Genomic DNA, 54509 nt, shown 5'->3' on the forward strand with positions numbered 1-54509 from the left:
GAAGCCGTTTCATCGATTGTGGCGATGATTCTGATTCTTGCCATGTTGGCAGTTGCGGTACCGCTAGCTATCTCAAATTTTGTACCGCACTACATCAAAAACGTCGAAATTCAGAGGTACGAGGAGTCTGAGGCGAGTTTTCTCAGGATCGCTGAGGCTTACCCGGATCCCGTGAAACTTAGGTTGTATATGGGCCGGCAAACGCCATTCGGTTTTGTTGCTGCGACGTCTTTTGGTGCGAAAAGCAGCGGTAGGATCAGCATTGAGGCCGTATGCGACAGTGGAAGCGTTGGGTTGAGTTGCGACATCCCGTCCCTCTACCTTTACCTTCCCGGCAGGTCTGTTCCGAATCGGACGCTAATTTTCTCCGAGGGAGGTATCGTTGTAGAGCAGCACTCGAGGGAGGTCATCGTTTCCAGTCCGAACATAACGCTGGTGTACAACAGCTCTCTGACGGTCGTCGTGGATTGCCTGGAGAGCGAAAAAAAGATCTCCGGTAGCGGAATCATTGTTGTTGATGTCGGTGTGCAGAGGGAAATAAAGAGCTACAAGAACTGCACGGGAAAAATCTACGTCAACGACACGATCTTTCAGGATTACTGGAATGATGCGATGAGGTCCACCTCCCTCCCTGTCAGCGGCTCTACGCTGAGTTTTGACAGTCTGAACCTAACATTGATCGTTAGGCGGGTGGGGATAAAGGTATAAGCAGCGTGTGGTAAGATTGTTCGTGGCCATCTATGCGTTTGCAGAATTTGAGGAACGGGGAAGTAGAGCGAGCAGAATTTACGCCAGCGCTAGATATCCGTCAAAACAAATTGGAAACGTTTTTTTCGATTCAGATGATGTCCCGAACCTCAGATATGCGGATGAAATGCCGGTGCGGCTGAAATGTCTGCATTCTGTCGTGGCTTTCCGCCCGTCGCATATTTTACTCTCTCGAGACATTCTGGGTGGCAAGCCTCTGTACTATGGCAGCGATCTCAGCATATCTTCCTTCAAATCGTACATCGACGGTGAGGCCCATGAGGTTCTGCCGGGAGAAGTCATCAAACTGGACTACACAGGCAAAATATTAGAAAGGAAAAAATACGCCTTTGAGGAAGTTTTTAAAATCGGAAATGCGGATGTTGAAGAGCTGATAGAAATAATAGAGAGAACACTATATAAGTTGAAGCTGAAAGTAGGTTGTATAGCATTTTCAGGCGGTTTAGACTCATCTCTTCTTGCAGCAATTTACGACCTGCCGCTGATCTCCGTCACGGCAAGCGGTAAAGAGGAGGAGTGGTTGAGAAGGGCAGCGAAGATGATCGGTAGAGAGATCGAGGTTTTGAGGGTAGATAAAAAGGAAGTATTGGAGGCTGTTGATGCCGTTAAAAAAATTATAGAGACGGATGACTTTTTACAAATTTCGATTGCCGTCCCAATCCATCTCGCAATGCAGTTTGCCAAGTCTCTGGGTTATTCAGAAATAGTTTTCGGACAGGGAGCTGACGAGCTTTTTGGAGGCTACAGGAGATATGTGGACATGGATCCATGCGAGCTTAAAGACGCTCTGATGAATGATTTGAGGAATATAGGAGATGCAAACCTGATCAGAGATAATAAACTGGCATACAAAAACGAAATAAAGCTTACCACGCCATATCTCGACTGGGACATCATAGATGCGGCGGTAAAACTCCCCCCTGAATACAAGGTCAGGAGGGAAGGAGGGAGAGTTATCAGGAAGTACGTGCTGAGAAAAATTGCCGAAAAATATCTTCCGGGTGAGATAGCGTGGAGGGAGAAGAAGGCGATTCAGTACTCAACGGGAATTGCGAAGATCTTGAAGAGGTACATGTGAACTGTGTGGAAAACGGCAGATTTTGCGGGAAGTGCTGCTTTGACACCGAGATGCCGCTAACCGAGGAGGACTTGAGAAGGATAGAGGGGCTTGGGTATGTGAAGGATGAATTCTCGATCAGAGATGGGGAGACCAGGAGGTTGAGGAACGTAAATGGCAGATGCTACTTTCTGGATGATGAAAACAGATGCGTGATCTACGAACACCGCCCTGAGGGCTGCAGACTTTATCCGGCAGTTTTTGACGGTGAAAAAGTTGTTGTGGATAAAATTTGCCCGAAATGGAGAGAGGTGAAGGTGTGTGAGGGGGCGAAGAAGAGGCTTTTGAGGTTGATTGAGAGAGTGTACGGTTTTGACGTTTTTTGATTCTGCGTTTAGTCTGATTTCCTTGACGATAGGAATTTCCGGATCCAATACAAAAAATGTTAAATATGAGCTAACACACATAAGTTTGTGAGATTGCTTGTCGGTCTTACCGCAAAGCGCGAATGCTACATCGACTTCAACCACACATATCACCTTGCCTCCCTGATCTACCGCTCCATCGAGCGTGCTGATCCCTCCCTGTCTCTGGAGCTGCACAAACCGTCCGTCTTCAAGTTCTTCACCTTCAGCAAGCTGATGGTCGAGAACAGAAAGTTCAGGATTGAGGATGGTAAAATTAGGCTGCTTTCACCAAACGTCCACTTCCTCTTCTCGACGATGAGGGATTACATCGGGGTTGCTCTTGTTGAGGGATTGCTTGAGCATCCCGAGGTTAAGATAGGCAATGCTGAGTTCGTGGTTTCCGAAATAAGGGTTTTGAAGGAGAGGGAAATTAAGGATCGGGCGAAGTTCATCACCTTGTCGCCAATAAACGTTACAACAGTCTCAGATAACGGTAAAAGGAGGATTATCGACCTTTATCCGGACAATCCAAAATTCTATGAGAATCTGAGAAAGAACCTTGTTAAGAAGTACACCGCCTTTTACGGCAGAGAACCCGAAAGTTCTGAGGTGAGGTTAAAGGTTCTGAGTGCGAAGCCGAAGAGGATACAGCTCAAGAACACCTTCCACCGCTGTGTGGAGATGGTTTTCATTGCTGAGGGGAGCAAGGAGTTGCTGGAAGTAGGCTATAAAGCGGGGTTTGGGGAGCGCAACAGTATGGGGTTTGGGATGGTGAAGGTGGTATGAAAATCGAAACTTTTCTTAAGATAGCAGGTTTTAGCCCATATGAATATCAGAAGATAGCTATGGAAAGTTTGTTTGAAGGTAAGTCACTTATCATTAGGGCTCCTACAGGTTCTGGAAAGACAGAAATAGCTTTAATTCCATTCATTTACAGTCTCAATGAAATTTTACCATCCCAGTTAATTTATTCATTACCTACAAGAACTTTAGTTGAAAGTATTGGTGAAAGAGCTATTAAATACGCGTCATTCAAAAAGCTCAGAGTGGCAGTTCATCACGGTAAAAGAGCCACAAGTAGCCTTTTTGAGGAGGAGATAATCGTTACGACAATTGACCAAACCGCTGGGGCATATTTGAGCGTTCCATTGAGCATGCCCAAGAGATGGGGTAACATATTTATCGGCGGCGTTGCTTCGGCTTTGACCGTTTTCGATGAGGTACATACCCTCCATCCAGAAAAAGGTCTTCAGACGGCAGTAGCGATAGCCATGCAATCTGCAAAACTTGGTTTACCTACGATCATAATGTCTGCTACACTTCCAGATGTTTTCATTAAACGTATCAAGGAAAGAATGGAGAAAAGCGGAGGTAAAGTTGAAATTTTAGACGTTAAAGATGAATCGGAAATAAAAGCGAGAAAAAATCGGAAAGTTGAGCTAATAAACAGGACTAATGAGAAGCTATCGGTGGATACTGTTCTTAAAGAGTTTGAAAGTCATAATAAACTTATTGTGGTAGTTAACACCGTCGAGCGAGCGCAGAAGTTGTATCTTGATTTAAAGGATAAAGTAGATTGTTCTGTAATTCTTTTGCACTCCAGATATCTTGAAGAAGACAGGGCGAGAAAAGAGAAAATAATCGAAGAGATTTTTGGGAAGAATGGTAAGGGAAAATGTATACTTATATCAACTCAAGTGGTGGAGGTAGGGATGGACATATCGTCGCCAGTGATTTTATCGGAAGTCGCTCCGATCGACGCTTTAATACAGAGGGCAGGAAGATGTGCGAGATGGGGTGGAAATGGAGAATTCCACGTTTTTGGTCTTACCAAAGATGCTAGAAATCCGCATGCACCGTATTCGAAAGAACTCGTTGAGGCTACGATTTCCGAAATTAAAAGTAGAGGTGGTTTTAATTTAGATTGGCAAACCGAAGTCGAGCTCGTCAATAGAGTTCTCTCAAGTTATTTTGAATTCTTTATGGATCCAAGACACTTCTGGAAGAGACTTGGTGAACTCTCCCGTGCCGTCTACGAAGGATGTAAGGCGAGAGTTGAACAAAACGTGAGAGAGGCATTCTCGTGCGATGTTACGTTGCACGAGAATCCAGATTCTCTTAAGCCGGAGGATGTTTTATTATTACCGAAAATAAGAGTTGATGCACGGGTTTTAAGTGGCAAAGTTAAAAAACTCACAGAATTGGGTATCAAAATATATAAATTAACGGAAAATCCGATAATTGAAGATTACGATAGCAGATACGAATTGAAACCCGTTAGAGATAGTGAGGACATCGTTCCATTTGAATTATACGTTTTAAGCGGTGCTTGTTATTCCCCTGAAATTGGGCTTGTATTCGATTTATCTGTTCCTAACGCTATCCGATCCTTTGAACTCATTGAAAATCATGAGCAAATTAAACTTCAAACGGAATATAAACTCGAAAGAGAGAGTTGGGTTGAGCACGCCAAAAAAACATTGCGCATTCTTGATTTATACTTAATTCCGCGCTATCGTTACGTTATCGAAAAATTTGCCGAATATTTCGGTTATGATTTCAAAGAATTTGTAGATCATATTAGATGCATTGTTGCATTGCACGATCTCGGTAAGTTAAACGTTTATTGGCAGGAGAAAGTGGGATGGAAGGGAGATACACCTTTAGCTCATTCGGACAGTGATATCAAGAGTTTACCACCACACGCTACGGTTTCAGCAAGAGCGTTACAGCCTTATTTGGAAAGTATATTTGACGATGAATGTGTGTTTAAAGCGTTCTATTTGGCCATTGCCCATCACCACGCACCGTGGGCGAAAGAATACAGAGATTACAGGTTAATTCCAAATTTTTACAAATTCGTTAATGAAGTCTGGAATGTTCCAAAAGAGTTGATCAAAACTAATGACTCTGCTGGAAGGCTCGATTTTACTTATTTGGATTTAGTCGACGAGAATGAAGCTTACAGACTCTATGGATTGCTCTCCAAATTGTTAAGAATATCGGATAGGCTTGCCACGGGTGGTGTAAGTTATGAATCGATATTTTCTGCCTAAAACCGGTTGGGAGTTTTTTGATGTATCAAGGGCATACGGAGTGGGGATTATTGTGCATGTACTGAGCGGGGACGCAGTTGTAAGCGACATGGGTGGATTTTATTTGATAGAATCGAGAAGAGAATTGAATTTTGAGAGACTCGACCAGATTCATCGATTTTTAGGTGATGATCAGGCTTGGAACTGGACGTTTCTAACAATTGGAAGCGGGCAAAGAGAAAAGACAAAAAAGAAAGTTGTAGAGTTATTAGAAAATATCGAAAAAATCCGAAATACATTAAATAGTCTAAAAGAATTAAAATCACCAGTCTCCATAGGAAGTGGGAAGGAGACTCTCTACCAGCCAATGGAACTGGCTGCAACGAAGGGAATTAGGGATGAAATTCTGCTAAAAAAGCAGTATTCTGAGGGGTCGTCTGTAAAAGTATCGATAGATGATTTTAGCATGTCGGTATTGGGACATATCAACGCAACCATACGAAAATTCTCAAATATGGGCATGGTTTTTGCAGTTCCAACCCCCACCAGAACGAGGGTACTACACTTGGTTGATGAAATTAAAAAGAGAATCGATGACTCTGTAAAAGGATTACATAGGGCTGGGTGGTTCCCATCGCTCGCTCAAATAGCCATAAATTTAGTTTTAGAAGAACTCAGAGTTAAAGAGGGCGGTAAATTCTCTCCAAAGTTCGGTTTTTTGATATACGGTGTGATGACAAAGACAGGGACTCAATGGAAACCATTAACAGGAGGCATTTTCCCTCTTGATTTTCTACATCAGATAGCAGAATCCAATGAAGCAAAGAATGTGTTAAACAAATGGAAAGACATTTTTGAATGGACGGCTTTCAGGAAGGGGTATGAAGACTTACCGACGGCTTTAGCCGAATTCATAGCAAATCCCAACCTACCTAATTATGAGAGGTATATTAGGCTCCACCTAAGAAATGAGCTTAATAAAGATCGAATAAAGTTTGGAAGTTACGAAAAGAAGGTTTTGGAGGAGGTGGTGAATTTTGTCGGAGTTTAAGCTTGGAGATATTTTTGGATGCGAGGCTGTAAAGAATTTTGGAGCAGCATTGAGGAGGGCACTAAGGATTGGCGACGACTATGCATCACTCGTAGAGTTAGAATACGTTGAGACAAAAGAACAGTTCGAAGAAGTTATTAAGAAGTTTTTAAGGAGATATGAGACTATAGCAAGAAAAGGTTACAAAGGTAAGGAGCTTAGCCGTCTTAGCGAGAAGGATTTGGAGGAACTTATGATTTTAGTGGATAAGTACGATGTAAAGCCAATTAGAGCAGCACTTATCAGTTATGCTCTCGTTAGAGGTGAGAGGGAAGAAGTAAGTTCTGAATTTGAGGAGGTGGTTGCTGATGAGTGAGAATGTTTATGAAATCGCTATTTTGGGTAGAGCTATATGGCAACTGCATAGCCTAAATAATGAAGGGACAGTTGGAAACGTCACAGAGCCAAGAAGTGTTAGAATAATTGACCCAAATACGAAAAAGGCTGTAACAACCGATGGGGTTTCTGGAGAAATGTTAAAACACATCCATACTGAGATTATGTGGGCATTAGATGATAAAAACAACCTATGTGATGCATGCAAAGTTTTGAACCCAGAGAAATTCAACTTTGCAATAAAAACAAAAAAAGTTACTGCTAAGGATGTTGAAGACGCATTAAAACAGGCTTTAGAGAAATGCGATATATGCGACGTTCAGGGCTTCCTTCTCGAAAGACCCACAGCCTCAAGGAAGTCTACAATAGAGTTTGGTTGGGCTCTTGGAATTCCTGAGGTTTATAGGGATATCCACACCCACGCGAGACATGCTCTTGGTGAGAAGGGGAGAGGTAGTAGGGGTCAGGAAAATGAAGAAGAGACTGAGGGTGCTTCAACACAAATGGTATATCACCGTCCAACCCGTTCCGGTGTGTATGCAGTTATTTCGGTATTCCAGCCTTGGAGAATTGGATTAAATGAAGCAAGACAGAGTAAATATACCTATGATACGGACGATAGCGCAAGGGAAAGAAGATACAAACTTGCATTGAAGGCGTATCAGCTTCTGTTTGCCCGTCCAGAAGGAGCAATGACTACCACACGATTACCACATGTTGAAGGTTTCAACGGAGTAATAGTTTACTCAACAGAACCTATGCCTGTGCCAGTAATCTCTCCGCTTAAAGACGACTATGTTACTGAAATAAAAACAATTGCAGAGAGCTTAGACAGTTCTTTAAAAGTCATAAAATTCGACAGTATCGCAGACTTCGCGACGAAGATAGGACGGCTAACCAACAATAAACCATACAAAATGGAGTTTTAGGTGAACTGAGATGCAGTGGATAAAATTAACGTTACACTTTCCATCATTTTTTTCATATCGCATACCAGATTATTCCTCACAGTATGCTCTGAGTGTTCCATTACCTTCACCGTCGGCGATAAAGCTTGCAGTGATAGCAACAGCTATAAGAGCTACTGGCAATGTTGCTGAAGGTGAACGTGTTTTTTATGCGGTGCGGGATGCTGACGTGCGAATCATACTGCCCGAGCAAATTGCAATTAACTCGTTTTTGATTAAACGATTGAAGAAAAGAGGGATTAAAACAAAAGCTGATAAAGAGGAATATGAGAAAGGTTTGTTACCAGCATTTGAATCTACTTTTGGAGTTAGAGAATACGTCTTTTTCCCAGATGATGTAAATTTGTTCATCGGTTGTGAGGGTATTGATATAATAATCAAATATTTTGGTATGCTGAGATATCTTGGATCAGGAGACTCAATACTTTACGTTAAAAGTGTGGAGCTAACTAAAGAACCACCAGAAAGTGCAATTAAACCCATAACTGATGAAGAATTTGCAGAAACAATTTCCGATGAGTCTTGTGTGGTTTATCCGGTAAAGGATATAAGTAAAAAGGCAAAATTTGAACAAATAAACCCATACTCAGGCAAATCAAGTAGAAATGTCTTTGAAAGAAAATACTATCTTATCAAAGCTAAAATCAAAAAAGGTAAAAACTGGAAAATCCTCGAAATTTGGTATTAGGTGGTGGAAAAGTAAAAAATAATAATATTGGTTATCAATTGTATCGTGAAGGCGGTCTAATATAGGTAGTTAGTTTAATCATACACGGTGAAGCGGTATGGAAGATCCAGTAAAGAAATGGCTTAAATTTGCAGAAAGAGATTTGAGGAGTGCTAAAAGGAATTACGAGATCAGTAAATATCATGTTTCAGCTTTTTTAGCTCAACAGGAAGCAGAAAAAGCATTAAAGGCTATGCACATCAGGAAAAGTGTGGAGTTTCCAAAGATCATAAAACTGTGTGCAGAAATTACTCCCGCTTATACTGCAACCAGATACCCAGATGTTGCAGAGGAATTTAACGAGGTTAGAAGACTTAATTAAGTATGTAGGGAAGGTGGTAGAATGGGTGAAAAAGAGATTGATTTAAATAAGGCTGAGGAGTTCATTAAAGGAATTAGCAGAAAGTATCGATTAAAAAAGGCCATAGTTTTCGGATCATCTGTTAAGGGAAATTTCGGAGAGGATAGCGATATTGATTTGATCGTTATCAGCGATGAGTTTGAAGGTGTAAGCCCGTTGAAACGACCGGTTAGGCTGTATTTGGAGTGGGATCTCGGTTATCCAGTGGATTTTATCTGCTACACTACTGAAGAGTTCGAGAGGCTCAGCAAGAGGCCGAGCTTGGTGAGGGGGCGTTGGAGGAGGGGAGGGTTGTTGAACTGGGTTGAAACTGAAATGGGGGTAGTTGGATGCTGAATGCGGAAAAAATCAGGTTCTTTTCGGAATCACATAAAGAATACTTGGTAAAATTAATAGAGAAAATTAAGGATTATTATGGCGATAGACTCATATCTCTCGTTATCTTCGGTTCTTATGCAAGGAAGGAAAATAAGTTAAACTCCGATTTGGATATACTGGTAATTCTAAAAACTGATAAATCAAGATCTGAAAGAATTAAGGAATTTGTGGAAAACATCGAAATGCCATTAGAACATTTAGCTCAGAAGCTCGTTGATGAAGGTATATTTGTTGATTTATCCCCCGTTATTCTGTCCGAAGAGGAGGCGAAGTTCTTTAACCCTCTGTATTTAGATATGGTCGAACATTCAATTATTGTTGTGGATAAAGATAACTTCATCAAAAAAATATTGGATAGGGTTCGTGAGCAGATGAATGATTGGAAAAGCCACAAAGAATTTGTGGGCAATAGGTGGGTATGGATTATAAAAAAGGGTGAGTTTACTGGAGGGGTGAAACTTGGATAGACTGGCTCAAGATTACTTGAAAAGAGCAAGCACAAGGCTGGAGGTTTTGGAAGTATTTTACAAAAAGGAAGATTATGCTGATGTAGTTAGGGAAGCCCAAGAAGTCGTGGAGCTGGTATTAAAAGCTGTCTTAAGGAATGCTGGCATAGATGTTCCGAAAATACATGATGTGAGTAGAATTCTTGAGAAATACAAAGATCTTCTGCCAGAAGAGATCAGGAAAAATTTAAAGAAGATAATGATGATTTCCAAGAGATTGAGAAAGGAGAGGGAATTAAGTTTTTACGGTGCTGAAGACTTCATACCTCTCGAAGAGTACACTGCTGAGGAGGCTTTGCAGGCTATAGAAGACGCTAAATTTGTTGTTGAGGTTGTGGTGAAAGCGTATGAATGATGTTTTTGGAGTAGTTGGGGCTATAAATGAAAAATTTGAGGTGAGATAGTGGTACTTGAATTTAGCATTTATGAAAATCCTTGGATGGATAACGGACTTGAGAACTTTTTTAGAATACTAAGAAACTTAGACTCCTGTAATGTTGAGCTAACGGATAACTCAATAAAGCTTGAAATAAAGAATAAAGAAGAATTCATCAAGGAATTAACAAAGAGAATTCTCGAAAAAAGGCAAAATTTGATAGTCATTGAAAAAAACGAAAAAACTGGTGAAATTAAAGAGATAAAGAAAGACCACTTGATATTGCAGGAAGAGAAAAAGATCGGTGGAAAGGTAGCCTTTAAGGAAGACTTGTACAAGCCAGAAAAAACAGCTGAAATTGTTTCGAAAATATTTGCTGGAGAATACGTGGTGGTTATATGATGCAGGCAAAAATTAAAACCCTTACACCAATATGGACAGGGGATGTTAAGAGGGAAAGTGCAAAATTGAGAGAGACCTCAGTTATAGGTTCATTGAGATGGTGGTTTGAGGCTTTGGTGAGGGGGTTGGGTGGTTATGCTTGTGGTGGCATAAACAATAAATGTGAGTACAAGGACAATGCAAGCTCTCTTTGTCCAGTTTGCCAAGTATTTGGAACTACTGGATGGAGTAGAAGGTTTAGGTTAGAAGTCAATGGGAGGTTGAATCGATCACCATTTGTTATAGTAAAAGCAGATGAAAGAGAGAGTCATAGAGGCTGGTTTTTAGGAAGTAGAGAAAGTGGCGGCTTAGTAGGTACTTCTGAAGTAAAAATTTATGGAGATTCTCAAATAAAGAATGTTTTAGCATTATTGTTGAACCTATCGTGTTCGTGGGGCATTGGTGCGAAAACACAGGATGGTTTTGGTATTTGTGATTGTGAATTTGAGACAGGATACAGTGTTAACAAAGCTATTGAAAAAGTAAAAAAAAAATGATAGATGAGTTTGAATTAAATCAAAACCAGCTCAATAATAAACTATTTGCAAATTTGGAGGACTTTTTCTTTGTAAAAGTTAACATAGATGGTGATATTAAGAGCGATATTGAAGGATACCTCAACAACAGACTCTTTAAAGATCCTAAAAATCAAATAAGCATTGAAGAATTTTTGCAACATGTTTCTGAAAAGTATAAAGATAAATTTTATCCCACAGCTCCACTAATTAGATACTGGCTTAGAAGTTTGTTTAGGAATGGTAATGATGCTCTAAGACATTTTCTTTTTGGTTTTGTTTCAGTAAAAGGAACTCCCACTCCTATTTGTAGAACACACCTTACCCATGTGAATAGAAAAGGTAGAGGCCACTTCTGTTCAAAGTGCAAGAGAATTCTGAGAGGCGAAGAGATTTACGAGAAAATGGGGTCAAAAATTTTTGTTTCACACATCTATAATATTGGTAACAACAAATGGGAATTCAAAATCTGGGGTTATGTGCCAAAAATTTTACCCAACAACGAGAGCAGAGAAAAAGTGTTGCAAAAGTTGTTTAGCGAAATCAAAGAGAATAAAAACTTTGTAAACGTATTAAATTTAGATAGAGATTCAACAGCCGTTGAGTGGTATGAGATTTCTAAGGAGAGATCCAGTATCTCCTCTGTTGAGGCGCTAATTGGTAGTATTTTAGAGGTGAGTAAGAATGAATAAATGTGACTTTTATGCTTGGGTATACAGATGGCAACATGAGAAAAAGGGTGATAAAAGGGAGAACGAGATCAAAAAGAGAGTTACAAAAGAAAAATCACAATTTTGGTACTATAAGTTCAAAGAGTTATCCTTGCATAGAATATTATTCCAAAGCATAGAAAAGAAGCAATTTGCCGAAGATGTTAGAACAACATATAAATGGTATATACTTCCGTCTTTAAATACACTCTCAGAAATTAGAGATAAATTAAATTTTCAAGAATCTTTTTTAGAAGCTTTCAAAATCACAAAAAAATTTGACAATCCAGAAAACTTACCATCCTACGCCACATACATCCAAATCCGCTTCATCCTCAAAAAACCCTACCTGAGCAAAGACGATGACGAATTCTACATCATAGACAATCCAATCGTAAAAGACAGGGTCTTCAAACTCCCGATGGTCAGAGCAACAACATGGAAAGGAGCTTTGAGATTTGCAGCGATAAAGGTTTTTGAAGATTGGATTTACGAAAAACTAACCGAATCAAAACTCGAAAAGAGAATTGTATTCAGGGAGAGAGCAAAAATTGTAAAGCTATTCGGTAACGAAAAAGATTCCCAGGAAGAGTATTTGGGGAAGCTGTGTTTATTGGCGATAGAAGGAAAGCTTCCAGCAGGAGAAAAACTAAAAGAAGAAGTCGTCAAGATTAACAAAGAATTCGAAAAATGGCTTATTGACGAAAAAATCGTCTCAAAAGATATTCCATCAAGGTCTGGAAGGCTCTTCTTTTATCCCACCTTTTTCGATGAGATTTCGCTTGATGTCATAACTCCCCTGAGCAGGGAGACAAGAACACCTGTGAGGGGTAGGGGGCCAATTTACTTTGAGATCGCTCCAGATGGGGCAGAGGGGATATTCAGATTACTCTACTACCCCTTCGACTTAGTAGCTAAGGGGATGTTAGATGAAATTGAAAATGAAATGAAGGAAGACCTGAACTTCTTAGCAAAAGCACTACAAAAAATGTTCTACGAAATCGGCTTTTCAGCTAAGAAAACAAGTGGATTCGGAGTGATTTCAGAGTTTAATGGAAATGTGTTGATTCCGTTCAAGAATATTAACTCGAATTTCAAATCATTTGACGAGCTTGATTTCTCAAAACTATGCACCAAAGTTAACAAAAATGTTAATTATGGTGCATCAAAATGAGAATCAAGATGCTTGATGAACTGGCGAGAAAGAAGATATTCACGGTTGAGGAAGCTGCAAAGATTAGTGGTATCGATAAAAATGTCTTAAAAGTCCTTCTTTCAAGGTTAGAAAAGAGGGGGTGGGTTGAAAGAATAGAGAAGGGCAAATATATGGTGATACCGCTTGGTGCGAGGAAAGGAGAATACACATTAAATGAGTTTGTTATCGGTTCCTTGCTTGTAAATCCCTCTGCAATTGCGTATTGGTCGGCTCTCAACTATCATGGCTTAACAGAGCAAATACCCACAACTGTTTTTGTTCAAACAACATCAAGGAAAAAGAAGCGGGAATTGGAGATTTTCGGGGTGAGATACAGGATTGTTAGAGTAAAGGAGGAGAAGTTTTTCGGTGTTGAGAAAGCATGGCTTGATGAGTTTCAGGTTAATGTGACAGACAGAGAGAAAACTGTTGTTGATTGTCTGGATAAGCCAGAATACTGCGGTGGGGTGATTGAGGTTGCAAAGGCTTTGAAGAATGGTGAATTTGATTTTGAAAAACTGTCGGAGTATGCTATAAAAATCGGAAACTCGGGAGTTGTAAGAAGACTTGGTTATCTCTGCGATGCTCTGGGATTGCAGATTGATCTGCCTGAAATCAGGGCGAGGAATTACTTATTTCTTGACCCCACCATGCCCAAGAAGGGCAAAGCTAATGGCAAATGGAGATTGATAATCAACCTTGACATCGGTGAGCTTGAATGATTCCCGAAGTAGAAATAAGGGAGTTCGCAAGGAAAAACGGTGTGCCGGAAACGACAGTTGAGAGAGATTACGCTCAAAACTGGCTTTTATCTTCTCTGCCACACATCATGGCGTTAAAAGGTGGAACAGGCATTAGAAAGGTGTATATTGGAAATTACAGGTTCTCAGATGATTTAGATTTCACATTGCTTGAAGATGTGGAAGCTGATGAATTAAAAGATTTTATTGTTAAAGCTGTGAGAGAGGCGAAGAAGAGGAGCGGAATTGATTTTGATGAGAACATCAGATTTAGGGGAGTTGATAACGGATATGATGTTACAGTTTATTTTAGAATTCTGAGAAGAGCAGGCAACCCCCTACGGATAAAAATAGACATAACAAAAAGGGAGAATGAAGCTACACTTCTCCCGCTGGAGAGAAGAAAAATCATCCATCCTTATTCTGATAAATGCGAGACGGAGGTTTTGACTTACTCACTTCAGGAGATTTTTGCGGAGAAGATCAGGTCTTTATTCCAGAGAACGAGACCAAGGGATTTGTATGATGTATGGCTTCTTTCAAAACTTGGATTGGATGTTTCTGGCATTATTGATGAAAAGTTCAGGTTTAAAGGAGTTAAAGCGGATTTTGATGGTTTATTGAGGAGAAAAGAGGATTTCAGAAATGCGTGGGAAAGCTCGCTCAGGCATCAGCTAAGGGATTTACCTGATTTCAATGTGGTTTTTGATGATGTGATGGAGTTCTTAGGTGGTGTGCTATGAGTGGGAAATTGAATGAGTTGATGGAGAATAGGGATGCGATCTTGCTTGCTGAGATTGGGGCTTTGATTCATGATTTGGGGAAGTTGAGTGAGGAGTTTGTAAGATCAAAGTGTATTGAAGAATCTGATAAAAATTGGATTCACCACACTGCAGTTATTGAACTCGATATGCATAGAGGGGTTAAATACGCAAATGACATTAGAAGGATACTAAAAAATATTAAAATAAATATCAATCGGAAGACAATTGCATTATACGATTTTATTTTAGGTCATCATCCTAAGAATTGGGGTAGAAAAGAAAAATGGGATAAACTAGAAAGCTTTGAATTCGAGTATCCTGCCTACGATAAAGGTTTGATTTTGTTGAAATTCATTATAGCCTCAGATACTTTTGATAGTGAAGAGGACAAATCCTACTGTAAAGATCCGCAAAGTGTCTGCGGTATATACAAATCGACATCTTTTGGCTTTGAAGAGGATGTAATCATACCTCAATCTTTGAAAGATGAAAGAGTAAAGATTTATAAAGTTCTAAGAGACTGGCTGGATTCTTGTAATATTAGAGAAATTATCGATAAGAGGCTCAAAATTCTCAATAAAATCAAAGAGTCATTTTCTAAAACACTTGGAGAGACAAGGAGGTCAGCAAACGATGTTACTTTATGGGATCATTCGTACATGACAGCAAGCATGATGAAAGCTCTTTTAGCACAATACATTTTGTGTAAATATTTCGAAAATGAAGATAACTGCAAAGAATTTCTAAAAGAAGTAAAGCAAGCAGATACTGCTCCTAAGCAGATAGTATTGAATACTAAACCATTCAAAATATTCTCAGTGGGCTGGAATTTATTCGAATTTCTAAAGCAATCTCACAAAATTCCAGATGTAATTGGTAGAATTAGGATTTTAGAGGAAATAAGGAATTCTATTAGAAAAATTGTGGAGGAAGAATATGCCTTAGGTAATTCGATCTATGAGGATGATTTTGGAATATACTTTTTAATTCCATCGGTATTAAGCGATGATGATCTGAAAGAAGTTAAAGAAAGGATTTTCGATGTATTTAACGAAAAAGTGGGTGGTATATTATTACCAGTATTCCATCTTGAGGAACCAAATCCCAGCGAAGAATTTAGAATCGGAAAATTGCTTACTAAAGCGATGGAAAATATTGGAAAATACGTGAAATCTCACAAAATTGAGTTGATTAAAGCTCCCACTTGGATTTGTTCATGGAATGAATCCGTGCGATTATCCAAAGAAAAACTTGTTTGCAACGTCTGTGGTAAGGGATTTTACTGCAAAGGTGATGATGAAAAGATTTGCGAGACCTGCAAGGATATAAGAAGTAAGGGTAGGGTAAAAGAAATTTCGCAAACAGTCTTTATTGATGAGATTGCTTGGAATCCCGATGAAAAACAGTACGAAAATGCTTGCTTGCTAATTGCTAAGTTTGATTTGGATGAGTGGTTAAATGGTAGATTTGTTCAGAGTTTGTTTATTAGAGAACCAGATAAATACTATGATGATCTAAACTGGAATAGTGGTGAAAATCTTCCCGGTCTAGCGGGTGTACTTGGTAAAGCACTTAAAGATAAAATAAAATCAAATGTATGGGATGAAGAAGCAGAGAAAAACGTATATAATGCTGTTAAATCATTTTTACATGATAAAGTACCCATAATAAGGGGAAATTCTACAAAAACTGTAGCTCTTGGTGTAATCAAGCTGATAGAAGAAGAGATTAAAGATGGGAAAACGTTAACGGATATTCTAAATAGAGAGAAGCATGAGCATTTTATCTCAAATACTGCTTTTGATTTTGAATATTTAGATAATTTAGTACTCTCAAAGCCCCCATCACCATCCCGTTTGATGCGTGTTTGGCGTGATACTACAAACTTTTTCAGTACAGTTGCCAAGAAAATTGAAGCTCCAGATGTGGTGGCATGTAATATTAGGATAAAGGATTTCACATTAAAGGGCAAAAAACTGGTTGAAGGTTTGGCTTACATAGTTAAAATACCAAAGCTTGGGGTGTCTGGTGAAGTCGTTTGTGAGGAAAGTTGCGAGATACCCGAATATCTAAGGATAATAACGCCACATCTTTCAGAGATCCTTATAAACAACGAGAGTAAAGTTCTTGATACTGGAATTGAAATTTATCATCCTGAAAGTAAAGGTCTGATAGCGATAGCGACAATTGATTGTATTGTCCCCGCAGGGTCTTATAAGGCATACAGAACAATTTCAATTTCTCCAACTCTGTTCATGGCAATAATTCCTGCAAGCAAGTCTTGGGAAATTGTAAAGATGATTAAAGATGAATATGTGAAGAATTTTGGAAAAGTCTTTGGAAAATTACCACTACACGTCGGTTTAATATACTTCAAAAGAAAAATGCCGATATTTGTGGCTCTCGATTCTGCAATGAGGTTTGTTAATGAGTTTGAAAGTTTAAAGGGTGAAGATGAATTGTATGTGATTGAAAATCCGAGGACTGAAGATAACTATGCGATTTTAGGGCTTGGCCATGCAAAAGACTGGCAATCCTTTAAGTATACGGTTAGAATACCATACAAGCTTGGAGATGGAAATCCGGATTACTACCATCCATACCTTATGGTAAGTTCATCAAAGGATTCGATTGAAATCAAAATTGATGAATCTCCAATCATTCAAAAGCACATTTCAAAGATTAAGGAAGGGGACATAATTAAAATGAAGAAATATTATATTGATTTCGAATTCCTCGACTCGAACATCCGCAGATTTGACATTGGTAAGAAAAGAAAACACTGGCTTTTCACCAACTCGACGAACAGGCCGAAACCATACTTGCTCTGGGATATCGACAACTTCGAGAGGTTGGGGGGACTTGTCAAAAAGCTCGGACTTACAACAACGCAGGTCATGAACCTTTACGAGTTGTTAATAGACAAACTCGAAGAATGGGGGATACACAAACCACCGGTAGAGCTTTCAAACGGCACTGATGAAGACAAAGCTACAGCTGAGACCTTCAAGATATTCGTAGAAAATGCGATAAAAGACGTTCCGCTGGGATTGAAGGTAGTAGATGGAGAATCCGGTAAAGGTAAAATATCAAAAGAAGATTATGAATTTTTGAAGGAATCCATCCTAAACGGCATGTTTTTTGATTTTGTAGATTTGTGGCATACAATTTTGAAGGAGAAGTTTGGGGAAAGAGGTGAGGAAAATGTCTGATTGTGGAAATAAAGTATATGAGCAGAAGAAATATTTCGCAATAGCCTTGGATCCCATCCACATCGGAACTGGTGGATACAGAATTGGCAGAGTTGATAACACCATCGTCAGAGAGCCGGCAACTGGCATACCTAAGATACCCGGCACGACAATAGAAGGAGTTTGCAGGAGTTACGCGTTTTTAAGAATAATGGAGAATGGAAAGTTGAGAGAAGAGCTAAAAAAGAGTGGGTTTAACCAGCAATGTGCTAAAGGCAAGGTGAAGAAGGAAGGAGATAGAAAAATAGAGCCGTGTGGAAAGTGTCCCGTATGCATCACTTTTGGATACACCACAGACACAAGATCACTTCAAGCGATGGCATTGTTTTCGGATGCAAGAGTTCTGTTTTTCCCAGTGGCCACTATGATTGGTCCCGTTTGGGTTACCTGTCCGATGATTTTAAAAGATGCAGGTATAAAGGATATACCAAAACTAGGTGATAACAGCTTTATTGTCCCAGAGGGTTGCGAAATTAAGCCTCCAGATGGAAAGCTTAATTTTGGCTGGTTACTATTAAATCAAGATAATAAGGACAGTAATAAGGAAACGAATGTAGATAATTGGGTGTATTCCGAGGATGATGATCAGAAAAAGAAATTGAAAGATGCGATACGAGAAGAAATTCTAAAAAGGATTACCATAGTTTCCGACAACCTCTTTGCTACAATCGTAAACTCAAACCTTGAGGTGAGAACATCAGTAGCAATAGACCCAGAAAGAGGAGCTGCTGAAGAGGGAGCCTTATTTACCTACGAAGCGATTCCGAGGGGGACAGTATTCTGGTTTGATGTAACCTATCAGAATCCAAGATTTTATCAGATTGACAGTATAAATGGATGCAACAATACCGATTTAAAGAGGTGCATAATTGAAACTGTGAAGAGCGGGTTATCTCTTTTCGAGTGCTTGGGACTTGGTGGAATGAGTTCAAGGGGTTTTGGAAGGTTAAGAGTTCTGAATTTGGGTGATGATGATGGAAACAAAAAATAAACTCACTATCGACAAAATCTCAGCAAAAATAGGATTCGATTTGGCGAAGAAGTTCACAAATAAAGATGATGCCGATAAGCTTGAAACAATAGTTACTAAAGCTATTGGAGTCCTTATCGAAGATGGATTGCTTGCCTATGTAATTTGGCTAAAAAGCAGAGGAGAAAAAGAGAGGAAATATGCTACAGAGATATTGAATAAAAGCAAAGATCTGATTCGAGAATTAGACTTAGCAACCACAGACGACCCAATAGACATGGCGCTGGAAATATCTTCAAGTATAGAAAAAACCCTCCTCGCAAGACAACTACTCGAAAGAATGCTTGTTTACGCAAGGTACAGGGCGAAAGCTCTGCAGAAAGGGGAGTAAAATGACGTGGAAATGCTATCTCACAATCTTCAAAGCAGAATCTCCCGTGCACATCGGATACAGACAGATTGGCATCTTGAAGACAACTCGCTACTACATCACAGGCAGGGCAATGTGGGGGGCGATAACAGCCAATTTAACAAGAGCGTTATTCAGCAGTCCAGATGCGCAAGACTATCAGGCGGTTGGAAATTTCGTCAGAAAAAACATAAGAACAACATACTTCTATCCTGCCATAAAGAAAGATACTGTAAAAGACCCAGAAAAGTGGAGCGAATGTAAGGTTGAAGATTATCTCGTTTTTATGCCCGAATATACTGATGAAGGATTAAAATTCGGTAAGAAAACTAAGGAAGAGTTTGAACAGACATTCATTGATTCCTTTGTCTCCACCGCCCTCGAACCGCAAACAAAAACAGCGGAAGAGGGAAGTTTACACGAGTTTGAGTATATTAGAAATAAGATCAATATAGGTGGAAAAGCTACTCAGGTTTACTGGATCGGATACTTATTCGTAAAGCATAACACATATGAGACGAAAGATAATCAGGGAAAAAGGGTTTATAGAGTGGAATTAAAAGAAAGTGGAAAGGATATTGAAATCAAATTTAAAAATGAAATAACTTACAAGGCTTGTTTAAAAGGTGCTTTAAATCCGTTATTTGTAGGCGGAGAAAGAAACTACGGTTTTGGTAGGCTAACACCTGAATCAGATTTTGTAGAGAGCCAGAGGTTATTCGGAAAATTCACAGTTAAATTAAATGCTAATGAACCAATAATGGAAATTGATACAGCTTTCGCACATTTAGATCTGGAAGGTGCAGAATTAAAAGGAGAGCTCTTAGGAGAAATAGAACCTGTTGTCGGTTTGGAGTGGTCTGATGAAGGTGCAGGACAGAGGATAAGTAGTTTTGAAATATGTGCACTTCCAGGAAGTAAAATAGGAAAATCTTATATCAAGGTTGGAAATTATGGAATCCTTAAAAGATAGAATATTTGCAAAACTTGAACTCAAAAACGGAGAAAAATATTTCCAAACCCTTGAAGGCCACACTACAGATGCGCTTAAGATACTTAAAGCATACATCCAGCAAAACTACGACGTAATCGCCCAGTTTTGCGATAGGCGGGAGTTGAACAAAGAAAAGTTTCTAAGAAATCTCTTTTTAACCGTGTATCTTCACGATATTGGTAAGTTGACAAAAGAATTTCAGGAGAACATAAGGCAGAACAGAAGGTCTCAGAAGTATCCACATGCCTATTATGGCTTCTTTTTACTTTACGAGTCTTTTACGGACACGATTATAGAGATTCCAATAGAGCTTGCTGCAATTCTTGGACATCATACTCAGCTATATGATCAGCTTTATTCTGACCATAATCAGTTTGAGAGACCTACTTTCCTTGTAAACGAGATAAAAGAGTTCGTGAACAATGCCACGAAAATCTATACAGAACTCGGATTTAATGAATTTTTTGTGTTTAATGGATTTGATATCGTAGTTCATGAGTCGAGACCAAGACCAAAAGTAGTTAACAAAGTGAGAAATGAGTTTGTTAAGAGAATAAATGAGTTTGTGGACGAGAATAGAAACTGGGAACGAACAAAGTCAATATTCTCGTACTTCTTTGCAGTACTACAAATATGCGATGACTACGCAAGCGCTCATTTTTCGAAATTTGTGGAAAGTTATAACGGCGAACAGAGATTATTCGATAGCGTCCTTGAAAATCCCGATGAATACGTTCCGTTTCTAAAAGTTGATGACCCTATCAAAAAAGTTCTTGGAGATAAAGACCCCTACAAATTCCAAAAAGATCTACTTGATGCACCAAAATTTGTAACTCTCTTTGCCCCATGTGGCAGGGGTAAAACTGAGGCAGCTTTATTGTGGGCACTAAATGCGCTGGAGAAATACAGACGAAACAAAATCGTTTTTGCAATGCCCACACAGACGACAAGCAACGCTATGTATGATAGACTCAAAGCAATTTTTGGTGAAGAGAACGTTGGGCTTTATCATGGAAGATGTTTCATTAAACTCAGAGACGACTTAAAGAAAGAGACCGATGAGGATTTTGAGGAAGAAAAAGATGTAGAGGAAATAAGAAGTGAAACTTTTAAAGGCAATACCTTTTTCAAGCCGATAACAATTACGACAGTTGATCACCTAATTTACTCATTCGTTAAGGGGTTTAGTCAGGCTGACTTTGCTTTGGGAAATCTACAGAATGCTGTTATTATTTTTGATGAGGTGCACTACTACGAGAAACTAACCTTAGAACATCTGCTAACTCTGTTTAATTTGCTGACAAAAATGGACATTCCCCATTTACTTATGTCAGGTACTTTACCAGATTTTATGCTTAAAGAGCTGGATAACTGCTACAGGCATATTGTTGACAAAGAAGGTCTTGAATTCATACCGTTTAAGCTTGAGCTTCATGGAAGACCTATGTTCGATGATGATGTTGTAAATGAGATTGTGGAAAACTACAGAAAAGGATTAACACAATTTACAATTTTAAATACTGTTGAAAGGGCAAAACAATTTTATTTAAGGCTAAAAGAGGAACTAAAAAACTCAGACGAGCCAAACATAATGCTCTACCATTCTCAATTTACTTATAACGATAGAGTAAAAAAAGAAAACGAAATTTACAGTAGAATAAAAAATAAACCCTTCATTCTGGTCGCAACGCAAGTAATTGAAATCTCGCTGGACATTTCATGTGATGTTATGTATTCCGAACTTGCCCCACCAGACGCTCTTGGACAGAGAGCTGGAAGACTTAACAGAAAAGGTAGAGAGTGGAGCAATGAGTTCGAGCATGTTTTGAAGATATACACGCCAGAGAAACACCTTCCTTACGAGGAAGATTTGTTTAATAAGGTGCAATTGAATGTACGGGATTATCAAAAGCCGATGAGTTATAAAGAGGTTAAGGAGTTTTGTGACAGAGTTTATGCAGATTATACACTTGAAATTCCGAGCGATCTGTTATCTCTCTTCAGAAAATGTGCAGTCTTTGGGTATAACTGGAAAGACATAACATTTGACGGTGAAGAAGGGCGAATATTCAGGGTTAGAGATGAAAAAATCCAGTATGTCGATGTTATACCAGAGTGTATTTACGAAAAAGAGGGGGAGAAAGCACTTAGAGTAGAAAATATGGCAAAAATACCTTTATACTATCTGTTGGAAGACATTAGAAGAGGATTAGGATATTTTTATCCTAAAGAAATTAAAAAAGGTAGAAAAATAAAAGTGTACTGGATCTGTCGCTACCCGTACAGCTACGAAATTGGATTTGAAAACAGAGGGGATGAAGAATTTACGATTCTGTAGTTGACAAGAATTTTGCCGAGCTAATAGAAAGTCCGGAGAGTAACGGATTGAACTGGAAATTGACGAAGTTGTAAAGAGAAACGAGGAAGATTATTTGGAGGATAATTTACTCAGACAATTTTTAGGGTAAGTCCTCAAATTCGGTTTTAAGCATAATTTCATAGCTTTGGTGTAAAAATACTCGTAAATGTCTTTTCCCCATTTTACAGCCTGCTTATCTCTTGAGACTATCACCTTTTTCAGATCAATCCCACCGCTAATGAAGGGAAGGGCCAAAGTTATGCGTTGATCCGTTGTCACGCAGATAATATGTATACCGTCAGCGACTATCTTTCCACAGCCAGCCTCTTTGCCAAACACGACCTCTAAATCAGTATCTATCATGGAAAAAGGGAGTGCAATACATGAAACCACCTTTGCCCATTTGGCGTTTGAGATCTCATTTTCGAGATAGTGAAAAAAGTCCTGATTTAAGGACACCACATTGTAATGACCAAGATCACTTATCCTAATCATCAGGTGGAGTGGTATAGAGCTGAAATCGTGTTCAATCCAGAACTCCAGATTCCTCTCGAATGTTGTGGTGGTTCTGTCAATTGCATCCAGCAATGAGTAAGCAACTTTTCCTATCATGCTCAGCTTATATTTTCTTCCTTCCCTGCAGATAAGTCCAGAACGCTGGAGCTTTTTTAGATGGATGGATAGAGAAGTGTGGTTTATACCGGTTTTTCTTTTTAACTCCGAAAAAGTCGCCGGACTCGATGTTAGAGTATAAAGTATATTCATACGTCTCCGGCAGGATAGTATCTCTCTGATCATGCATAACACAGTTCTATGGTGTTAAAAAATTTTACTAAGTTGTTAATTATAGTGAACATTTTTAATATGAGTAAGTAAAATTAAGTTTGAGCAAAAAATATATTGTAGAAAGACATCACATTGCATGGTGGTTCCATGAAGCTCTCAAAGGTAGTGGTGTGCGGATTGGTGGTATTGCTTGGGGTGAGTGTTTGCTCTGCCAGAGATGTGTTGGAAGTGAATGCAGACAACTACAGGTGGAGTTACATGTATTCGGGAGAGACCGACTATTTCTACTGCTCCTGGAGCTACCTATCAGGTGAGCCACATGATGCATGGAAGGTTCAGATACCACTGTATTACGTTCAGGTACTCGATCACTGGGATGGAGGGAGTATGTGGACGGAACCAGGATACTACACGTGGTTCATAGTGGATGATGTGGAGAGTGGTGACTCTAGCCCATATGATTCATACAACGACCTGCCAGCGCCGTGGATAAAAGTCAAATACGATGTTGATTCAGAGAGAACTGTTACCTACGAGTGCAGAGCAAGTTTGTGGGATCGTGTCATTGATGTTTGGGGAATACCGCTCTACTGGAAAGTTGTAGAGGAGAAGGACTCCTTCACGATAACAATCGCTCCGAAAGGTTTTGGTGTGAAGCATTTAGATGTGGAAAAGCAAACGAAAAGTGTTAGAAATTACGAACCCCTCACACCCCTTGTTAAAACGATAGGGAGGATGATGGCAATCAACGCCCTAATAAACAACGCAGAAAAGCTGAAAGACGTGGATGCACTGACCATAGAATACTCCAACGGAGCTTGGATTGTCAAGGGATACAGGATGGAGGGAAAAGCCTTTACAGAGGAAGTATTCCGGTTCAAATATGAAACCACTTAAAACCGCACTGAGCCTTGTCGGAGCAATCTTTGCAGCGGCAATCGCATCCGCTCTGCTCTTCCACTTTTTATCCGTGCTCGGGATGTACAGCAGAGGTGCAAGAGTTCTCACCCTGTCCTTCATCGTCCTCGCCGTCATTCCCGTCTTCAGGAGGCTGGAGATTCCAGTACCACTCCTGATCCTCGCTGCAGCTTTGATCCCTCCTCTCTATCTCGTAGATGAAAGACTGCACGTCGTTGCATCCGTGCTTGTTGGGTTGATCGCATCGAGAAGTAGCAAATTTTAAATTAACCCCTTGCAAACAAGCATCACATGAACTTCTCAACAATTGCGGCGGAATACGAGAAGCTCGCAACACTGCAGAAATCCGCATCAGAGATACTGCTACGGCTTTTGAAAATCGGCGAAAATGATGATGTTCTGGACCTCGGATGCGGAACGGGGCATCTGACGAGGAAGATCAGAGGTCTGACGAAAGGGAGGGTTGTTGGCATAGACCCTTCGGAGGGAATGATAGCGAGGGCGATTGAGGATAGCAGGGGTATGAACATAACTTACAAGATCATGAGCGCGGAGGAGATGAACTACCATGAGAGCTTTGATGTCATCTTCTGCAATTCCGCCTTCCAGTGGTTTAGAAATCCCGAGAGGGCTTTGAGGAACTGCTACAAGGCTCTGAGGAGGGGTGGGAGAATAGGCATACAGGCACCTGCCAAGAATGTTTACTGCCCGAACTTCATAAAGGCTATTGAAGCCGTGAGAAAAGATGAGAGAACGGGAGATGTATTCGCCCATTTCAAAGAGCCGTGGTTCTTCCTCGAAACTGCTGAAGAATACACTTCCCTCTTTGAGAGATGCGGGTTTGCTGTGGTATTTTCGAAAATCGAAAGGGTTGTAACCGAGCATACACCAGAAGAGGTCTTCGGGATATTCTCGTCGGGAGCGATAGCCGGCTATCTCAACCCTGAATACTACGATGTCGAACTAAATGATGAGTATATTAAGGCATTCAGGGAGATTGTAAGGCAGGAATTCAACCGGCAGGCTGAGAATGGCATCGTAAAGCTGGAGTTCAACAGGATTTTTCTGGTGGCTGTTAAAGACCACAAAAATTTTCTGTGAATCGGACAACTGAATGCATGTTCTTCACGGACTGGGAAGGGCCATGGATACTGACGGACTTTGCGTTGGAGCTGACAATGGCAGTTTTCAACAATGAGCGCTTTTTCAGAAATCTGAGCCTTTATGATGACTATCTTGCCTACGAGGTAAAGAAAGAGGGTTATGAGGCAGGTTATACGGTAAAGCTTCTCGTGCCCTTTATCGCTGCGGCTGATATCACAGAGGCCAGACTTGCAAATATTGCTGAGTTGACAGCAAAATTTGTTCCCGACGCAAGTGAGGCCATGAGAAGGTTGCAGAAAATGTGGAAGCCCGTGGTGATCTCAACAAGTTACAGACAGTACCTTGAAGAGACTGCCTCAATGATTGGCGTCGAAGGATACCTGCACGGTACGGATGTCAGCTTTGACAGAATAAAAATATCATCTGAGTTGAGATCGTATTTGATTTCGACTGTAGATAAAATTGCAGGTTTGAAGGGAGAGGAGCTTTTCAGATTCCTCGACGACCTCTTCTCAACTCCCGAAATTGAAGAAATCGTGAGCAGTGTGAGGGCTGTGGGTGCAGGAGAGAAAGCTGAAATTTTAAGATGTTACTGCGAGGAGTACAGTATTGAGTTTCCAGTTGCCATTGGAGACAGCATCTCGGACTACAAGATGTTCGAAGTAGCTAGAAAACTGGGTGGTGTGGCGGTGGCCTTTAACGGCAATGAATATGCCCTTAAACATGCAGACATTGCGATAGTAAGTTCAACTGCCATGAGTGAGGCTGCTGTAGTTGAACTTTTGCTTCGGAGGGGAATGGTCGATTCTGCTATACATTCTGCATGTGCCGGTCTCCGTGAAACCGAAATATATATTATGAGTGATTCCGACTACAGGGAAGTTCTTGAAAAATCGAAAAGGATGAGAGTGAGACTGAGGGGTTTTGCCGGAGAGTTGGGGTGATGTGTTGAAGGCTGTTGGAATTCTCGGATCGCCGAGAAAGTATGGAAATACGTCAAAGATGCTTGATGCAACACTGGAGGAAATGGAAGAGCGGGGCTTTGAGGTGGAAAAAGTGTATCTGATGGGAAAAAAGATAAACTACTGTATTGGATGCGGAACCTGCCTTGCAAAGGGGGAGTGCATTCAAAAAGACGATATGGAGGAGATCAAGAGGAAGATCGTGGAGAGCGATGCAGTAGTTCTTGCATCTCCGGTATACTATCTTAACATTACCGGTCAGATGAAAACGTTTATTGACAGAATGCTACCGTACGGACATAGACCGACACTAACAGGGAAGTATGGTGGAGCAGTAACGGTGTATGCCGGTGTTGGAAGACCGGAAGAGGTTGCAGCGTATCTGAACAGAGTTCTGAAAGCCTGGGGTGTAATTCCTGTTGGATATGCCGTTGGATATGGTGTAACTCCGGGAGACGTTGGTGAGAATGATGTCGAAAGAGCCAGGCAGCTTGGGAGAAGAATAGCTGAAGCCTTTGAAGAAGGGTACAGGGCAGAGGTTACGAGCGAGGACATCGAGCTGCAAAAACAGCTTCTTGAACTGATCAAAAAATATGGAAAATTGATGAAAGCAGATTATGAGTTCTGGAAGGAGAAGGGAATTCTCTAAAATCGTCCCCTGATTTTTATTCTTTTTCTCTCCTCATCAATTTCCACTGCGTTTGCGAAAAAGCTGTTAACTACGTAAGCATTACTTCTCAAGTGCAGTGTAATTTTACTGGTTGTGTATTCCGTCACTCCGTCTGCCATTGAAGCGAATGGGAGTATCTGATCTGCCAGATGGCAGTCGAAAGAGGCTGGATTTGAAAATTCATAGTAGAATTTCTCAGCAGCTTCTTTACCCACGACCTCCGCCCTTTTCCCTCTCTCTCCAAGAGCGCTGCCTCCCTTGTACCCGCTCCAGAGCGTTATTCCGCTGCCGGTCGAGTGGCCTCTAAGCACCTCAATTTTTATCTCGGCATCTATCCCTTTAGCTGCAAGATAGTCCGTTGCAGCTTTTGCCTGCCTCTCAGCCACATGTTCAGGCAGATTCTGACAGTGACTTACGCCATAAGCCTTCTCATGGGCTTTTTTGAATTTTTTACCTTTTAACCTGCCCGGTTCAACAAGGAGCCTTACCACCCCTCCGCCTTTAGGATAGTAACCCCTTCTGAGAACTTTGACATGGCAATCAAGTCCCATATCTCTCAGTGCTCGCAGTGTAACGTGCCGAAAGTAGTCTACAGGAGGAGACCATGCGACATCGGTACCGCCAGTAACCGTAACAGTACTTCTCTGCTCTGCAAAAACCAGAGGAAGCAATATTGACTGGAAAATGAGAGTTATGCTACCGGCAGTTCCTATGTTCACCCTTACATCTCCGCCTCTAATTTTTCCCGGTTTGAAGATGACCTCGGTTGATCCCGGCCTGAGCCCTTCAACCTCAGCACCGGAGATCATTTTTGCCGCCTCAATTCCTCTGAGATGCTGGGCTGCCAGGCCCGGTTTTGGACGGTTTGCTCTTATTCTCACTATTCTCACTGCCTCTCCAGTTACACAGGAGAGCGCTATTGCCGTTCTTAAAATCTGACCCCCACCTTCCCCGTAACTGCCGTCTATCTCGATCACATAGGAGGGTATGAAAGAAGGAAAAAAAGATTATCCTTCTTCCTTCCTCTCTTCTTTATAAAGCACGAATTGAGTGATTATTCCGGTGAGTACGAGTGTGAACCAGAGGAGGTCCATGAATATGTTCGACACCATCAGATCCAAAACCAACCTGGGATCATTAAGGACGTCATATATGTGCATTCCAGTTATCGCCATTTGTGTGGCAAGTACAACGAAAGCTGATCCGAAAACTGACGTTATCAGAACTGTAAGAGGTCTTTCAACGAACAGATTTGTGAATGCAAACAGCCCTCCAAGAACGTATGCGTAAATTGGGTAATTTGGAAGGAGGTACAGACCAAGAAAATATCCAAATGCCGCTCCGGTAACGATCACGCCAAGCTCGTAGACAAGTCCAAAAAGTATGGCTCCTGCGATTGCTGAGAGGAGGATTGCTATCAGGGCATTTCCATAAAACTCTATCACGACGTAGATTCCGACCAGCTCACCGACGAGAAATCCAATTGCTGCGGAATAATATCTGAAGATTCTGTACCCCACAAAGCAGAGTATCAAACCGACTATGATCATTGAGGTGAGAACCGTCCACTGGCTGGTTAGGATTTCAGCCAGTTCTACTGGCTGCATGATATCAGTAATACTTCTGATTTATAAAGTTTGGCTTTACACTTTACCCCTCGATTCGCCGTGGATTATGGCTGAAGCGGCGAGATGGGCGATTCTAACAGCTTCCGGCATGTTTCCTTTCAGACAGCTTACCTTCAGCAATTTTCGAGACTCCTCTACACTCAATCCCGCAAGCTGGACGTAAATATGGTTTATGCGGTGGATTTTGCCGGCTCTTTCGATAATATACCTTCTCATTTTTGCATCGTTCAGATTTTCTATTGCTGAGATGAATTCACTCATTTCAGGCATCCGCCTCATAACCACCACAACCGGAATCCCGGTCTGCTCAAAAACCTGCACTATATCCACCATGTTGAAACCGCCAAAGGTTATACCCGGCAGGAAAATGCATTTCAACTGTTCTCTGAATTTTGATTTTTTTATCATTCCGATCAGCTTCTCAGTTGCATCGAGACCGTCAATTTCTATTTCGGCGTACATGAAACCCTCGACGTAGCTGTCGCATGTAACACAACCAACAAGACAGCACCTTTCATCATCGAAGCTGTCATCGACGCCGAGAAACCTCCATTTCTTCATAAAATTTATTGGTTGAAAGGTTTTTAATAAAGGTATGGATGATCTGGTTAAATTCATACATGAAGCAGGTTCTTTGAAGTTAACGCCCAGGTCAGGCTGGTTAAAGCTCGGGATAAAGCTCCCTGAGAGTGTTGCGGAGCATAGTTTCAGAACGGCTTTGATTGCGTTCATCCTTGTTTTAAAAAGCGAAGGAGATGTAAACAAGGCCTTTAAAGCTGCTACGGCTGCGATTTTCCATGACCTGCATGAAACGAGAACGATGGATCTGCACAAAATTGCCAGGGAGTATGTGAGAGCAGATGAGGGTAGGGCGATTGAGGATCAGATCTCAAGACTGGGAGTTAAACTTGAATTTTCGGATGTCGAGGACTATTTGAGGGATGCGGACAAGCTTGAGCTTGCATTTCAGGCTGTTGAGTACGCTAGCCTTTCTCCTAACGCAATAGAATTTGCAGAAAATATTGAATTGAAGACTGACGTTGCCAGGGGGCTCTACAATGCGCTGATGGATAGGAGAGATCCGAAATGGTGGAAATGAAGTTTTTAACAGACAGAATGCTTGGGAAGCTCACGACATGGTTAAGAATTTCCGGTTACGATACGCTCTGCATTGCAGATGTTGATGTGATAGGAGATGAAGATGATTTTATGGTTGAAAACTTCAGAGACAGAATTTTACTAACAAAAGATAAAAGACTGTACGAAAAATGCGTGAAAAATGGTAGAAACGCATTTCTGATAACCTCAAATGACGTTCTGGGACAGATGAAAGAAATAAAGAGTTTGGGGGTGAAATTTCAGCTTGTAATGAACAGATGCAGTGTATGCAACTCCGAACTTCGAAAACCGAGTGTTGAGGAAGCTTTAGAGGTTATCCGGACTGAAAATCTGTCGGAAGACATGCTCGACTTTGAGCTGTGGTACTGCGGGAAATGCAATAAACTGTACTGGATGGGAGGGCACTGGAAAAATATGAGCAGGTTTATAAGAAAAGTTGAGGAGGACTAAAATACGCTGATATCATCAACACCTTTGGGAATATTTCTATCCAGGCACACTGTAACGGGGAAATCATACCGTACAGCATCCTTCAGGGATTTACCGGACTGGGTTTCCGGGAAAGCCAGAATTTTGAGAAATTCTTAAAATAAAAGCTGATATTGTGAACTGCAGAAATTAGTTACCTGCCCTTCCTCTCCTTCGACTTCGGCCTCAGTCCCTTGTAGCCGCACTTCCTGCATACCTTCGCCTTAATGGGATTCCTCGCATTACACCTCATGCATATTTTTACGTTGAACAGCCTTGCCTCAGCCTCTGGGAATCTTGCCATAGCCCATGCAGGGTTCAGCGTTATTTAAATTTTTTTGGAAATGTCACCACATTTTGCTGCTGGGACTACAACTGTAAGGCCAGATTTTGAAAATTTTATTAAATTTAATAAAACATAACTACAAAAGACTTATCAATTAGGAATCTCACAATATATATGTATCTTCTCAAAGTCAGGGTTGATCAGCACAGATGCTCTCTTGCGGTTGCGAGTAAAAGATGTCCCATACGGGCAGAAATAATATCCTACATATTGCTGAATGACGAGGATGCTCTCTTTTTGGTCAGAACTGCTGATTCTGAAAACGTTACCGAGTATATTAAGGAGGTTGAAAGGCATAAAAACACCAAATTTATACAGGTGCTCGAAAAAACCCCGATAGAGGCGAGCTTTGTTGCCGTTGTAAGCGACACCACCGGTATAAAGGCGTTTGAAAGTTCGTATTGCTTCATAAAACCTCCCATACTGGTGGAGGACGGAAGCAAGATCTACGAGATAATTGTACCCAGCACCAGTTATCTGCCGAAGGCGTATGCGAATCTGGACAAGGTGGGCAGTTGGAAAATACTGGAAATAAAAAATATCGGTGAGAGGAAGGCGGGTTTAACTGAGGCTCAGAAGAAGGTGCTGAAAGTTGCTTACGATCTCGGGTACTTTTCTGAGCGAAGGGACGTTACGATCAGCGATATCGCAATGGCTCTTGGCATAGCCAAGAGCACGGCACATAAACACCTCAAGATAGCTATTTCAAAACTTGTGGAAAAGTATATTCAGGAGAAGGAACTTGAAAAATCGCTGCTGATATAGGGTTGGTATTATTACAATAATCAAGAGGACATGTCCATCATTATCCCGGAATATGTTTCAGGATTTTTCTGAACATGTCTACTTTATAGGGCGCATATGTACGCCAAAACGATGATGGTTAGTTGTGATTATTATTTTTCATGGCAGAAGAAGTAATTGAGAAAATGGTTAAGGAGGCCATGGCTGCCCAGTGGGCGGATGTAAACGTGGTAAAAGAGAAACGAGGTGGGGAATTCGTCATTGACGATGTTAAACCCTACGTGGATGCTGTGAATAAGATGAAGGCGGTGGGGAATCAGAGTAAAGCTGTCATCAGGCTTCACGTTGACAGCGTGAATGCGCATTATGAGATTCTGAAAAGCCTGACAAAAACTGTAAGGCCAGAAGACGACCCATTTGTGGAGCACTACCAGACACCGGCAATCATGGAAATTCTGTACGAGGAGGATGAAAGCTTCAGAAAAAGCATAGATAAGTTTATCGAGGCAATTGAGAAGGCCGAAGCTCTGATCGGCCGTGAGGTTGTGAGAAGGTACGGTGGATTTTACGGACCAACATGTGTTGTTGACTTTGCCCTTATTCCGGGAAGCACGAGCAACATCGTAAACAGAATACTGCAGACAGTCGAGCTACCAAAAGAACACGCTCAGGCAATCCTTGCTTCGAAATCATGGGGGATGAACACATCATATGGTTTCGGCGAGGTTTTTGCAAATGAAATTGAAAAGGGTGCGACACTCAGCGATGCGATAAGAAAAGAGATTGAGATGATCAAGCTTGTTTATGATCAGCCAACGGAGGCGCAGGCAAAGTTGATGGATGAGCACGGTCATGAGAGCTTTGATGTAAGAAAGTACATGTCGGAATACAAGAACAGGATGAAGGGGGCAGTGAAGGAGGCCATGGACGATGGTGTACACTATGGCAACATCGTAACTGTTCCTGCATACTGTGTCGGAGATGCAGCTCACCACATTGCCCAGTCGACATTCAACATGTGCAAGGATGACGTTGTGATGGCAGTCATTGAGGCAACGAGTAGTGTTATGGACACAACGCTGAACTCAAATCTGGACAGGTTCAAGAATGAGTACCAGCCTTTGAGTGTAGCGACGGGTTCTGGAGCTGTTGCTGTGGAGTACATTCTGGAACTTGATGGATTCACCGCACCGATGATTGTCGATCTGCTGACAAAGAGGTTCCACAACTATGTCCAGCTTTATCCCACAAGGGGTGCAGCAGCAGAGCTGCACAACCACGACTTCATGGACATGATTTACAGAGGATGGAAATACATCGATCAGGCGAGAAGAAACAGAAATGGCCTCTCTGAAAAGCTGGTGCCAAAGGTTGCAGGGTTTGAGGTTAACCTTGATCCGATACACGAGAATGAAGTGCTGATGAACCCGCAGCGCTATGCGTATCCGGGATGCGCAATCAGCGTAAGATTCTCCGCCCTGATGAGACTTGCCGACTATCCGTGTCTGCTGACAAGCGAGCCTGTTACTGCAACAATGATGACCAACATAATAGCACTGCACAAGGAAACACCAGCTTCACCGGCAAGAGTCTGCAAGGATTGCGCAACCGCAGCACTTGTTGATTTCAGGCATGCATATTGCCAGTGGAGAGAGGCAGTTTAATTTCTACTTTTTTAAATTTTTAGAGAGGTGATTATTATGAAGTGTTACATCTGCAAGGAGCAGGGAAGAGACACCGATGCTGTTGCCATCTGTATCGTCTGCGGAATGGGAGTTTGTACGGAGCATCTTGTGAGACAGGAAATTGATGTCTGGAGGGGAGATTATCCGTTTCCTGCAAAGAAGCTCAAAAAAACTATACCGAGAATTCTCTGCGTGATCTGTCACGAGGCGTACCAGGGGTGAAACGATGAGCCTGGCTAAGCGATTTACCGCTGAGATCGTTGGGACGTTTATTCTGGTCTTCTTCGGCCCCGGTGCAGCAGTGATCACCCTTATGATTGCAAAGGGCGCATCAAAACCAAATTCGTTTAACATAGGTATAGGAGCGCTCGGTGGACTTGGCGACTGGCTTGCAATTGGAATGGCCTTTGCACTTGCCATTGCTGCCGTGATATACACCCTCGGCAGGATAAGCGGTGCGCACATAAACCCCGCAGTCACCATAGCACTCTGGAGCATAGGCAAGTTTCCATCAAGAGATGTGGTACCCTACATCGTAGCTCAGATGATAGGCGCAGCTCTGGGAAGTCTGCTGTTCCTCGCATGCGTTGGACCCGCAGCAGCGACGGTTGGGGGTTTGGGCGCAACTGCTCCATTTCCGGGTATCGGCTACGGGCAGGCAATACTGGCCGAGGCTATAGGTACATTTCTGCTCATGCTGGTAATAATGGGTGTTGCTGTTGACGAACGCGCCCCGCCGGGATTTGCAGGACTGGTTATCGGTCTCACAGTTGGAGGGATAATCGTCACGATAGGCAACATAACGGGCTCATCACTCAATCCTGCAAGAACTTTCGGACCGTATCTGGGAGACTCTCTTATGGGTATAAATCTCTGGCAGTACTACCCGATTTACGTCATAGGACCGATACTCGGAGCAGTATTCGCTGCGTGGCTGTACAGAGCTCTGTCTGAAGAATAAACCTTTATTTTTTCATCATTAGTGTCATCAGCCAGAGTCCGTCAACTCTTCCGAATTTTCCTTTTAGACAGCTTCTTTCGCTGTAAACTCTAACGTCATCTTTTTTTGACCCGTAAATGGCGAAAGGAACGGGTTCTGCAACATGAGTCCGTACCTTTATCGGTGTGGGGTGGTCGGGAAGGAGCAGTATCCTCATTTCGTCCAGATCAACCCTGTCGAGAATCTTTCCCACTATGTTCTCATCATAAAGCTCAATACCCTCCACCTTCCTTTCTGCATCTCCTTCATGGCTGACTTCATCAATCCCCTCTGTGTGAAGAACGACCAGATCGTGGTCTTTAAGGGATTTCAAACAGCTCCTCACAAGCCCCCTGTAGTTCGTATCTATATATCCCGTAATCCCCTCAACCTCAATTACATCCATCCCCATGCCTTTTGCGATTCCTGCAAGAAGATCCACCTCACTGATCATCGCCCCCTTCAGCCCGTACTTTTGACTGAATTGGGGTAATGAGGGCATTCTCCCCCCGCCCCATGGCCATATCATGTTTGCCTTCTCCGTAACTTCAGGCATCACCACTGCTGACCATTCAATCAGCTCTCTGAGCAAACCGGCTAGCTCTCCGTCGGATGGGAGATAGTGATCAATTCTTCTCCCCTGTATGTCATGGGGCGGGTATGTGGTGACATCGTCCTCAAACCGTCTGTTCAAAATAAGGAGATTTCTGTAGCTTTTACCTGCATGGAACTCTACGAAATCATATGGCTTCTCTGCATTCAGTACATCTATGACTTTCTTCGCCTCTTCATCGCTGATCCTGTTGCCCGAGTAATCAGCCATTATTCTGCCGTCAACTCTGACCAGGTTGCAGCGAAAAATGATCTCCCCGCCAACCCCCCTCGCCAGAGCCTCTATCGGTCCTCTTCCTGTGTAGTGTTTCCTGACATCGACGCCAAGAATCGTAAGGTTCGCAACATCGCTTCCAGGTTCGAAACCTCTGGGGACGGTATTTGCAACTCCGCAGGCACCTTCTCTGGCTATAAAATCCATGTTTTCCGTATCTGCAATTTCAATCGGTGTTTTATTCCCGAATTCCTCAATACTCCAGTCGGCCATCCCATCCGGGATCAGAATCAGGTATTTCATAGCAGATACCCTGTGTCGAAGATGTGACTCAAATCGAGCTCAAATGCAACTACTGGCATCGTCAGCTCGAATGTGTCAAGAACCTCCGGGTGGATCTCTCCAAACACCCCCACATTTTTACCCTCCACAACAATGTTTGCCCCTCTTCCGGCAATAAAGGCCCCATCCTCAGTCTCTTCCACGTCCCATTTCAGTCCGAGTTCCCTCATAACAGCCTGAACATAGCTCCTGATCTCCGCAAAGTTTGCTTTTGAGTGGGTGAGGCATGCTGCCACTCTGAGCCTGTTTTTACCCCCAACCACAACATCGCCAACCTCAAAAACCTTCTGCGGCATCTCGTGGTGCTTGTTGTACGACAGGAGTTCGAGAAGCTTGGGGAGAAGGTGTGTACGGACAATGGTGTGCTCTGTCGTCAGGGGATGCATAACGGGGATAAAATCCTCCCAGGCTCTGGCGTCTCTCCTCATACTGGCATACATCACCTTTTCATTTGTGAGCGTGAACGTGATAACCTCGATAAAGCCGAGTCCGATCATTATTTCTTTTATCATTCCCCTGATTTCATTCCAGGGATGTGTTTCGCCGAAAGTCAGGGTTGGCGGAATTTCTGGTTTGATTTTCTCGTATCCGTATCCAATTGCCACATCCTCAATTACGTCCCACTCGTGCATGATGTCAGCTCTGTAAGGGGGTATCCCCACCCTGACCTTCGAATCTGAAATTTCACACGAGAACCGCATTTTTTCAAGAGCATCTTTAATCTCATCGGCTTTGATCTCAAATCCAAGGAGAGAGGACATCTCCTCAATCTCAATCTCCATCACCCTAATGTCCAGATTTGGAGATATTTCAGTTCTGTTAGGATACACAATTTCAACGGCCTCAATTTTCCCTCCTCTGTCACTTAGCATGCATGCAAGGATTGCCAGCGCCCTGTCGACGTTTTCATCGAACCCGGTTACGTCTATAAACAGATCTGTTGTATTTTCAGTAACTCTTGTTTTTTCTGCATTGATTATCGGAGGGAAAGAAATTACCTCATTGGCCGAATCAACTATCATCGGATATCTGTCCTTACCCTCAAGGATAAAAGAATACTCCTTTCCCTTCGGATGTTCCATCAGGATCTCTTCAACAGTCATTTTTCTGTCAAAGTCAAGCGGTACGAAGGAGAAGTTAGAATCGACAGCTTTGTATGTTAGCGGAAAGTTGACCTTGCTCAAATCGTGAACACCAATGGCCATTTTTCTCCTGTTCCTGCCTACTGTCCAGTGCAGATCCTCCTGAACTTCCATGAGGCTCCTTATAACTTCGTCAGTTATTTTTATGTTCTTAACGACACATCCAACGATTCTGGGCCTTACCCCCATCACGCTGTCATCCACAGTAATTCTCCATTCTCCTTTTTTGACCGTATAGCGCTTTAACCCAGTTTCAATGCCGAGAAAACCCCTCAAAGCCCTTGCTACTCCCTCAACACTGTACAGATCAGGGCGGTTCGGGAAGAACTCAACATCAACATGATCTTCCTCAACCCTCTCTATATCGCAGCCAAGCATTGGCAGTCTTTCCAGTATTGTTTTTCTGTCGGCTCCGGTAAGTCTCTCAAGCTCGTCCCAGTACAGTGTAACAACTGGCATTGGAGTTGGGATTACAGCGGGGAATAAAATTTTTTGCATTATGCCGATTGCTGATCGACGGTGCAATACATGTGGCTCTGTGGCTGCAGCATGGGTTGAATCTGCAGAGGGCTGAGCGTTGTTCGGGCTTTCCAAATTCACACTTAAAATCATAGAGAAACCGTAAAATTTTTATTAAAAAAACATTAAGTTTTTTTGTTATATTGCAGGAGGTAGAGTTATGTACTCGCTTGGTGTGTGGTTCTGGCCTTTGTTTCTGTTCTTTTATACACTGCTAATAGGCATAATAGCACCCATATCGGGTGTTGGAGGTGGAGTTCTCTACGTACCCCTCACTGACGTCATAACACCCTTCGACATAGATTTCATAAGAGGTGCAGGTCTCGTGATGGCTGTAACCTCTGCACTGTCTTCAGTTCCCTTTCTGATCAGGAAGGGTCTGGCGAACGTTAGACTGTTCGCCGTCATCGCACCTGTTATGGTGATCACATCCGTTACCGGTGGGATTGTCGGACTTTGGGTTACAAATGTGCTTCCCGGTGGAGAGGATTATATAAAGATCCTCCTCGGCAGTGTAATACTTCTTGTCTTTTTCGTAATGATTCTCTCCAAACGACTGGAGTTTCCCGACGTGAGGGATGAGGACGTGGATCCCTGGTCTAGGAGGCTGGGAATAGTCGGCGCATGGTATGAACCGAGCCTGGAGAGAGTTGTGGAATACAAGATCAAAAATCTGCCGCATGCAATGATTACGTTTGGCATCATAGGTTTCGTGGCAGGAATGTTCGGTCTGGGGGCGGGATGGGCTAATGTTCCGGTTTTAAATCTGGTTATGGGTGCACCGATCAAGGTGGCTACCGCCACAAGCATGCTTATTATCACAGCAAATGCTCCCGCTATTGGCATATATCTGTCCAAGGGTGCAATTTTACCGGTGGTTGTAGTTCCATCGATTTTGGGAATAACCATCGGAGCAAGGATAGGGGCCAAGATAGCTGAGGTTATACGACCTGTTTTCGTCAGATGGCTGGTGATAGGAGTTCTGTTTCTGGCCGGAGTGCTCAACATAATCAAGGGGCTGCAGGGTCTCGGAGTTATACCACCCGTTCTTCCGGGAGGGTGATCGAATGGGTAATGTTGAGGTTAGCGTGGATCGGATGAGCCTTCTGTTCGCCAGGGTGATGACGATCTTTATGATAGCCGGAATCATTCTGATGGTCGTCCCGTCAGCGGTTTACTTTGCAGGAGAGGATCAGTACATACCTCTCGAAAAAGCCTACAGGCACTGGAACAGAACGACGGATCAATTCTGGATCCATGTGAAGGGAATACAGGTACATGGTTATGGCTGGATTTTCAGGAATCTTGAGTATTCCGACTGTCAGAGCATGGTCGGGGTGTTTCTGTTAATGTTAACTCCACTGATAAGCATGGTTGCGGCAATATTCAGAGCCCCAAAGGTGTTCAGACTCCTGTTTGGAATTGCGGCAGTTGAGTTCGTGATATCGATAATAGTGAAGGGTGTGCTGTGATACTGATGCGGCAGATGGATAAAGTATTAAACTTTAGATGCGGTCTGTTATGGGGAGCGGCGGTGGGCGGCTAACCTGCGGCCCCCAGCGGGCCGTAAGGAGGAAAGTCCCCCCACCCGCAATGGCGGAAAGTCCCCGAGAGGGGACGGGAGGAGGCACAGAAACGATACCGGGCTGAGGAAATGCGATGATTCCGTAAGGATGAGGTCACTCAGTACCGGATGGAACGAACTCCTCCCCGCCGGGTGCAAGGCTTTGCCGCTCAGACTGATGCCGCCGGAACAGAAGGGGGCTTACTACCGCCACTCCCCGCTAATATTTTATAGCTACCTTTAGCTGCATAATGTATGAAACGCCTGCTCTTGGTGGGTGCCGTTACTGCTGTAATACTTGCAGCAGTGCTGTCTGGATGTTCAGGTGAAAACAGAGAAGCTACAAAAATTAGAGTGGGGATACTTCCAATTGAGGACTCTCTACCACTTGTTGTTGCTCGAGACGAGGGTATATTTGAAAAGTACGGCCTGAATGTTGAGATAATATCGTTCAACAGTGCCCTTGAGAGAGATGCAGCGCTGATGGCCGGTGAGGTGGATGCTGTTGTTACAGACCCTCTTGCGGTCATACTCCTCAATGACAGGGGATATGACGTCAGAATCGTTACCATCTGCCTTGGAGAGAAACCTGATGAGGGGGTATTTGCAGTTCTTGCCGCACCCAACTCAAAAATCAATTCGGTTGATGATCTGGAAGGAAAGAAAGTGGCAATTTCAAGCAACACCATAATTGAGTACGTAACGGACATAATGCTCTCAGGCATTAATTACACAAAGGTCGAGATCAAGCAAATACCTGTCAGGATGAGAACTCTGCTTGATGGTAAGGTGGACGCTGCAACTCTCCCGGAGCCGCTGGCGAGCTACGCAGTAAGTCAGGGTGCAAAGCTTGTGATTGCCGATTCAATGATGAATGAGAGCGTTACTCAGACGGTGATAGCCTTCAGAGGTGACTTCATAGATAAGAATAAGGATGAGGTGAAAAAATTCCTCGACGCTTATGCTGAGGCCGTTAAGACCATTAACGGAAACAAGGACAGATACAGGGACAAGTTCATTCAGATAGCAAGAGTTCCGAAAGAAATATCTGAAAACTACCCTATGCCGGATTATCCGATGCCTGGGAAATTCCCGAAAAGTTTCTATGAAAGATACCTGGTGTGGGCATTGAAAAAGGGACTCATAAGAAAGGAAGTGCCCTATGATAAAGCGGTTGAACAGATATGATCGCAGCAAGAAACCTGACAAAGGACTACGGCGAAATCCGGGCGATAGAGAATGTCTCGTTTGATGTTGGAAGGGGTGAGAGCTGTGCAATCATAGGACCGTCAGGTTGCGGAAAGTCAACTCTTCTTCTGATTCTGTCAGGTCTGCTGAAACCAACTTCCGGAGAGGTTCTGGTTGATGGAAAGAAGGTAGATGCACCACTTTTGAATGCGGCTTTAATTCTTCAGGACTACGGGTTGTTTCCATGGAAGACAGTTTATGAAAACGTTGCTCTTGGCTTGAGGCTTAGAAAAGTTGGGAGAAGGGATGAGAAGAAAACCGTTCATAGATTGCTTTCTAAATTTGGTCTGAAAGGGTTTGAGGAACTGTATCCAAAACAGCTTAGTGGAGGGATGAAGCAGAGGGTTGCAATTGCAAGAGCACTGGCTGTTGAACCCGAAATTCTGCTGATGGACGAACCCCTCTCATCTTTAGATGCTCTGGCAAGGGAAAAAATGCAAAATTTTCTGCTCGAACTGTGGAGGGAAACAAACTGCACCCTGATCCTTGTAACTCACAGCATCGAGGAGGCTGTATTTCTGGGGAGAAAGATCATAGTGCTGACCCCAAGACCCGGAAAGGTTAGGGCTGTGGTGGACAACCCAGATGCCGGAAGTGAGGATTACAGACAAAGTGAGGTGTATTTTGAGAAATGCAAGGAAGTGAGAGGTATAATAGATCGGGGTATCTGATCAGCTTTCTGACAATCGTAATCTTCTGGAAGGTTCTGGCCATCCTGTTAGGCAATCCGGCCATCCCCTCTCCGGAGAGGGTACTCTCAGCAATATACGCTTCAAGGGAAGAATTGGCTGTAAATGCAGTGATCAGTCTTTTGAGGGTAACATATTCGATTCTTCTCTCGTTCAGTATTGCCTTTCCGCTCGGCATTCTAAGCCGGGAGAATGGTGTAGATAAAATCATCTCACCCTTCATCTACCTCCTCTATCCCATCCCGCATATTGTTCTTCTTCCGCTGTATATCCTTCTTTTTGGTATCGGAGATCTGGCGAGGGTGGCCTTAATTGCGACAATTCTTTTCTTCCAGATAGTTGTGACTACGAGAGATGCCGCAAGGCAGGTAAGCGAGTATTACGTGTATTCAATTCGGTCGCTCGGTGCATCAAAATTTGACATTTACCGTCACGTCATCATTCCTGCGACCATGCCAAAAATTATCACTGCGTTAAGAATCAGCGTTGGTACGGCAATCGCCGTTCTGTTCTTTGCCGAGAGTTTTGCCACAAACAGTGGACTGGGTTACCTGATTATGGACTCGTGGAGCAGGGCGGATTATGGTAAAATGTACGCAGCAATTGTTTCTATGGCCCTTCTGGGATTTCTACTCTATATGCTTCTTGAGGCTGTTGAGAGAAGGGTTTGCAGATGGATATGATCAGAATGCCGCAAGAATCAGATTAAGGGTCACATGCCCGGTCATGAGTCCCAGAACATCTCTCGTCCTGTAGTACACAGAGGAGAGGATGATACCGGAAAGAAGCATAAAGGAAAGAACTGAAGCAGGCTGAAATCCGGAATTCAGAAGGTACAGGGATTCAGGAATGTGGACAACAAACCAGAGAGAAGTTCCCGATAGTATGGATAGAGCAGCATTTCCGCTTAAAATCATTCCAACTCTGAAAACATAAAAATCAACGGCCATCACGTTTAGCGAGACGAGCAGAATGGACTTTGCCAGCTCAATCCCCTCTCCTCTTGGTCCGAGGGCGTCTCCGAAGAGAAATACCAAAACCGGTGCAACAGCAAGATATGCCAGAATCCCTGTTATGAGTTGCTTTTTACCCGTATAAATTCTGGATCTCCCTGATTGGAGCATGAGGATGAATGGCAGCACAAAGAAAGAGAGAAAGAAACTCAGTGCGTGGACAGGATAATCGGCAGTGTAGCTCACCCAGAAATCGGGAGATAGGGCAAATCTGATGGCAGAGTACGCTAGAGGGCTAATCAGAAGCAGAAATACTCGTGAAATGAAAAATTTAGAGTTCAACGTAGGTGGCGTCGATAATTCCGTCAAGCTTGATCATTTCCTGGAGAACTTCCTCTGTGGGCGGATCATCGACGAGCAGGAGCATCAGTTGTATTCCTCCGGGTTCATCTCCACTCCTTCCAACTATCATTCCGGCTATGTTTATGTTGTTCCTGCCAAACAGTGTTCCAACCCTTCCAATCACGCCGGGCCTGTCTTCGTGGAGGGATATGACGTAGTGTCCCTTGGGTATGAAGTTTACGTTGTAGACGTCAATTTTAAGAATTCTGTATTCCTTACCAAAGCACGTTCCGGCAAGATACATTTCTTTTCCGTTACTCTCCACAGAAACCTCGATGAGACTCTCATAGTGCTCCGAACTTTCAACTTTACTCTCCTCAACTGTTATTCCTCTTTCGACGGCTACAGGCTTGGCAGAGACGAGGTTTATTTCGTTACCCAGTATGGGTTCAAATATTCCCTTCAGCAATGCCCTCGTGACGAATTCTGTGTTCTTCATTGCCAGCTTTCCGCTGCATGTAACTTTGACCTTTTTAATCGCCCCACCCAGTCTCACGCTGGCTATCTTGCCCATTTTTTCTGCGAGTGTTAGGAACGGCATCATGTATTCGAACTCCGCTGGCTCAATCGACGGCAGATTGACAGCATTCCTTACCGGCAGTCCCCTGTACATGTTAACAACATCTTCTGCAATTATCATTCCCACATTAAGCTGAGCCTCCCTGGTTGATGCAGCTATGTGTGGAGTTGTAACGATGTTTTCCATTTTCAGGAGAGGACTCTCTGGATCTGGGGGTTCCTTTTCGTAAACATCTAATGCAGCAGCAGAAACTTTCCCATCTTTCAGCGCTTCATAAAGTGCAGCCTCATCGACAATTCCACCTCTGGCAGCATTTACGACTATAACGCCATCTTTCATTTTGTCAAACTGCTCCTTTCCTAACAGTCCGATGGTCTCTTTTGTTCTCGGGACATGGACTGTAATGATATCAGAGATGCTGAGGAGTGATTCCAGATCCATGAGCTTAACTCCAATCTGCTCGGCTCTCTCCTTTGAAACATACGGATCAAATGCGACCACGTTCATTTCAAGTGCTTTGCAGCGCTTTGCAACTTCAAATCCAACTCTGCCAAGTCCGATTACACCAACGGTCTTTCCTCTCAGCTCAACACCCATAAACTTCTTTCTCTCCCATTTTCCCTCCTTGACACTTCTGTCAGCCTGAGGAATTTTTCTTGCCGCTGCAAGTATTAGGGCGATTGCATGTTCGGCAGTGGAAATTGTGTTTCCTCCGGGAGCATTTACAACAACAATGCCGTACTGTGTGGCAGTGGAAATATCAATGTTGTCAACACCAACACCTGCCCTTCCTATTATTTTCAACTTTTTTGCGGCATCTATCACTTCTGCGTCCACCTTTGTCTGACTTCTCACAATCAGAGCTTCGTAATCTCCAATTGCTTCTAGGAGCTCGTCTCTGCTCATTCCCACCCTTACATCTACCTGCAAACCGTTCTCTCTCATGTATTCTATTGCTTCATCACTGATCGGCTCTGCGACAAGAACTTTCATACCTTCACCGCTCTCTGTGTGGACTAAAAACGTTTACGATAATACTTTTTATCTCGGCTTTGTAATCAACTCTGTGAGGATAGCTGTGACAGGAAGACCGGGTGTTGGGAAGACGACATTATGCCTGAAAGTTTATGAGGCCCTGAAGGATAACACAAACATTTCTGGTTTTATAACAAGAGAAGTTAGGGATGGCGGCAGGAGAATCGGCTTCAGGCTCTGCAATCTCAGTACCGGAGAGGAGGTCTGGCTGGCCAGAGTTGGTGAAGGTAAGGTCAGGGTGGGGAAGTATGCCGTTTTTCTCAATAATTTTGAAAAATTTCTTGATGGCATTGATGTGGGGGACATCACTATAATCGACGAAGTGGGACCAATGGAGCTGAAAAGCAGGAGGTTTGTTGAGTTTGTTGAGAACATCATGGGCAGGGATGGGTTGTTGTTTACAGTTCATTACAGATCGAAGCACTGGTTGATTGAAAAGATAAGAAAGCAGTTTAGTCTGTACATACTTGATGAGTTTAACAGGGATAAGATTACCGAAGAAGTGATAAAAGCGCTGGAGGAAACCGGATGATCACCGAGGGAAAGGCGACAGTTGAAACTGATGGGGTTTTCTACAATCCGCGTATGAAATTCTGCAGAGATTTGGATATGCTGATTTTTACACGGATGGACAGCAGAGGGTATCTGGATGCTCTGGCCGCAAGTGGAATCAGAGGAATAAGAGCATCTCTGGAGGCCTCAAAAGATCCGATCTTCAACGATAAAGACCCCACTGCGGTTGAAACAATAAAGAAAAATTTGAAGCTGAACGGTCTTGAGGCGGAAGTCATCAACAGGGATGCTGCAGTACTGATGAGGGAAAGGAGCTTTGAGCATATCGACATCGATCCTTTCGGGTCTCCGGCACCGTTTACAGACTCAGCATGCTTCTCGGTCAGAAAATACCTGAGCATTACCGCAACAGATACAGCAGCACTCTGCGGCAGTGCCACAAACTCCGGGCTTAAGAAGTATTCATCATACGCAGTCAAAACAGACACGTATCATGAAACCGGACTCAGAATGCTGATCGGATTTGTGGTTAGGGAAGGTGCGAAGTACGAAAAAGCCCTAACTCCCCTTGTCTCCTGGGCAAGGGAGCACTACTACAGAGTTCATTTCAGGGTGAGAAAATCCACATCACTTTCCTCCCGAATTTATGAAAAAATGGGTTATCTGGGTTTCTGTCCTAAATGTCTGAGGAAGAGAATTCTTGGGATGGGAGAGGGTGTGGAGAGATGTGATTGCGGGGGCAAATTTGTGCAGATCGGCCCTCTGTGGTTGGGTGAGATAAAGGACGATGAGTTTGTGGAAAAGATTTGGAGAGATTCAGATGGAAAGCTGAGGGAATTTGTGAGTAAACTGAAAGAGGAGACAGACACACCCACCACCTACAATCTTCAGCAAATTGCAAGCAGAGCAACAAAAGAGGTCCCACCAACCTCAAAGGTGGTGGAAAAGCTCATTGAAATCGGATATAGAGCATCGAAAACCCATTACTGCGGGTACTGTATAAGAACTGACGCCGATGTTGACGTGATTTACAGGCTGATAAGAAATTAAAAATGGTCGTTTCACTTCGCCCAAATTTGGTATCGCAAACTTCACGTGTCCCCACGACGTTATATGAAATTCCAAACTCCGCTATGCTAGGAAAAATTAACGAGTGATAAAATGAATTCAAAGTCAGTGTGGAAAATAAATGCTCCTGTGGTTCTTTGTGGTAGTGGTAATTGTGTCCGTCAGAGGTGATTGGGGCGTTGTTACATTTGCAGTCACGTATGGCATTGGTTTTGGTGGAATTGCATACAGGTACAGGAGAAAAGTCAAAATGTTTTTCCAGAGAAGAGGACTTGACAACTACTGTGGCCTTCTCTTACTGGCAATCATCGTTACGATTACTGAAGAAACGATCACCTTCACCGGAAAAAATGATGGTGAAACGAAGTATCTGGTCGGAGTTATATTGCCGTTTATTTTAACAATTCCTGTAGCCGTAGTTTTGTTCATTGTGCTTTCTGTATTCAACATATCCGTTAGCCCGTAACCGCTCCAGCAACTAAAGATGGAATTTTAATTGGAGCTTCATCGCTTTGCTCTTTCCTCGTTTCATATATTCAGGCGCGGCCACTCACTCAAATGCCACCGCCAAACTTATATCTCATCAATTACTTAACATAGCCGGAGCACTTCGCATACGTGCCGTAATGCACCATTGTGCACAGGAGGTGAAAGACATGAATCAACGCAATCACTCCTGCTGCGATGTCCCTGCAGGTGTGCATTTCTCTATTTGCAGAGAGTGTGGTAACAGAGGGAAACCTGTCAAGGAGATAACTTTGAAAAATATCGTCAAAGAAGCAAGACTTAAGGCTGTTAATGGTCTAGACGGGTTTTATTTTTGTGAAACTTCTACCTGCAAAGTTGTTTATTTCAATAATGAAAAAAATACCTATCTGCGCAAGGAGGATGTCAAGGTTAGGGTGGGCATAAAGGAAACAGAAGACCCCATCCCGGTATGTTATTGTTTTGGTTGGACACAAGACAGGATTTTTAACCAGATTAAACAACTTGGCTACAGCACAGCCATTCAAGAGATCAGTGCCAAAGTAAAGATGGGAGAATGTGCTTGCGAGATAAAAAACCCGTCAGGAAGATGTTGCCTTGGAGAGGTGAGTAGGGTGGTCAGAAGAGGCATGAAACTCTATGGTAATAACAAAAAGAGGTGAGTCTTGAAGTTAGTTGGCCATTATCGCCGCTGTAAGACAGATATTGCTTAAGAAAAAGACCGGTGAGGAAATGAAGGTATCGTTTTTTGTCACCCTCTTCTGGTTATGGAACTGTATTTATACCAGTAAAAAAGAGTTCGTAGCAGTGCTGTTACCGTTTCATGGTTTTCTCGGCCGTTCAAGGTTGTTTGAAAGCAGAGGCACTCTTTTAAATGTAATCTCGCTCTCACCAAAACCTGACAGACTGCAAACCCTATTGTGGTAACTCGATTTCTCCCACCTTCTTCCAGCTATTCTCGTCGTACGAGACGATTTTATTGACGCCTATTATGTAGAGGTAGTCGTTGATGTATACCGCCCTTTTAGCACTCATTCCCACGGCCTTTATCAGCGTTATCCCACTGTCGTAGGAGAATACGTAGCCTCCGCTGGCAGCGGGTAGGAAGAAGATTTTATGTTTCTTATCAATCAGAAATGCATGGTGGGTATTCAGAATGTCACTCCAGTACTCCTTCAGTACGTATCTGTCCACTTCCTCCGGCTTTTCTGGATTTGTAACATCAAAAAGAGATATTTTCACGTTACCGTTTTCTCTACCAATACCGAGAACGAGTGTGTCCGAAATCGGGTGCAGGTAAGACGAAAATCCGGGCATCTTTAGTTCTCCGGCAATTTCTGGATTTTCCGGATCTGAGAGGTTGAGAACAAAGAAGGGGTCGGTCTGACGGAATGTAACTATATATCCCTTATCCCCCACAAATCTGACTGAATAAATCCTCTCATTGAGGCCGAAACCTTGAAGAGAGCCGACAACATTTAAATCTCTGTCAAGAATATAGAGATCATTTTCATTACCGGCAATTGTTGTTGCAACTCTCAGATATCCCTCATATTCGTCTAGAGAAAACTGATTCAGAAGCCATCCCGGTACAGCTCCCAGACCTTCTGGTTCTAGATGCAGTGAAAATCTTGCGATGTATGTTTTCTCAATTTCTCTCGCATGTTTTTTGTTGAATTCTGTCCATCTGTTCCAGTACTCTGTTTCCATTTTCATTCTATCATCCTTTCCGAGAGAAGACATCAGTTTTTCAATGATGACCGATATCTCAACACTTTTCGCTCTGCTGCTTATATCGTATCCCATTAATTTTTCGATCCTCTCTGTTACCCAGTCGGGAAAGATATCCCTGTTCTCCTTTACAAATCTGTACATGAGTTTCGCTGGATCGGTGTATGAGTTGTAGGTAACGTAAATGCCGTTCTTACTCATGTAAATCACCGTGTGGCTGGCCGAACCTACAAATGATACTGAATTCACGATTTTACCATTTTCCGCATCGATCGCAATTACTGTATATGTTGTATCTACCGAAACAGGAAGGGTTGGGTGGTATATCTCTCCACAGCCAATTTCAACAGCATTCCCGTCAATTCGAAGAGGTTTTATCGGGCATGGCAGGATCGGTTTTACACTGCTCCTGGTTACAACATAAACTTTCCCGTTCATAAGTCTGGCATCTACCAGACTGCCGTTTATTTCAGCTCTCCATAACTCTTTTATTTCTGTTTCTCCGATTTTGTAGGCGAAGATACCGTCGTTTGTCAGCACCATCAGGATGTTACTGTAAACGAGCAGGTTTCCACCTCCTTCTATCTTGCCAATTACGGACATGTTTTGCGGAGGGAGGGCAGAGAGTATGTCTGTCACACCTTTTGAGAGAGGTACTGTTTCAGGGATGTAGCGATAAGCATATCTGGATACAAATATTCTCCTCCCATCTGTTTTTACAATATCCGGTTCGTCAATTCCCGTAACCTGAACGTTTGTTCTGGAAAACCTGTCTGCCATAACCCTTGCATCTCCGATTGCCTTTTCCTGAACAATCGGCATTACCGCAGGTCTGTATGTCATTACTGCGGGGGGATAGACCTCACCGTAAATTGAAAAGTAATCGGCAAATTCGTCAGGGGATGAGAAGGGGATCAGCCCCTCTACATCGTTTGGCTTTGGCCAGAAGACTGTTACCGCAGCAATTAAAACCGCAAACCCCATAATCGCAATCAAACCCTTCTTCATACAGATGTTATGCGGGCAAAGAATATATACCGTTTCAATTCGTAATAAAATATATTTTAAAGAAATTTTAAATTTATATACCGAATCCCTTAGTCGGACTGATGATGGCAGTTGAGGTCTATGTCAGTGGCGTCGTTCAGGGGGTGGGATTCCGATACTTCACAAGGAAAGTTGCGAGAGAACTTGGAATAAGGGGATACGTTAGGAATCTTTCAGATGGTAGGGTTTACATTTATGCCGTGGGAGACGAACTTATGATTGATAAATTCCTCTCCGCCATCAACAGAGGCCCTCCAATGGCGATAGTTAGAAATGTGGAGGTCAGGAAAGCTGGTATGGAGAGATGCGATGGGTTTGAGGTGAGGTATTGAATGCTGGCAAAGAGAATTATTCCCTGCCTCGATGTAACCCTTGATGAGAAGGGGGCAAGGGTTGTTAAAGGCGTGGAATTCGTAAATTTGAGAGACGCCGGAGATCCGGTTGAGCTTGCAAAAAGATATGATGTGGAAGGTGCGGATGAACTGGTCTTTTTGGACATTACAGCTTCACCAGATGGAAGGAGAACAATGATCGATGTAATCGAAAGAACTGCAGAGCAGGTTTTTATCCCGTTCACAGTTGGTGGAGGAATAAAGAGCATTGAGGATATCAACAGCATTCTTTCTGCCGGTGCAGATAAAGTTTCAGTAAATACCGCAGCAGTAAAGAACCCCGAATTTGTAAGAGAAGCTGCAGAAGTATTCGGGAGTCAGTGTATAGTTGTTGCAATTGATTGCAGGAGAAATTTTGAGCTTGAAAGGGGAAAATACATTGTAGAGCTTGAGGACGGCAGTAAAGCCTGGTACGAGGTCGTGATTTACGGAGGAAGGAAGCCTGTCGGTATAGATGCTGTGTGGTGGGCCAAAAAAGTAGAGGAGCTCGGAGCGGGCGAAATTCTGCTGACGTCCATGAACAGAGATGGCACCAAGGAAGGTTTTGACATCCCTATAACAAGGAAAATAAGTGAGGAGGTGGGAATACCTGTTATAGCGTCAGGTGGTGCAGGAACGCTGGAGCACTTTTACGAAGGATTTGTTGAAGGCAAGGCTGATGCGGGACTGGCAGCGAGTATATTCCATTACGGTGAGATCTCAATATCCGAGATTAAGGAGTACCTTGCGGAAAGAGGAGTGCCGGTGAGGATGTGAGAAGATATGAAAATTTCCGAGTTTCAGAAAATGATTTCTGAAATTTACATTAAACGGGACAGGGAAAGGGGAGTGGATAAGACCATGCTGTGGGTTGTTGAAGAGGTAGGAGAGCTTGCAGAGGCTGTGAGAAAAGGCGGTAATGTTGGTGAGGAAATAGCCGACGTAATGGCGTGGCTCGTAAGTCTTGCGAACCTTCTGGATATTGATGTTGAGAGGGAAGTTTTTAAAAAGTATCCCGGATACTGCATTCGCTGCGGTAAAAAACCCTGTGAGTGTGATACACTATGATGTTCAGAATGGTCGACGAGGAGGATATAAAAAAGGGCAATGTAACGGACAAGTATTTTATATGGACTGAGAAAGTCTTGAAGGCGAAAAACGTGAATCCCACGGTTGTGGCCGAGGTTACGACCTCTAACTGGGGGGTTTTTGCAGGACTTGAGGACGCCCTAAACCTTCTGGAGGGTCTGCCAATAGATGTTTACGCCATGCCGGAGGGGAGCATATTCTTTCCACACGAACCTGTGATCACCATTGTGGGAAAATATCTTGACTTTGCAAGGTATGAGACTTCTCTGCTTGGATTCATATGCCACGCAAGTGCTGTGGCAACGCAGGCATTCAGGTTCAAGCTCGCAGCCGGGGATAGAGGGGTCTACTCCTTTGGTACAAGAAGGATGCATCCTGCACTGGCTCCGGCAATTGAAAGATCAGCCTACATCGGCGGTGTGGATGGTGTCAGCAACTTTTCAGCGGAAAAGTATCTTGGGATACCCAGCATGGGAACAATGCCACATGCGATGATCATCTGCTTTGGCGATCAGGTTGCCGCCTGGAGGAGCTTTGACGAGGTTGTGGATCCGGAAGTTCCGAGAACCATGCTGGTGGATACATATTTCGATGAGAAGACTGAGGCTGTACTGGCTGTGGAGAATGTTAAAAACGTCAGCGCTGTACGCCTCGACACTCCCTCATCAAGAAGAGGAAGGTTCAGAAAAATCGTTGAGGAGGTCAGGTGGGAGCTGGATATAAGGGGAAGAAAGGATGTCAAAATCTTTGTGAGCGGAGGTCTAAGCTTATCTGATATTCTTGAACTCAAAGACATCGTGGATGCCTTCGGGGTTGGTACTGCAATAAGCGGTGCTGGCCCCATAGATTTCGCTCTCGACATAGTTGAGAGGGAAGGGAAGTTTGTGGCCAAGAGGGGGAAGAGAGGTGGAATGAAGCAGATCTACAGGGATTGGGAAACTCTGGAGGATGAGATCAGGCTGTTCAGAGAAGAACCACCGGAGAAAGGTGAACCCATGCTTAAGAAGGTCATTGAGGGTGGTAAAATCATTGCCGAAACGGACATGGAGGAGGCGAGAAAACTCGTTCTAAGGCAGATGGACGTAATCAGGAAACTCGGGCGGGAACACGAGTTCATCGGCTAAAGAAATTGTCTATCGAACCATATTTATTTACAATTCTAAGATAGAGGTCGTCAAGGACTCTGCTTGAGGCACCCCATACCAGATGGCCTGCACACTCAAAATTTGGTCCCCAGTCCGTAACCCGGCGGGATTTCAGAACCTTTCTCAGCTCATCAACGAGCACTCTGCTTACCTCTCTACCATCCGGTACGAAATCGAGTGTGTTTATCATCCCGACCACCGGACAGATCCGTATTCTGTACTCCATTACCTCTCTTGGTCTCAGAAAACCGAGAACACTTACGCTATCGGGATTTATTCCAAGCTCCTCCTCAAATTCCCTTAATGCAGCCTCGACCTCGCTTTCGCCATCCTCAATCATCCCTCCGGGAAAAGCAACATGTCCGGCACTTCTGTTCAACCCCTTTGATCTTTTTATCATAACTATTTTCGGGCAAATCTCGTCAAATAGGGGAACCAGCACAGCAGCCTTACTTTTTTTATTTATGTAGTGATCAAGCAGCGGGATTAGTTTTTGGCTCAACACAGGGTGAGTAGGTTGGGGATGTATTTAAAAATTTCAGTTCAAATGGATTTTGCCCACATTTCTCGGATCGTGACGTAATTTTCCTTGACTCGCTGATCCTTTGAGCTTACCCGACTGCTCTGAACTGAACACTTTCTACCAACACACTCCTTCATAACAATTAACACCGCATCCGAATTTTCTACAACATAATCTCCAGAGCTGGCGTACTCGATCTCCGGAAATAGTTGTTTGAAGTTTTTCATGGCTTTTGGGTCGTACGCAACGACTTTTGCACCTTCTTCAAGCAGCACTTTAATGATAGGTATTGCTCTACTCTCTCACATCATCGGTATCTGGCTTGAAAGCTAAACCAAGAATGCCAATCGTCTTACCTTTCAGATCCGGAACGTGGTTTCTTAACATCTCTAATAACTTCAGGGGTTGCTCCTCATTTACTTCTATCACTGCTTTAAGCAACTTTGGGTTCTCTCCAATTTCTTCAGCCTTCTTAATTAAAGCTTTAACGTCTTTCGGAAAGCAACTTCCTCCAAAGCCTATTCCAGCTCTGAAAAACGATGGATTAATGCGATGATCTAATCCAGCTCCCTTGAAAACTTCGTACACGTCAATCTCAAGTTTTTTACATATATTGCCTATTTCGTTAGCAAATGATATCTTTGTTGCCAAAAATGCATTTGAGGCGTATTTTATCATCTCAGCGGTTTTGATATCGGTAATTAGTTTTGGACACTTAAACGATTTATACAAAGCTTCTAGTAGTTCCTTTGTTTTCTCATTCTTTACTCCAATTACAATTCTATCCGGATTAAAGAAATCGTGAACAGCGTTTCCTTCTCTGAGAAACTCAGGATTCATTGCAAGCCCAAAATCCTTAAAAGCTTCTTTTCCAGATTCCTTTTCAATAGTCGGTTTCACGACTTCTTCTGTTGTTCCAGGTACAACCGTGCTTTTGACAGCTACAACATGGTCTTTTGCAGCATCTTTCACAAACTTCAGATTGACTGATCCGTCATCTTTTGAGGGCGTTCCAACACAGATGAACGAGATATCTGTTTCAGCTATGAACTCGTATTCATGCGTGGCCCTAAAGTTTCCAGCATTCCTTTCCATTAAATCTCCTAAACCTCTCTCAAATATTGGGGGTGTGGCAGAATTGATACTTTCTACTATTTTTTCGTCAAGGTCCACAAAAATAACTTCGTTGCCCAATTCAGCTAGCCCCATACCTGTTATCAGTCCAACGTAGCCTGAACCGATGATGGAGATTTTCATACAAAAATTGCTGAAATTATCAACTTTACATAGATTTTGTGCACATAATATCAGATTCTGATTGTTATGGGTTTGAGCATGATCCCGGGCGGGATAGGGGTGGCTGAAGCTTCGATGACCGGTTTGCTGCAGTATTTTGGCTTAGCAGCGGAGGTAGCTGTCGCATCTACCCTGATAATCAGGTTCGGAACGCTCTGGTTTGGTGTGTTTTTGGGGTGGGCGGTTTTTGCCTGCAGAACACGTTAGGTGGCATTGGAATGGGTCAACGGCAGGAGGTTGAAAGAAGCTACAAGAAACATCAAAAAACCTTTATAAAATCTCAGCCGAATCTAAAGTATGGGAAAGATCATCCAGATAGAGGTTCCGGATGAAATTAATGAGGAGAAGTTGAAGATCGCAATATCACAGGCAATATCAGGGGAAAAAATGACAGTAGAGGAGGTTAGAAGACTTCTTGGGATAACTTCAGAGGAACTAACAGAGGAGCTTGAAGAAGTAAATGTAGCAGAACTCAGAGAAAAGGAGAAGAAAAGGCTGATAGGTTGATAATCGATACAGATATAGTTATTGTAAGGGTGAAAATCAAAGAAGAAATAAGTGAAGATATAACTGCTGTAACATTGGTTGAATATCCAAAGATAATCTACTACAAAAAATTTTATGGTAAAATATTATTTCCAGACATTTCTGACTTCCTCTTAGCCCACAAGCTTCAGAACGAACTTATGAAAGTCGGAAAGCCTAAAGCCTTTGCCGATTTGGTAATAGCCTCGATCCGCATAAACAGGAAAGAGGAGCTTATCACGAAGGACAGGGATTTTCTGGACATAGCTGAAGTTTCAGACTTGAAGGTTAGGGTGGTTGAGTAGTAGGATGTTTGGTTCTGAAGGCAAAGTTGAGAGGCTTTGCCTGTTGGGGAGGATGAAGACATTAAGCTTACGATAAGGGATGCGGAGGGTGTTAAGGAAGTTAAGTGGGGCCTACCTCCACCATTCTTCGGAGAGCAACGTAAGGCCAAAACCGCGGGGGTTCCAGATCAACAACGTTGTTGTTGGGAATCTCAGCGATTAACTTTTTATCAGGTCAAATTCTACCAGACGACTTCCACAATTCCGGATTCTCTAATCTCTCTGTCCTTCGTTATTAGCTTGGCGTTTAACAATTTTGCTGTAGCTACAATAACCCTGTCGTGAATTTCCTTTATCTTTATTTCCGGTAAAAGCTTAAAAACCTGGAAGTTAAAAGATACTGGAACGAAATTACTACTAAGCTCCATTTTACTAATTAGCTCATTAAGATTTAGTTTGATTTTTCCAGTTTCTGCGAGATAAAGACACTCAGCCAGTACAATAGTCGGGACAAATATGATTGCTTCTCCTTTTTCAGCAGAGGTGAAAATCCTATCAATAGCTGGCGGCAATTTGTCTGCAAGATACCATATGAACGGATGAGCATCAGTCACGTAAAACACGCGTACCACCGAACACAGATTTTTTTGCGGATTCTATATACTTTTCTAACTCTTCATCTGAGACAAGAATATCACATATTCCCCTTAATGAAACAGGTTTCTTCTCTGCAAGTAAGTCTGATCTAAATGTTATTAACATCTTTATACTTTGAATTTCTTTTTCTATCTTTTCCAGTTTCTCCTCAACAACCATATATCACTTTCAAAATCCAAACTTTTTAAATTTATGCAGTTGACTGACAACTGATAACACATAAAATCGTAAACTATCTCCTCAACCTCGACAAAAAGAGGGCAGCATAATCAAATCCTTCTTCCCCCTCCAGGAAAGAATCGAATTCCTGAACCGGTTCAAAGAATCCAACGAGAAGCTGTGCAGGGAGTACTTCGGCACGGAAAATCAGTTTGTCCTATCCAAGGAAGAGATAGAGTTCTACAGAGAGTAGGACAAGATTCCGAGAGAAGTAATAGAAAAAGCCGTAGAGGAAATGTACAGAAAGGTTTTGGAGTTCATGAGGAAAAGCGGAATAATGGCTAAAGAAAAGATTTTCCCCAAGGTGAAAGTGAACTACTTAGCTAATAACCTCGACTTCTTCAGGATAGATGTTGTGAACGCAAACCTGTTAAACGGCAAACTCACGATCGGTGGGCTGGCTTTGCCTGCTAAAAGGGTGAGAGCATCAAACTGACCATTAGGGATGCCGAGGGTGTTAAGGAAGTGCAGTGGGGCTTGCCATCACCATTCTTCGGAGAGCAACGTAAGGCCAAAACCGCGGGGGTTCCAGATCAACAACGTTGTTGT

At 42.8% G+C, this 54509-nt stretch carries 65 protein-coding genes, 1 other RNA gene and 1 pseudogene (1 of these 67 running past the window's edge); 53 read left to right on the forward strand and 14 right to left on the reverse strand.

What is annotated here, in order from left to right; genetic code table 11:
• The 24 genes from JFQ59_RS04005 to cas3 (JFQ59_RS04120) all read left to right on the forward strand — a co-directional run.
• Nucleotides 1-708, forward strand: the 3' portion of a protein-coding gene (locus JFQ59_RS04005) for a hypothetical protein (protein ID WP_202319120.1). Its footprint begins 33 nt before the window's first position; 708 of the gene's 741 nt are visible here — the last part of the coding sequence; the start codon falls outside the window, past its left edge; it ends in the stop codon at nucleotides 706-708.
• Between the two features lie 22 nt (nucleotides 709-730).
• The gene (locus tag JFQ59_RS04010; RefSeq protein WP_202319121.1) at nucleotides 731-1846 is read left to right on the forward strand and encodes an asparagine synthase C-terminal domain-containing protein; all 1116 of its coding nucleotides are present in this window, start codon (nucleotides 731-733) and stop codon (nucleotides 1844-1846) included.
• Nucleotides 1780-2211: a YkgJ family cysteine cluster protein gene (locus JFQ59_RS04015; protein WP_330999838.1), complete on the forward strand. Its 432-nt coding sequence runs from the start codon at nucleotides 1780-1782 to the stop codon at nucleotides 2209-2211. The genes JFQ59_RS04010 and JFQ59_RS04015 overlap by 67 nt, the downstream gene beginning before the upstream one ends.
• A gap of 87 nt (nucleotides 2212-2298) precedes the next feature.
• Complete coding sequence (gene cas6, locus JFQ59_RS04020; RefSeq protein ID WP_202319122.1) at nucleotides 2299-3018, forward strand: CRISPR-associated endoribonuclease Cas6; 720 nt, start codon at nucleotides 2299-2301, stop codon at nucleotides 3016-3018.
• On the forward strand, nucleotides 3015-5288 hold the full coding sequence (gene cas3, locus JFQ59_RS04025) for a CRISPR-associated helicase Cas3' (protein ID WP_202319123.1): 2274 nt from the start codon (nucleotides 3015-3017) through the stop codon (nucleotides 5286-5288). Before cas6 ends, cas3 (JFQ59_RS04025) begins: the two co-directional genes overlap by 4 nt.
• Nucleotides 5266-6318, forward strand: coding sequence for a hypothetical protein (locus tag JFQ59_RS04030; protein ID WP_202319124.1), 1053 nt, complete (start codon nucleotides 5266-5268; stop codon nucleotides 6316-6318). Before cas3 (JFQ59_RS04025) ends, JFQ59_RS04030 begins: the two co-directional genes overlap by 23 nt.
• Nucleotides 6305-6673: a hypothetical protein gene (locus tag JFQ59_RS04035; RefSeq protein ID WP_202319125.1), complete on the forward strand. Its 369-nt coding sequence runs from the start codon at nucleotides 6305-6307 to the stop codon at nucleotides 6671-6673. The genes JFQ59_RS04030 and JFQ59_RS04035 overlap by 14 nt, the downstream gene beginning before the upstream one ends.
• Nucleotides 6666-7622, forward strand: a complete 957-nt coding sequence (locus tag JFQ59_RS04040; protein ID WP_202319126.1) for a DevR family CRISPR-associated autoregulator — start codon at nucleotides 6666-6668, stop codon at nucleotides 7620-7622. The genes JFQ59_RS04035 and JFQ59_RS04040 overlap by 8 nt, the downstream gene beginning before the upstream one ends.
• Before the next feature lie 10 nt (nucleotides 7623-7632).
• Complete coding sequence (gene cas5, locus JFQ59_RS04045; RefSeq protein ID WP_202319127.1) at nucleotides 7633-8349, forward strand: CRISPR-associated protein Cas5; 717 nt, start codon at nucleotides 7633-7635, stop codon at nucleotides 8347-8349.
• 97 nt (nucleotides 8350-8446) lie between these two features.
• Nucleotides 8447-8710, forward strand: coding sequence for a HEPN domain-containing protein (locus tag JFQ59_RS04050; protein ID WP_202319128.1), 264 nt, complete (start codon nucleotides 8447-8449; stop codon nucleotides 8708-8710).
• Between the two features lie 21 nt (nucleotides 8711-8731).
• Nucleotides 8732-9085 (forward strand): nucleotidyltransferase domain-containing protein, encoded by a 354-nt coding sequence (locus JFQ59_RS04055; RefSeq protein ID WP_202319129.1) that lies wholly within the window; start codon nucleotides 8732-8734, stop codon nucleotides 9083-9085.
• Complete coding sequence (locus JFQ59_RS04060) at nucleotides 9079-9594, forward strand: nucleotidyltransferase domain-containing protein (RefSeq protein ID WP_202319130.1); 516 nt, start codon at nucleotides 9079-9081, stop codon at nucleotides 9592-9594. Before JFQ59_RS04055 ends, JFQ59_RS04060 begins: the two co-directional genes overlap by 7 nt.
• Entirely contained in the window at nucleotides 9587-9988 is a 402-nt protein-coding gene (locus tag JFQ59_RS04065; protein WP_202319131.1) for a HEPN domain-containing protein, read from the forward strand. Before JFQ59_RS04060 ends, JFQ59_RS04065 begins: the two co-directional genes overlap by 8 nt.
• A 48-nt stretch (nucleotides 9989-10036) precedes the next feature.
• Entirely contained in the window at nucleotides 10037-10411 is a 375-nt protein-coding gene (locus JFQ59_RS04070; RefSeq protein WP_202319132.1) for a hypothetical protein, read from the forward strand.
• Nucleotides 10408-10947, forward strand: a complete 540-nt coding sequence (gene cmr1, locus JFQ59_RS04075) for a type III-B CRISPR module RAMP protein Cmr1 (RefSeq protein WP_202319133.1) — start codon at nucleotides 10408-10410, stop codon at nucleotides 10945-10947. Before JFQ59_RS04070 ends, cmr1 begins: the two co-directional genes overlap by 4 nt.
• Nucleotides 10944-11657, forward strand: a complete 714-nt coding sequence (locus JFQ59_RS04080) for a hypothetical protein (RefSeq protein WP_202319134.1) — start codon at nucleotides 10944-10946, stop codon at nucleotides 11655-11657. Before cmr1 ends, JFQ59_RS04080 begins: the two co-directional genes overlap by 4 nt.
• Nucleotides 11650-12849 carry an RAMP superfamily CRISPR-associated protein gene (locus JFQ59_RS04085; RefSeq protein ID WP_202319135.1) on the forward strand — a complete coding sequence of 400 codons (1200 nt, stop codon included), beginning with the start codon at nucleotides 11650-11652 and terminating at the stop codon, nucleotides 12847-12849. Before JFQ59_RS04080 ends, JFQ59_RS04085 begins: the two co-directional genes overlap by 8 nt.
• A complete protein-coding gene (locus JFQ59_RS04090; RefSeq protein ID WP_202319136.1) occupies nucleotides 12846-13592 on the forward strand; it encodes a type IV toxin-antitoxin system AbiEi family antitoxin domain-containing protein in 747 nt (248 codons plus the stop codon). Before JFQ59_RS04085 ends, JFQ59_RS04090 begins: the two co-directional genes overlap by 4 nt.
• Nucleotides 13589-14353, forward strand: a complete 765-nt coding sequence (locus JFQ59_RS04095) for a nucleotidyl transferase AbiEii/AbiGii toxin family protein (RefSeq protein ID WP_202319137.1) — start codon at nucleotides 13589-13591, stop codon at nucleotides 14351-14353. Before JFQ59_RS04090 ends, JFQ59_RS04095 begins: the two co-directional genes overlap by 4 nt.
• Entirely contained in the window at nucleotides 14350-17586 is a 3237-nt protein-coding gene (locus JFQ59_RS04100) for a CRISPR-associated protein Csx11 (protein ID WP_202319138.1), read from the forward strand. Before JFQ59_RS04095 ends, JFQ59_RS04100 begins: the two co-directional genes overlap by 4 nt.
• A complete protein-coding gene (gene cmr4 / locus JFQ59_RS04105) occupies nucleotides 17579-18616 on the forward strand; it encodes a type III-B CRISPR module RAMP protein Cmr4 (RefSeq protein WP_202319139.1) in 1038 nt (345 codons plus the stop codon). The genes JFQ59_RS04100 and cmr4 overlap by 8 nt, the downstream gene beginning before the upstream one ends.
• Nucleotides 18594-18986, forward strand: a complete 393-nt coding sequence (locus JFQ59_RS04110; RefSeq protein ID WP_202319140.1) for a hypothetical protein — start codon at nucleotides 18594-18596, stop codon at nucleotides 18984-18986. Before cmr4 ends, JFQ59_RS04110 begins: the two co-directional genes overlap by 23 nt.
• 1 nt (nucleotide 18987) lies before the next feature.
• Nucleotides 18988-19977 (forward strand): RAMP superfamily CRISPR-associated protein, encoded by a 990-nt coding sequence (locus tag JFQ59_RS04115; RefSeq protein WP_202319141.1) that lies wholly within the window; start codon nucleotides 18988-18990, stop codon nucleotides 19975-19977.
• Nucleotides 19958-22336 carry a CRISPR-associated helicase Cas3' gene (cas3, locus tag JFQ59_RS04120; protein ID WP_202319142.1) on the forward strand — a complete coding sequence of 793 codons (2379 nt, stop codon included), beginning with the start codon at nucleotides 19958-19960 and terminating at the stop codon, nucleotides 22334-22336. Before JFQ59_RS04115 ends, cas3 (JFQ59_RS04120) begins: the two co-directional genes overlap by 20 nt.
• A gap of 90 nt (nucleotides 22337-22426) precedes the next feature.
• Here cas3 (JFQ59_RS04120) and JFQ59_RS04125 read toward each other — a convergent pair whose 3' ends face one another.
• Nucleotides 22427-23155, reverse strand: a complete 729-nt coding sequence (locus tag JFQ59_RS04125; RefSeq protein WP_202319143.1) for a helix-turn-helix transcriptional regulator — start codon at nucleotides 23153-23155, stop codon at nucleotides 22427-22429.
• 135 nt (nucleotides 23156-23290) lie between these two features.
• Between JFQ59_RS04125 and JFQ59_RS04130 the strand changes: the two genes are divergently transcribed.
• From JFQ59_RS04130 to JFQ59_RS04150, 5 genes are read left to right on the forward strand one after another with little or no spacing between them, the layout of a single operon-like run.
• On the forward strand, nucleotides 23291-24040 hold the full coding sequence (locus tag JFQ59_RS04130; protein WP_202319144.1) for a hypothetical protein: 750 nt from the start codon (nucleotides 23291-23293) through the stop codon (nucleotides 24038-24040).
• A complete protein-coding gene (locus JFQ59_RS04135; RefSeq protein ID WP_202319145.1) occupies nucleotides 24027-24326 on the forward strand; it encodes a hypothetical protein in 300 nt (99 codons plus the stop codon). Before JFQ59_RS04130 ends, JFQ59_RS04135 begins: the two co-directional genes overlap by 14 nt.
• Nucleotides 24327-24352: 26 nt before the next feature.
• Nucleotides 24353-25162, forward strand: coding sequence for a class I SAM-dependent methyltransferase (locus JFQ59_RS04140; protein WP_202319146.1), 810 nt, complete (start codon nucleotides 24353-24355; stop codon nucleotides 25160-25162).
• Between the two features lie 17 nt (nucleotides 25163-25179).
• Nucleotides 25180-26109 (forward strand): haloacid dehalogenase-like hydrolase, encoded by a 930-nt coding sequence (locus tag JFQ59_RS04145; RefSeq protein WP_202319147.1) that lies wholly within the window; start codon nucleotides 25180-25182, stop codon nucleotides 26107-26109.
• A gap of 4 nt (nucleotides 26110-26113) precedes the next feature.
• Nucleotides 26114-26776, forward strand: coding sequence for a flavodoxin family protein (locus JFQ59_RS04150; protein WP_202319148.1), 663 nt, complete (start codon nucleotides 26114-26116; stop codon nucleotides 26774-26776).
• Here JFQ59_RS04150 and rtcA read toward each other — a convergent pair.
• From rtcA to JFQ59_RS04165, 3 genes are read right to left on the reverse strand one after another with little or no spacing between them, the layout of a single operon-like run.
• Nucleotides 26773-27774, reverse strand: coding sequence for an RNA 3'-terminal phosphate cyclase (gene rtcA, locus JFQ59_RS04155; RefSeq protein WP_202319149.1), 1002 nt, complete (start codon nucleotides 27772-27774; stop codon nucleotides 26773-26775). The two genes, JFQ59_RS04150 and rtcA, sit on opposite strands and share 4 nt — an antisense overlap.
• 30 nt (nucleotides 27775-27804) lie before the next feature.
• Nucleotides 27805-28404 carry a TM7S3/TM198-like domain-containing protein gene (locus JFQ59_RS04160; protein ID WP_202319150.1) on the reverse strand — a complete coding sequence of 200 codons (600 nt, stop codon included), beginning with the start codon at nucleotides 28402-28404 and terminating at the stop codon, nucleotides 27805-27807.
• Nucleotides 28405-28440: 36 nt separating this feature from the next.
• Nucleotides 28441-28986: an endonuclease dU gene (locus JFQ59_RS04165; RefSeq protein WP_202319151.1), complete on the reverse strand. Its 546-nt coding sequence runs from the start codon at nucleotides 28984-28986 to the stop codon at nucleotides 28441-28443.
• A 34-nt stretch (nucleotides 28987-29020) separates the two neighbouring features.
• Here JFQ59_RS04165 and JFQ59_RS04170 point away from each other — a divergent pair, with 34 nt between their 5' ends.
• Nucleotides 29021-29524 (forward strand): HD domain-containing protein, encoded by a 504-nt coding sequence (locus JFQ59_RS04170; protein ID WP_202319152.1) that lies wholly within the window; start codon nucleotides 29021-29023, stop codon nucleotides 29522-29524.
• Nucleotides 29512-29994 carry a Mut7-C RNAse domain-containing protein gene (locus JFQ59_RS04175; RefSeq protein ID WP_202319153.1) on the forward strand — a complete coding sequence of 161 codons (483 nt, stop codon included), beginning with the start codon at nucleotides 29512-29514 and terminating at the stop codon, nucleotides 29992-29994. The genes JFQ59_RS04170 and JFQ59_RS04175 overlap by 13 nt, the downstream gene beginning before the upstream one ends.
• A 172-nt stretch (nucleotides 29995-30166) precedes the next feature.
• On the opposite strand, the gene JFQ59_RS04180 is transcribed toward JFQ59_RS04175, so the two are convergent.
• Nucleotides 30167-30316 (reverse strand): 50S ribosomal protein L40e, encoded by a 150-nt coding sequence (locus JFQ59_RS04180; protein WP_202319154.1) that lies wholly within the window; start codon nucleotides 30314-30316, stop codon nucleotides 30167-30169.
• A gap of 156 nt (nucleotides 30317-30472) precedes the next feature.
• Between JFQ59_RS04180 and JFQ59_RS04185 the strand changes: the two genes are divergently transcribed.
• The 4 genes from JFQ59_RS04185 to JFQ59_RS04200 all read left to right on the forward strand — a co-directional run bounded on the left by JFQ59_RS04185 (nucleotide 30473) and on the right by JFQ59_RS04200 (nucleotide 33748).
• Entirely contained in the window at nucleotides 30473-31123 is a 651-nt protein-coding gene (locus tag JFQ59_RS04185; RefSeq protein ID WP_202319155.1) for a helix-turn-helix domain-containing protein, read from the forward strand.
• A gap of 140 nt (nucleotides 31124-31263) precedes the next feature.
• Entirely contained in the window at nucleotides 31264-32766 is a 1503-nt protein-coding gene (locus JFQ59_RS04190) for a DUF2193 domain-containing protein (protein ID WP_202319156.1), read from the forward strand.
• 36 nt (nucleotides 32767-32802) lie between these two features.
• A complete protein-coding gene (locus JFQ59_RS04195; RefSeq protein ID WP_202319157.1) occupies nucleotides 32803-33009 on the forward strand; it encodes a DUF2180 family protein in 207 nt (68 codons plus the stop codon).
• Between the two features lie 4 nt (nucleotides 33010-33013).
• Nucleotides 33014-33748, forward strand: a complete 735-nt coding sequence (locus tag JFQ59_RS04200) for an MIP/aquaporin family protein (protein ID WP_202319158.1) — start codon at nucleotides 33014-33016, stop codon at nucleotides 33746-33748.
• Between the two features lie 4 nt (nucleotides 33749-33752).
• Here the strand turns inward: JFQ59_RS04200 and JFQ59_RS04205 are convergent, their stop codons facing one another.
• Nucleotides 33753-34895 carry a cofactor-independent phosphoglycerate mutase gene (locus JFQ59_RS04205; RefSeq protein ID WP_202319159.1) on the reverse strand — a complete coding sequence of 381 codons (1143 nt, stop codon included), beginning with the start codon at nucleotides 34893-34895 and terminating at the stop codon, nucleotides 33753-33755.
• Nucleotides 34892-36535, reverse strand: a complete 1644-nt coding sequence (gene pheT / locus JFQ59_RS04210) for a phenylalanine--tRNA ligase subunit beta (RefSeq protein WP_202319160.1) — start codon at nucleotides 36533-36535, stop codon at nucleotides 34892-34894. The genes JFQ59_RS04205 and pheT overlap by 4 nt, the downstream gene beginning before the upstream one ends.
• 220 nt (nucleotides 36536-36755) lie before the next feature.
• On the opposite strand from pheT, the gene JFQ59_RS04215 reads away from it, so the two are divergent.
• The 6 genes from JFQ59_RS04215 to JFQ59_RS04240 all read left to right on the forward strand — a co-directional run bounded on the left by JFQ59_RS04215 (nucleotide 36756) and on the right by JFQ59_RS04240 (nucleotide 40779).
• A complete protein-coding gene (locus JFQ59_RS04215) occupies nucleotides 36756-37658 on the forward strand; it encodes a sulfite exporter TauE/SafE family protein (protein ID WP_202319161.1) in 903 nt (300 codons plus the stop codon).
• Nucleotides 37659-37662: 4 nt separating this feature from the next.
• Nucleotides 37663-38067, forward strand: coding sequence for a hypothetical protein (locus JFQ59_RS04220; protein WP_202319162.1), 405 nt, complete (start codon nucleotides 37663-37665; stop codon nucleotides 38065-38067).
• A 54-nt stretch (nucleotides 38068-38121) separates the two neighbouring features.
• An RNA gene (rnpB, locus tag JFQ59_RS04225) (RNase P RNA component) lies at nucleotides 38122-38375 on the forward strand.
• 39 nt (nucleotides 38376-38414) lie between these two features.
• Nucleotides 38415-39347: a MetQ/NlpA family ABC transporter substrate-binding protein gene (locus JFQ59_RS04230; protein ID WP_202319163.1), complete on the forward strand. Its 933-nt coding sequence runs from the start codon at nucleotides 38415-38417 to the stop codon at nucleotides 39345-39347.
• Nucleotides 39344-40078 (forward strand): ABC transporter ATP-binding protein, encoded by a 735-nt coding sequence (locus JFQ59_RS04235; RefSeq protein WP_202319164.1) that lies wholly within the window; start codon nucleotides 39344-39346, stop codon nucleotides 40076-40078. Before JFQ59_RS04230 ends, JFQ59_RS04235 begins: the two co-directional genes overlap by 4 nt.
• Nucleotides 40039-40779 carry an ABC transporter permease gene (locus JFQ59_RS04240; RefSeq protein ID WP_202319165.1) on the forward strand — a complete coding sequence of 247 codons (741 nt, stop codon included), beginning with the start codon at nucleotides 40039-40041 and terminating at the stop codon, nucleotides 40777-40779. Before JFQ59_RS04235 ends, JFQ59_RS04240 begins: the two co-directional genes overlap by 40 nt.
• Here JFQ59_RS04240 and JFQ59_RS04245 read toward each other — a convergent pair whose 3' ends face one another.
• Complete coding sequence (locus JFQ59_RS04245; protein ID WP_202319166.1) at nucleotides 40780-41391, reverse strand: hypothetical protein; 612 nt, start codon at nucleotides 41389-41391, stop codon at nucleotides 40780-40782.
• Nucleotides 41381-42964 carry a phosphoglycerate dehydrogenase gene (gene serA, locus JFQ59_RS04250; protein WP_202319167.1) on the reverse strand — a complete coding sequence of 528 codons (1584 nt, stop codon included), beginning with the start codon at nucleotides 42962-42964 and terminating at the stop codon, nucleotides 41381-41383. The genes JFQ59_RS04245 and serA overlap by 11 nt, the downstream gene beginning before the upstream one ends.
• A gap of 73 nt (nucleotides 42965-43037) precedes the next feature.
• Here serA and JFQ59_RS04255 point away from each other — a divergent pair, with 73 nt between their 5' ends.
• The 4 genes from JFQ59_RS04255 to JFQ59_RS04270 all read left to right on the forward strand — a co-directional run bounded on the left by JFQ59_RS04255 (nucleotide 43038) and on the right by JFQ59_RS04270 (nucleotide 45735).
• Nucleotides 43038-43538 (forward strand): NTPase, encoded by a 501-nt coding sequence (locus JFQ59_RS04255; protein ID WP_202319168.1) that lies wholly within the window; start codon nucleotides 43038-43040, stop codon nucleotides 43536-43538.
• The gene (locus JFQ59_RS04260) at nucleotides 43535-44569 is read left to right on the forward strand and encodes a tRNA (guanine(10)-N(2))-dimethyltransferase (RefSeq protein WP_202319169.1); all 1035 of its coding nucleotides are present in this window, start codon (nucleotides 43535-43537) and stop codon (nucleotides 44567-44569) included. The genes JFQ59_RS04255 and JFQ59_RS04260 overlap by 4 nt, the downstream gene beginning before the upstream one ends.
• Before the next feature lie 157 nt (nucleotides 44570-44726).
• Entirely contained in the window at nucleotides 44727-45053 is a 327-nt protein-coding gene (locus JFQ59_RS04265; RefSeq protein WP_230972280.1) for a hypothetical protein, read from the forward strand.
• A gap of 190 nt (nucleotides 45054-45243) precedes the next feature.
• Complete coding sequence (locus tag JFQ59_RS04270) at nucleotides 45244-45735, forward strand: putative iron-sulfur cluster-binding metallochaperone (protein ID WP_202319171.1); 492 nt, start codon at nucleotides 45244-45246, stop codon at nucleotides 45733-45735.
• 253 nt (nucleotides 45736-45988) lie between these two features.
• Here JFQ59_RS04270 and JFQ59_RS04275 read toward each other — a convergent pair whose 3' ends face one another.
• A complete protein-coding gene (locus JFQ59_RS04275; protein WP_202319172.1) occupies nucleotides 45989-47812 on the reverse strand; it encodes a beta-propeller domain-containing protein in 1824 nt (607 codons plus the stop codon).
• A 101-nt stretch (nucleotides 47813-47913) separates the two neighbouring features.
• On the opposite strand from JFQ59_RS04275, the gene JFQ59_RS04280 reads away from it, so the two are divergent.
• From JFQ59_RS04280 to JFQ59_RS04295, 4 genes are read left to right on the forward strand one after another with little or no spacing between them, the layout of a single operon-like run.
• Complete coding sequence (locus tag JFQ59_RS04280) at nucleotides 47914-48183, forward strand: acylphosphatase (RefSeq protein WP_202319173.1); 270 nt, start codon at nucleotides 47914-47916, stop codon at nucleotides 48181-48183.
• Entirely contained in the window at nucleotides 48184-48999 is an 816-nt protein-coding gene (hisF, locus tag JFQ59_RS04285; RefSeq protein ID WP_202319174.1) for an imidazole glycerol phosphate synthase subunit HisF, read from the forward strand. It begins immediately after the preceding gene.
• A gap of 6 nt (nucleotides 49000-49005) precedes the next feature.
• Nucleotides 49006-49290, forward strand: a complete 285-nt coding sequence (locus tag JFQ59_RS04290; RefSeq protein ID WP_202319175.1) for a MazG nucleotide pyrophosphohydrolase domain-containing protein — start codon at nucleotides 49006-49008, stop codon at nucleotides 49288-49290.
• Complete coding sequence (locus JFQ59_RS04295; RefSeq protein ID WP_202319176.1) at nucleotides 49287-50435, forward strand: nicotinate phosphoribosyltransferase; 1149 nt, start codon at nucleotides 49287-49289, stop codon at nucleotides 50433-50435. Before JFQ59_RS04290 ends, JFQ59_RS04295 begins: the two co-directional genes overlap by 4 nt.
• Here JFQ59_RS04295 and JFQ59_RS04300 read toward each other — a convergent pair.
• Nucleotides 50425-50961 carry an NUDIX hydrolase gene (locus JFQ59_RS04300; protein WP_202319177.1) on the reverse strand — a complete coding sequence of 179 codons (537 nt, stop codon included), beginning with the start codon at nucleotides 50959-50961 and terminating at the stop codon, nucleotides 50425-50427. The two genes, JFQ59_RS04295 and JFQ59_RS04300, sit on opposite strands and share 11 nt — an antisense overlap.
• A 155-nt stretch (nucleotides 50962-51116) precedes the next feature.
• Nucleotides 51117-52236: pseudogene (locus JFQ59_RS04305) on the reverse strand (UDP-glucose dehydrogenase family protein); the annotation flags it as partial.
• A 66-nt stretch (nucleotides 52237-52302) separates the two neighbouring features.
• On the opposite strand from JFQ59_RS04305, the gene JFQ59_RS04310 reads away from it, so the two are divergent.
• The 3 genes from JFQ59_RS04310 to JFQ59_RS04320 all read left to right on the forward strand — a co-directional run bounded on the left by JFQ59_RS04310 (nucleotide 52303) and on the right by JFQ59_RS04320 (nucleotide 53105).
• Complete coding sequence (locus tag JFQ59_RS04310) at nucleotides 52303-52482, forward strand: lysylphosphatidylglycerol synthase domain-containing protein (protein ID WP_230972282.1); 180 nt, start codon at nucleotides 52303-52305, stop codon at nucleotides 52480-52482.
• Between the two features lie 90 nt (nucleotides 52483-52572).
• Complete coding sequence (locus JFQ59_RS04315; RefSeq protein WP_202319179.1) at nucleotides 52573-52782, forward strand: hypothetical protein; 210 nt, start codon at nucleotides 52573-52575, stop codon at nucleotides 52780-52782.
• Nucleotides 52779-53105 carry a PIN domain-containing protein gene (locus tag JFQ59_RS04320; protein WP_202319180.1) on the forward strand — a complete coding sequence of 109 codons (327 nt, stop codon included), beginning with the start codon at nucleotides 52779-52781 and terminating at the stop codon, nucleotides 53103-53105. The genes JFQ59_RS04315 and JFQ59_RS04320 overlap by 4 nt, the downstream gene beginning before the upstream one ends.
• A gap of 221 nt (nucleotides 53106-53326) precedes the next feature.
• Here the strand turns inward: JFQ59_RS04320 and JFQ59_RS04325 are convergent, their stop codons facing one another.
• A complete protein-coding gene (locus JFQ59_RS04325) occupies nucleotides 53327-53698 on the reverse strand; it encodes a type II toxin-antitoxin system VapC family toxin (protein WP_330999840.1) in 372 nt (123 codons plus the stop codon).
• Nucleotides 53691-53900: a hypothetical protein gene (locus JFQ59_RS04330; RefSeq protein ID WP_202319182.1), complete on the reverse strand. Its 210-nt coding sequence runs from the start codon at nucleotides 53898-53900 to the stop codon at nucleotides 53691-53693. The genes JFQ59_RS04325 and JFQ59_RS04330 overlap by 8 nt, the downstream gene beginning before the upstream one ends.
• Before the next feature lie 295 nt (nucleotides 53901-54195).
• Here JFQ59_RS04330 and JFQ59_RS04335 point away from each other — a divergent pair, with 295 nt between their 5' ends.
• Nucleotides 54196-54396 (forward strand): hypothetical protein, encoded by a 201-nt coding sequence (locus JFQ59_RS04335; protein WP_202319183.1) that lies wholly within the window; start codon nucleotides 54196-54198, stop codon nucleotides 54394-54396.
• Nucleotides 54397-54509 lie beyond the last annotated feature (113 nt).

Origin of the sequence: Archaeoglobus neptunius (assembly GCF_016757965.1) — an archaeon.
GTDB lineage: Archaea > Halobacteriota > Archaeoglobi > Archaeoglobales > Archaeoglobaceae > Archaeoglobus > Archaeoglobus neptunius.

What these genes read in the sequence shown, in the direction of transcription:
- cas3 (WP_202319123.1), top strand. Translation starts at nt 3,015, where the DNA reads ATGAAAATCGAAACTTTTCTTAAGATAGCAGGTTTTAGCCCATATGAA.
- JFQ59_RS04030 (WP_202319124.1), top strand. Translation starts at nt 5,266, where the DNA reads ATGAATCGATATTTTCTGCCTAAAACCGGTTGGGAGTTTTTTGATGTA.
- JFQ59_RS04040 (WP_202319126.1), top strand. Translation starts at nt 6,666, where the DNA reads ATGAGTGAGAATGTTTATGAAATCGCTATTTTGGGTAGAGCTATATGG.
- cas5 (WP_202319127.1), top strand. Translation starts at nt 7,633, where the DNA reads ATGCAGTGGATAAAATTAACGTTACACTTTCCATCATTTTTTTCATAT.
- JFQ59_RS04050 (WP_202319128.1), top strand. Translation starts at nt 8,447, where the DNA reads ATGGAAGATCCAGTAAAGAAATGGCTTAAATTTGCAGAAAGAGATTTG.
- JFQ59_RS04055 (WP_202319129.1), top strand. Translation starts at nt 8,732, where the DNA reads ATGGGTGAAAAAGAGATTGATTTAAATAAGGCTGAGGAGTTCATTAAA.
- JFQ59_RS04060 (WP_202319130.1), top strand. Translation starts at nt 9,079, where the DNA reads ATGCTGAATGCGGAAAAAATCAGGTTCTTTTCGGAATCACATAAAGAA.
- cmr1 (WP_202319133.1), top strand. Translation starts at nt 10,408, where the DNA reads ATGATGCAGGCAAAAATTAAAACCCTTACACCAATATGGACAGGGGAT.
- JFQ59_RS04080 (WP_202319134.1), top strand. Translation starts at nt 10,944, where the DNA reads ATGATAGATGAGTTTGAATTAAATCAAAACCAGCTCAATAATAAACTA.
- JFQ59_RS04085 (WP_202319135.1), top strand. Translation starts at nt 11,650, where the DNA reads ATGAATAAATGTGACTTTTATGCTTGGGTATACAGATGGCAACATGAG.
- JFQ59_RS04090 (WP_202319136.1), top strand. Translation starts at nt 12,846, where the DNA reads ATGAGAATCAAGATGCTTGATGAACTGGCGAGAAAGAAGATATTCACG.
- JFQ59_RS04095 (WP_202319137.1), top strand. Translation starts at nt 13,589, where the DNA reads ATGATTCCCGAAGTAGAAATAAGGGAGTTCGCAAGGAAAAACGGTGTG.
- JFQ59_RS04100 (WP_202319138.1), top strand. Translation starts at nt 14,350, where the DNA reads ATGAGTGGGAAATTGAATGAGTTGATGGAGAATAGGGATGCGATCTTG.
- cmr4 (WP_202319139.1), top strand. Translation starts at nt 17,579, where the DNA reads ATGTCTGATTGTGGAAATAAAGTATATGAGCAGAAGAAATATTTCGCA.
- JFQ59_RS04110 (WP_202319140.1), top strand. Translation starts at nt 18,594, where the DNA reads ATGATGATGGAAACAAAAAATAAACTCACTATCGACAAAATCTCAGCA.
- JFQ59_RS04115 (WP_202319141.1), top strand. Translation starts at nt 18,988, where the DNA reads ATGACGTGGAAATGCTATCTCACAATCTTCAAAGCAGAATCTCCCGTG.
- cas3 (WP_202319142.1), top strand. Translation starts at nt 19,958, where the DNA reads ATGGAATCCTTAAAAGATAGAATATTTGCAAAACTTGAACTCAAAAAC.
- JFQ59_RS04125 (WP_202319143.1), bottom strand. Translation starts at nt 23,155, where the DNA reads ATGATCAGAGAGATACTATCCTGCCGGAGACGTATGAATATACTTTAT.
- JFQ59_RS04130 (WP_202319144.1), top strand. Translation starts at nt 23,291, where the DNA reads ATGAAGCTCTCAAAGGTAGTGGTGTGCGGATTGGTGGTATTGCTTGGG.
- JFQ59_RS04135 (WP_202319145.1), top strand. Translation starts at nt 24,027, where the DNA reads ATGAAACCACTTAAAACCGCACTGAGCCTTGTCGGAGCAATCTTTGCA.
- JFQ59_RS04140 (WP_202319146.1), top strand. Translation starts at nt 24,353, where the DNA reads ATGAACTTCTCAACAATTGCGGCGGAATACGAGAAGCTCGCAACACTG.
- JFQ59_RS04145 (WP_202319147.1), top strand. Translation starts at nt 25,180, where the DNA reads ATGTTCTTCACGGACTGGGAAGGGCCATGGATACTGACGGACTTTGCG.
- JFQ59_RS04160 (WP_202319150.1), bottom strand. Translation starts at nt 28,404, where the DNA reads ATGCAGCCAGTAGAACTGGCTGAAATCCTAACCAGCCAGTGGACGGTT.
- JFQ59_RS04165 (WP_202319151.1), bottom strand. Translation starts at nt 28,986, where the DNA reads ATGAAGAAATGGAGGTTTCTCGGCGTCGATGACAGCTTCGATGATGAA.
- JFQ59_RS04170 (WP_202319152.1), top strand. Translation starts at nt 29,021, where the DNA reads ATGGATGATCTGGTTAAATTCATACATGAAGCAGGTTCTTTGAAGTTA.
- JFQ59_RS04175 (WP_202319153.1), top strand. Translation starts at nt 29,512, where the DNA reads ATGGTGGAAATGAAGTTTTTAACAGACAGAATGCTTGGGAAGCTCACG.
- JFQ59_RS04180 (WP_202319154.1), bottom strand. Translation starts at nt 30,316, where the DNA reads ATGGCAAGATTCCCAGAGGCTGAGGCAAGGCTGTTCAACGTAAAAATA.
- JFQ59_RS04185 (WP_202319155.1), top strand. Translation starts at nt 30,473, where the DNA reads ATGTATCTTCTCAAAGTCAGGGTTGATCAGCACAGATGCTCTCTTGCG.
- JFQ59_RS04190 (WP_202319156.1), top strand. Translation starts at nt 31,264, where the DNA reads ATGGCAGAAGAAGTAATTGAGAAAATGGTTAAGGAGGCCATGGCTGCC.
- JFQ59_RS04195 (WP_202319157.1), top strand. Translation starts at nt 32,803, where the DNA reads ATGAAGTGTTACATCTGCAAGGAGCAGGGAAGAGACACCGATGCTGTT.
- JFQ59_RS04200 (WP_202319158.1), top strand. Translation starts at nt 33,014, where the DNA reads ATGAGCCTGGCTAAGCGATTTACCGCTGAGATCGTTGGGACGTTTATT.
- JFQ59_RS04205 (WP_202319159.1), bottom strand. Translation starts at nt 34,895, where the DNA reads ATGAAATACCTGATTCTGATCCCGGATGGGATGGCCGACTGGAGTATT.
- pheT (WP_202319160.1), bottom strand. Translation starts at nt 36,535, where the DNA reads ATGCCAGTTGTTACACTGTACTGGGACGAGCTTGAGAGACTTACCGGA.
- JFQ59_RS04215 (WP_202319161.1), top strand. Translation starts at nt 36,756, where the DNA reads ATGTACTCGCTTGGTGTGTGGTTCTGGCCTTTGTTTCTGTTCTTTTAT.
- JFQ59_RS04220 (WP_202319162.1), top strand. Translation starts at nt 37,663, where the DNA reads ATGGGTAATGTTGAGGTTAGCGTGGATCGGATGAGCCTTCTGTTCGCC.
- JFQ59_RS04230 (WP_202319163.1), top strand. Translation starts at nt 38,415, where the DNA reads ATGAAACGCCTGCTCTTGGTGGGTGCCGTTACTGCTGTAATACTTGCA.
- JFQ59_RS04235 (WP_202319164.1), top strand. Translation starts at nt 39,344, where the DNA reads ATGATCGCAGCAAGAAACCTGACAAAGGACTACGGCGAAATCCGGGCG.
- JFQ59_RS04240 (WP_202319165.1), top strand. Translation starts at nt 40,039, where the DNA reads ATGCAAGGAAGTGAGAGGTATAATAGATCGGGGTATCTGATCAGCTTT.
- serA (WP_202319167.1), bottom strand. Translation starts at nt 42,964, where the DNA reads ATGAAAGTTCTTGTCGCAGAGCCGATCAGTGATGAAGCAATAGAATAC.
- JFQ59_RS04260 (WP_202319169.1), top strand. Translation starts at nt 43,535, where the DNA reads ATGATCACCGAGGGAAAGGCGACAGTTGAAACTGATGGGGTTTTCTAC.
- JFQ59_RS04270 (WP_202319171.1), top strand. Translation starts at nt 45,244, where the DNA reads ATGAATCAACGCAATCACTCCTGCTGCGATGTCCCTGCAGGTGTGCAT.
- JFQ59_RS04275 (WP_202319172.1), bottom strand. Translation starts at nt 47,812, where the DNA reads ATGAAGAAGGGTTTGATTGCGATTATGGGGTTTGCGGTTTTAATTGCT.
- JFQ59_RS04280 (WP_202319173.1), top strand. Translation starts at nt 47,914, where the DNA reads ATGATGGCAGTTGAGGTCTATGTCAGTGGCGTCGTTCAGGGGGTGGGA.
- hisF (WP_202319174.1), top strand. Translation starts at nt 48,184, where the DNA reads ATGCTGGCAAAGAGAATTATTCCCTGCCTCGATGTAACCCTTGATGAG.
- JFQ59_RS04290 (WP_202319175.1), top strand. Translation starts at nt 49,006, where the DNA reads ATGAAAATTTCCGAGTTTCAGAAAATGATTTCTGAAATTTACATTAAA.
- JFQ59_RS04295 (WP_202319176.1), top strand. Translation starts at nt 49,287, where the DNA reads ATGATGTTCAGAATGGTCGACGAGGAGGATATAAAAAAGGGCAATGTA.
- JFQ59_RS04310 (WP_230972282.1), top strand. Translation starts at nt 52,303, where the DNA reads ATGGGTTTGAGCATGATCCCGGGCGGGATAGGGGTGGCTGAAGCTTCG.
- JFQ59_RS04315 (WP_202319179.1), top strand. Translation starts at nt 52,573, where the DNA reads ATGGGAAAGATCATCCAGATAGAGGTTCCGGATGAAATTAATGAGGAG.
- JFQ59_RS04330 (WP_202319182.1), bottom strand. Translation starts at nt 53,900, where the DNA reads ATGGTTGTTGAGGAGAAACTGGAAAAGATAGAAAAAGAAATTCAAAGT.
- JFQ59_RS04335 (WP_202319183.1), top strand. Translation starts at nt 54,196, where the DNA reads ATGTACAGAAAGGTTTTGGAGTTCATGAGGAAAAGCGGAATAATGGCT.